Source organism: Vibrio wakamikoensis (genome assembly GCF_050337275.1).
In the GTDB taxonomy this organism is placed as follows: Bacteria; Pseudomonadota; Gammaproteobacteria; order Enterobacterales; family Vibrionaceae; genus Vibrio; species Vibrio chaetopteri.
In genome coordinates this window covers 1-51275 of sequence record NZ_JAKJST010000039.1, presented here as the reverse complement: position 1 = coordinate 51275, position 51275 = coordinate 1, and the positions used below count along the sequence as shown (strand labels likewise).

At 47.0% G+C, this 51275-nt stretch carries 49 protein-coding genes; 30 read left to right on the top strand and 19 right to left on the bottom strand.

Annotated features, from left to right (window positions below; genetic code table 11):
- A partial coding sequence (locus tag L4C42_RS21085) for a transposase domain-containing protein (protein ID WP_429759919.1) occupies positions 1 to 214 on the bottom strand: 214 nt, incomplete at its 3' end.
- Between the two features lie 250 nt (positions 215 to 464).
- Here L4C42_RS21085 and L4C42_RS21080 point away from each other — a divergent pair.
- Entirely contained in the window at positions 465 to 2549 is a 2085-nt protein-coding gene (locus tag L4C42_RS21080; RefSeq protein WP_429761705.1) for an alpha-amylase, read from the top strand.
- A gap of 195 nt (positions 2550 to 2744) precedes the next feature.
- The gene (locus tag L4C42_RS21075; RefSeq protein WP_418641831.1) at positions 2745 to 3995 is read left to right on the top strand and encodes a valine--pyruvate transaminase; all 1251 of its coding nucleotides are present in this window, start codon (positions 2745 to 2747) and stop codon (positions 3993 to 3995) included.
- A 94-nt stretch (positions 3996 to 4089) separates the two neighbouring features.
- Here the strand turns inward: L4C42_RS21075 and L4C42_RS21070 are convergent, their stop codons facing one another.
- The 5 genes from L4C42_RS21070 to dnaA form a co-directional block, all read right to left on the bottom strand.
- Positions 4090 to 4524 carry an Hsp20 family protein gene (locus tag L4C42_RS21070; RefSeq protein ID WP_353497466.1) on the bottom strand — a complete coding sequence of 145 codons (435 nt, stop codon included), beginning with the start codon at positions 4522 to 4524 and terminating at the stop codon, positions 4090 to 4092.
- 494 nt (positions 4525 to 5018) lie between these two features.
- Positions 5019 to 7436, bottom strand: coding sequence for a DNA topoisomerase (ATP-hydrolyzing) subunit B (gyrB, locus tag L4C42_RS21065; RefSeq protein WP_429761704.1), 2418 nt, complete (start codon positions 7434 to 7436; stop codon positions 5019 to 5021).
- Between the two features lie 12 nt (positions 7437 to 7448).
- On the bottom strand, positions 7449 to 8531 hold the full coding sequence (gene recF / locus L4C42_RS21060; RefSeq protein ID WP_429761703.1) for a DNA replication/repair protein RecF: 1083 nt from the start codon (positions 8529 to 8531) through the stop codon (positions 7449 to 7451).
- A 15-nt stretch (positions 8532 to 8546) separates the two neighbouring features.
- Positions 8547 to 9647, bottom strand: a complete 1101-nt coding sequence (gene dnaN, locus L4C42_RS21055; RefSeq protein WP_353497469.1) for a DNA polymerase III subunit beta — start codon at positions 9645 to 9647, stop codon at positions 8547 to 8549.
- 87 nt (positions 9648 to 9734) lie between these two features.
- A complete protein-coding gene (dnaA, locus tag L4C42_RS21050; protein WP_353497470.1) occupies positions 9735 to 11141 on the bottom strand; it encodes a chromosomal replication initiator protein DnaA in 1407 nt (468 codons plus the stop codon).
- Between the two features lie 393 nt (positions 11142 to 11534).
- Between dnaA and L4C42_RS21045 the strand changes: the two genes are divergently transcribed.
- From L4C42_RS21045 to glmU, 23 genes are all read left to right on the top strand, one after another.
- Positions 11535 to 12299, top strand: a complete 765-nt coding sequence (locus tag L4C42_RS21045; protein WP_418641829.1) for an amino acid ABC transporter substrate-binding protein — start codon at positions 11535 to 11537, stop codon at positions 12297 to 12299.
- Between the two features lie 69 nt (positions 12300 to 12368).
- Entirely contained in the window at positions 12369 to 13040 is a 672-nt protein-coding gene (locus L4C42_RS21040; protein ID WP_353497472.1) for an amino acid ABC transporter permease, read from the top strand.
- Complete coding sequence (locus L4C42_RS21035) at positions 13037 to 13771, top strand: amino acid ABC transporter ATP-binding protein (RefSeq protein WP_429761702.1); 735 nt, start codon at positions 13037 to 13039, stop codon at positions 13769 to 13771. Before L4C42_RS21040 ends, L4C42_RS21035 begins: the two co-directional genes overlap by 4 nt.
- Positions 13772 to 13992: 221 nt before the next feature.
- Positions 13993 to 14130, top strand: coding sequence for a 50S ribosomal protein L34 (gene rpmH, locus L4C42_RS21030; protein ID WP_004400210.1), 138 nt, complete (start codon positions 13993 to 13995; stop codon positions 14128 to 14130).
- 9 nt (positions 14131 to 14139) lie between these two features.
- The gene (rnpA, locus tag L4C42_RS21025) at positions 14140 to 14496 is read left to right on the top strand and encodes a ribonuclease P protein component (protein WP_353497474.1); all 357 of its coding nucleotides are present in this window, start codon (positions 14140 to 14142) and stop codon (positions 14494 to 14496) included.
- Complete coding sequence (yidD, locus tag L4C42_RS21020; protein WP_081941688.1) at positions 14463 to 14720, top strand: membrane protein insertion efficiency factor YidD; 258 nt, start codon at positions 14463 to 14465, stop codon at positions 14718 to 14720. The genes rnpA and yidD overlap by 34 nt, the downstream gene beginning before the upstream one ends.
- 2 nt (positions 14721 to 14722) lie before the next feature.
- Positions 14723 to 16345 (top strand): membrane protein insertase YidC, encoded by a 1623-nt coding sequence (gene yidC / locus L4C42_RS21015; RefSeq protein ID WP_429761701.1) that lies wholly within the window; start codon positions 14723 to 14725, stop codon positions 16343 to 16345.
- Between the two features lie 98 nt (positions 16346 to 16443).
- Complete coding sequence (mnmE, locus tag L4C42_RS21010; RefSeq protein ID WP_112481037.1) at positions 16444 to 17805, top strand: tRNA uridine-5-carboxymethylaminomethyl(34) synthesis GTPase MnmE; 1362 nt, start codon at positions 16444 to 16446, stop codon at positions 17803 to 17805.
- A gap of 23 nt (positions 17806 to 17828) precedes the next feature.
- Positions 17829 to 18266 (top strand): FMN-binding protein MioC, encoded by a 438-nt coding sequence (gene mioC, locus L4C42_RS21005; RefSeq protein ID WP_353497477.1) that lies wholly within the window; start codon positions 17829 to 17831, stop codon positions 18264 to 18266.
- Positions 18267 to 18754: 488 nt separating this feature from the next.
- A complete protein-coding gene (gene mnmG / locus L4C42_RS21000) occupies positions 18755 to 20650 on the top strand; it encodes a tRNA uridine-5-carboxymethylaminomethyl(34) synthesis enzyme MnmG (RefSeq protein ID WP_353497478.1) in 1896 nt (631 codons plus the stop codon).
- Positions 20647 to 21279, top strand: a complete 633-nt coding sequence (gene rsmG / locus L4C42_RS20995) for a 16S rRNA (guanine(527)-N(7))-methyltransferase RsmG (RefSeq protein WP_429761700.1) — start codon at positions 20647 to 20649, stop codon at positions 21277 to 21279. The genes mnmG and rsmG overlap by 4 nt, the downstream gene beginning before the upstream one ends.
- 13 nt (positions 21280 to 21292) lie before the next feature.
- Positions 21293 to 22066, top strand: coding sequence for a ParA family protein (locus L4C42_RS20990; RefSeq protein WP_042502439.1), 774 nt, complete (start codon positions 21293 to 21295; stop codon positions 22064 to 22066).
- A 22-nt stretch (positions 22067 to 22088) separates the two neighbouring features.
- Positions 22089 to 22970 (top strand): ParB/RepB/Spo0J family partition protein, encoded by an 882-nt coding sequence (locus L4C42_RS20985; protein ID WP_353497480.1) that lies wholly within the window; start codon positions 22089 to 22091, stop codon positions 22968 to 22970.
- A gap of 190 nt (positions 22971 to 23160) precedes the next feature.
- On the top strand, positions 23161 to 23550 hold the full coding sequence (locus tag L4C42_RS20980; protein ID WP_042502436.1) for a F0F1 ATP synthase subunit I: 390 nt from the start codon (positions 23161 to 23163) through the stop codon (positions 23548 to 23550).
- An 8-nt stretch (positions 23551 to 23558) separates the two neighbouring features.
- Entirely contained in the window at positions 23559 to 24362 is an 804-nt protein-coding gene (gene atpB, locus L4C42_RS20975; RefSeq protein ID WP_353497482.1) for a F0F1 ATP synthase subunit A, read from the top strand.
- Positions 24363 to 24419: 57 nt separating this feature from the next.
- Entirely contained in the window at positions 24420 to 24674 is a 255-nt protein-coding gene (atpE, locus tag L4C42_RS20970) for a F0F1 ATP synthase subunit C (protein WP_006073065.1), read from the top strand.
- Positions 24675 to 24756: 82 nt separating this feature from the next.
- Positions 24757 to 25227, top strand: a complete 471-nt coding sequence (gene atpF / locus L4C42_RS20965; protein ID WP_112460760.1) for a F0F1 ATP synthase subunit B — start codon at positions 24757 to 24759, stop codon at positions 25225 to 25227.
- 14 nt (positions 25228 to 25241) lie between these two features.
- Positions 25242 to 25775 (top strand): F0F1 ATP synthase subunit delta, encoded by a 534-nt coding sequence (atpH, locus tag L4C42_RS20960; protein WP_429761699.1) that lies wholly within the window; start codon positions 25242 to 25244, stop codon positions 25773 to 25775.
- A gap of 13 nt (positions 25776 to 25788) precedes the next feature.
- Positions 25789 to 27330, top strand: a complete 1542-nt coding sequence (gene atpA / locus L4C42_RS20955) for a F0F1 ATP synthase subunit alpha (protein ID WP_353497484.1) — start codon at positions 25789 to 25791, stop codon at positions 27328 to 27330.
- 41 nt (positions 27331 to 27371) lie between these two features.
- Positions 27372 to 28238 carry a F0F1 ATP synthase subunit gamma gene (gene atpG / locus L4C42_RS20950; protein ID WP_042478116.1) on the top strand — a complete coding sequence of 289 codons (867 nt, stop codon included), beginning with the start codon at positions 27372 to 27374 and terminating at the stop codon, positions 28236 to 28238.
- A 35-nt stretch (positions 28239 to 28273) separates the two neighbouring features.
- On the top strand, positions 28274 to 29677 hold the full coding sequence (atpD, locus tag L4C42_RS20945) for a F0F1 ATP synthase subunit beta (RefSeq protein ID WP_063604564.1): 1404 nt from the start codon (positions 28274 to 28276) through the stop codon (positions 29675 to 29677).
- 18 nt (positions 29678 to 29695) lie between these two features.
- On the top strand, positions 29696 to 30118 hold the full coding sequence (locus L4C42_RS20940) for a F0F1 ATP synthase subunit epsilon (protein WP_042478114.1): 423 nt from the start codon (positions 29696 to 29698) through the stop codon (positions 30116 to 30118).
- A gap of 152 nt (positions 30119 to 30270) precedes the next feature.
- Entirely contained in the window at positions 30271 to 31632 is a 1362-nt protein-coding gene (gene glmU, locus L4C42_RS20935) for a bifunctional UDP-N-acetylglucosamine diphosphorylase/glucosamine-1-phosphate N-acetyltransferase GlmU (RefSeq protein WP_418641827.1), read from the top strand.
- Between the two features lie 95 nt (positions 31633 to 31727).
- On the opposite strand, the gene L4C42_RS20930 is transcribed toward glmU, so the two are convergent.
- Positions 31728 to 32471 carry an amino acid ABC transporter permease gene (locus tag L4C42_RS20930; RefSeq protein ID WP_353498629.1) on the bottom strand — a complete coding sequence of 248 codons (744 nt, stop codon included), beginning with the start codon at positions 32469 to 32471 and terminating at the stop codon, positions 31728 to 31730.
- A gap of 91 nt (positions 32472 to 32562) precedes the next feature.
- Here L4C42_RS20930 and L4C42_RS20925 point away from each other — a divergent pair, with 91 nt between their 5' ends.
- Entirely contained in the window at positions 32563 to 33339 is a 777-nt protein-coding gene (locus tag L4C42_RS20925; protein WP_429761698.1) for a transporter substrate-binding domain-containing protein, read from the top strand.
- A gap of 76 nt (positions 33340 to 33415) precedes the next feature.
- On the opposite strand, the gene punC is transcribed toward L4C42_RS20925, so the two are convergent.
- Positions 33416 to 34621 (bottom strand): purine nucleoside transporter PunC, encoded by a 1206-nt coding sequence (gene punC / locus L4C42_RS20920; RefSeq protein WP_353497487.1) that lies wholly within the window; start codon positions 34619 to 34621, stop codon positions 33416 to 33418.
- Between the two features lie 138 nt (positions 34622 to 34759).
- On the opposite strand from punC, the gene punR reads away from it, so the two are divergent.
- Entirely contained in the window at positions 34760 to 35659 is a 900-nt protein-coding gene (punR, locus tag L4C42_RS20915; protein ID WP_353497488.1) for a DNA-binding transcriptional activator PunR, read from the top strand.
- 43 nt (positions 35660 to 35702) lie between these two features.
- Here the strand turns inward: punR and ilvA are convergent, their stop codons facing one another.
- The 5 genes from ilvA to ilvG are packed head-to-tail and all read right to left on the bottom strand — an operon-like array spanning position 35703 to position 41999.
- The gene (gene ilvA, locus L4C42_RS20910; RefSeq protein ID WP_353497489.1) at positions 35703 to 37241 is read right to left on the bottom strand and encodes a threonine ammonia-lyase, biosynthetic; all 1539 of its coding nucleotides are present in this window, start codon (positions 37239 to 37241) and stop codon (positions 35703 to 35705) included.
- Between the two features lie 2 nt (positions 37242 to 37243).
- Positions 37244 to 39085 (bottom strand): dihydroxy-acid dehydratase, encoded by a 1842-nt coding sequence (gene ilvD / locus L4C42_RS20905; protein ID WP_353497490.1) that lies wholly within the window; start codon positions 39083 to 39085, stop codon positions 37244 to 37246.
- 29 nt (positions 39086 to 39114) lie between these two features.
- On the bottom strand, positions 39115 to 40056 hold the full coding sequence (locus L4C42_RS20900) for a branched-chain amino acid transaminase (RefSeq protein ID WP_353497491.1): 942 nt from the start codon (positions 40054 to 40056) through the stop codon (positions 39115 to 39117).
- Positions 40057 to 40071: 15 nt separating this feature from the next.
- The gene (ilvM, locus tag L4C42_RS20895) at positions 40072 to 40353 is read right to left on the bottom strand and encodes an acetolactate synthase 2 small subunit (protein WP_353497492.1); all 282 of its coding nucleotides are present in this window, start codon (positions 40351 to 40353) and stop codon (positions 40072 to 40074) included.
- Entirely contained in the window at positions 40353 to 41999 is a 1647-nt protein-coding gene (ilvG, locus tag L4C42_RS20890) for an acetolactate synthase 2 catalytic subunit (RefSeq protein WP_353497493.1), read from the bottom strand. Before ilvG ends, ilvM begins: the two co-directional genes overlap by 1 nt.
- 480 nt (positions 42000 to 42479) lie before the next feature.
- On the opposite strand from ilvG, the gene L4C42_RS20885 reads away from it, so the two are divergent.
- Positions 42480 to 44003, top strand: a complete 1524-nt coding sequence (locus tag L4C42_RS20885; RefSeq protein WP_353497494.1) for a YifB family Mg chelatase-like AAA ATPase — start codon at positions 42480 to 42482, stop codon at positions 44001 to 44003.
- On the opposite strand, the gene L4C42_RS20880 is transcribed toward L4C42_RS20885, so the two are convergent.
- Together L4C42_RS20880 and L4C42_RS20875 are read right to left on the bottom strand one after the other, a co-directional pair.
- Positions 44004 to 44972 (bottom strand): DUF2860 family protein, encoded by a 969-nt coding sequence (locus tag L4C42_RS20880; protein ID WP_353497495.1) that lies wholly within the window; start codon positions 44970 to 44972, stop codon positions 44004 to 44006. It lies immediately after the preceding gene.
- 142 nt (positions 44973 to 45114) lie between these two features.
- On the bottom strand, positions 45115 to 46104 hold the full coding sequence (locus L4C42_RS20875; protein WP_353497496.1) for a DUF2860 family protein: 990 nt from the start codon (positions 46102 to 46104) through the stop codon (positions 45115 to 45117).
- 199 nt (positions 46105 to 46303) lie between these two features.
- On the opposite strand from L4C42_RS20875, the gene yihG reads away from it, so the two are divergent.
- Positions 46304 to 47188: a 1-acylglycerol-3-phosphate O-acyltransferase, YihG family gene (gene yihG, locus L4C42_RS20870; protein WP_353497497.1), complete on the top strand. Its 885-nt coding sequence runs from the start codon at positions 46304 to 46306 to the stop codon at positions 47186 to 47188.
- A 52-nt stretch (positions 47189 to 47240) separates the two neighbouring features.
- Here yihG and L4C42_RS20865 read toward each other — a convergent pair whose 3' ends face one another.
- From L4C42_RS20865 to L4C42_RS20850, 4 genes are all read right to left on the bottom strand, one after another.
- A complete protein-coding gene (locus L4C42_RS20865; RefSeq protein ID WP_353497498.1) occupies positions 47241 to 47840 on the bottom strand; it encodes a thiol:disulfide interchange protein DsbA/DsbL in 600 nt (199 codons plus the stop codon).
- 54 nt (positions 47841 to 47894) lie between these two features.
- Positions 47895 to 48878, bottom strand: a complete 984-nt coding sequence (locus tag L4C42_RS20860) for a serine/threonine protein kinase (RefSeq protein WP_353497499.1) — start codon at positions 48876 to 48878, stop codon at positions 47895 to 47897.
- Positions 48879 to 48937: 59 nt separating this feature from the next.
- A complete protein-coding gene (gene ccoG / locus L4C42_RS20855) occupies positions 48938 to 50356 on the bottom strand; it encodes a cytochrome c oxidase accessory protein CcoG (protein ID WP_353497500.1) in 1419 nt (472 codons plus the stop codon).
- 247 nt (positions 50357 to 50603) lie between these two features.
- The gene (locus L4C42_RS20850; RefSeq protein ID WP_353497501.1) at positions 50604 to 50870 is read right to left on the bottom strand and encodes a YihD family protein; all 267 of its coding nucleotides are present in this window, start codon (positions 50868 to 50870) and stop codon (positions 50604 to 50606) included.
- 199 nt (positions 50871 to 51069) lie between these two features.
- On the opposite strand from L4C42_RS20850, the gene L4C42_RS20845 reads away from it, so the two are divergent.
- On the top strand, positions 51070 to 51275 hold a 206-nt coding region (locus L4C42_RS20845; protein WP_429760991.1), incomplete at its 3' end, for a transposase domain-containing protein.

Below are 51275 nucleotides of genomic sequence, written 5' to 3'. Positions count from 1 at the left end.
CATCTTGAATGGAACGATTACGCTGAAGCCCTATACCTAATACTAACCACACGGCTTGTTCCGCTGGTAAGCGGCGCTTTCTGAGCGATACTCGTCCAGTTTGTTGAACTGCTTCTTCAACCCACTCTAAAGGAATATGTTTGTTAAAGACATCGATTGGACGTTCGTGGCAAAACTCTGCGGTAACTTGTAACTCTTTTGAAAACTCAGACATAAAAAATCGGCCGTAACTTGCGTTACGACCGATTATGTAGCTTCTATAGGATCGTTCAAGTAGCTAAACGATCGGCATTAAGCTAAGGCTTCCCTTTTTTGTACCCTTCAAGCAGCATCAAGTTATTGTTAATTCTGTGAACTAGCAAGAAAATTGTAGGGAGCTTGCCTGCAAACTAGCGGTTATAGCACTCAGAATGTAGAGGTCGATATTTGATATAAACGTGGGATAACTTCAAGGAAGAGAACCCATGAAAAAGACCCTAATCTCTCTATCTGTGGCGATGCTCGGTGCCTGTAGCCAACTGCCCGACAATGCGTTACTACTTGGCCTAGAGGACCAACAAGTCGCTTTTGCTGCCAATGAACAAGGTTTACTGATTGCAGAAAAGAAACTCGACAAAGGCAGCTACACCTTTTCTATTGGTGATAATGCTCAAACCTGTGGCAGCAACTTCTCACTGGCTGAAGATGCGCGCATTAAGTTTAACCGTCCATTAAAGCTCGATGACTGTGCCGGGGAATCGGCGATTCCAATGCGAGTATTCAAGGCAAACACTTACCAGTTCACACTCAATCCGGCCAACAATGAGCTCACCGTGAAGGTGAAACCAAAACAGAGTAACGACTTTACCTCCACCTGCCCTGTCGCCACTGACAGCCCAAAAGTCATCGATGTCAGCGCCACCTTTGCCGATGGCACGGTACTTAGAGACGCGTTGAGCGGGCAACAAGCTACGGTCAGCAGCGGCAAGATTGCACTACAGCCCGGAGCAAACAGCCAAGGCCTATTGCTGCTAGAGCCGGCAGAGCAAGCTCCGAAGGCTGAGTTCGACTGGGACAACGCGACGGTTTACTTCGTAATGACCGACCGCTTCTACAACGGCAACCTAGATAACGATAACAGCTATGGCCGAAGCAAAGACGGCAAACACGAAATCGGCACCTTTCACGGTGGCGATCTTGCTGGTCTGACTAAAAAGCTCGACTACATTGAATCGCTTGGAGTGAATGCCATCTGGATCACCTCGCCACTGGAGCAAATCCACGGCTGGGTTGGTGGTGGTGATAAGGGCGACTTCAAGCACTATGGTTATCACGGTTATTACCACCAGGATTGGACCAAGCTCGATGCCAATATGGGCACCGAGGAAGAATTGCGTCAGTTTGTCGATACTGCCCACGAGAAAGGTATCCGCATCGTATGGGACGTGGTAATGAACCATACCGGTTACGCTACCCTAGCGGACATGCAAGAATTTGGCTTCGGAAAGCTCTACCTCTCCGATGAAGAGGCAAAAAAAGAGCTCGGTGAAAACTGGACCGATTGGCAACCTAAATCAGGTCAAAGCTGGCACAGCTTTAATGATTATATCAAATACAGTGATGATGAAGCGTGGGAGAAATGGTGGGGTAAGGATTGGATCCGCACCGATATTGGCGACTACGACGCGCCTGGATACAACGACAGAACCATGTCACTTAACTTCTTACCGGATCTAAAAACTGAATCGACACAGAAAACAGGTCTACCGAACTTCTATCGCAGTAAAGAGACCAATGCCAAAGATGTTCAAGCCACGCCAAGTGACCACCTGATCACCTGGCTCACGGATTGGGTTCGCGAGTATGGCATCGACGGCTTCCGTGTCGATACCGCTAAACACGTGGAAATGGAAAGTTGGGCTAAGCTCAAACAAGCCAGTAACGAGGCGCTGGCAGAGTGGAAGCAAAACAATCCAGACAAAGCACTGGATGATAAACCATTCTGGATGACGGGTGAGGTATGGGCGCACAGCGTGGTGAAGAGCCCATATTTCGATAACGGTTTTGATTCCATTATCAACTTCGAGTTCCAAGGTGACGTCGCCCCTAAGGCACTGAAGTGTTTCGCTAACCTAGACAGTGACTTTCAACGCTATGCTGAGCGCATTAACAGCGATAGCGAGTTTAATGTGCTGAGCTACCTCTCTTCGCATGACACCTCACTGTTCTGGGCTTCTCGAAGCCGAAGCATTGATGATCAGATGCGCGCCGCGAACGCTCTTATGTTGAGCCCTGGTGCGGTGCAGATCTACTATGGTGATGAGATAGCGCGAGACTTAGGTGTCAGCGGCTCAGACTCACACCAAGGTACCCGCTCTGATATGCCGTGGGATAGGATAACAGGTCAGCGCGAAGCGTTGCTCAAGCACTGGCAAGCGTTGGGGGATTTCCGCTTACGTCATCCAGCTGTCGCTAAAGGGCAACACATTACCCACCAGCGTGAAGGCTACTATGCGTTTGAACGCCGTTACCAAGATGACAAGATACTCATCGTCTACACTGGCGAGTAATCAACAGATTAAAACCGAGTAAATCACATCAAAGGGAGCGCTACGGCGCTCCTTTTTTATTGCTCATTTTCTTTGCACTCAAATAGTGCTTTGCCTGCCGTAATCATTGCTGTATGTTCAAAGGTTCATCTTGCCACCAGCAGGATAAAACCCCTTATAAACACTACAAGTGAACACAATGAACTAGGTACAACAATGCAATTTTCTAAGTTTGGTGAAAAATTTAATCGTTACTCAGGTATTACCCAATTAATGGATGATCTTAATGATGGCCTTCGCACTCCAGGTGCCATCATGCTCGGAGGTGGTAACCCAGCCGCCATTCCTGCCATGCTCGAGTATTTTCACCAAGCCAGCAATGACCTCCTCGCCAGTGGTGAACTGGTGGCCGCCATGGCCAACTACGATGGCCCGCAAGGAAAAGATGCATTTGTTAAATCGCTCGCCAAGCTGCTGCGCGATACCTATGGCTGGAACATTACTGAAAAAAACATCAGCTTAACCAATGGCAGCCAAAGTGGGTTTTTCTATCTGTTTAACCTACTAGCAGGTAAGCAAAGCGATGGCAGCCATAAGAAAATCTTGTTGCCAATTGCGCCAGAGTACATTGGTTATGGCGATGCAGGCATAGACGAAGATATTTTTGTTTCCTATCACCCAGAAATAGAACTGCTTGATAACGGTCTATTCAAATACCATGTGGATTTCGAACACCTAGAAATCGATGATTCGGTTGCGGCAATTTGTGCTTCACGCCCAACTAACCCAACGGGTAACGTACTAACCGATGAAGAAATCCATAAGCTGGATAAACTGGCTCGTGAAAATAATATCCCACTTATCATCGATAACGCCTACGGCTTGCCCTTCCCAAACATCATCTTTGAAGATGTGGAGCCGTTTTGGAATGAAAACACCATTCTCTGCATGAGCTTATCTAAGTTAGGTCTACCAGGATTGCGCTGCGGTATCGTGATTGCCAGTGAAGAAGTCACGCAAGCGATGACCAATATGAATGGCATAATCAGCCTAGCACCAGGCAGCTTTGGTCCTGCGCTTGCTCATCATATGATTGAGAAAGGCGACATTTTGGATCTAAGTTCAAACGTCATTAAGCCGTTCTACCAGCAAAAATCCCAACGCGCGGTTGAGTTATTACAATCGGCGATTACCGAACCACGTTTTCGAATCCATAAGCCAGAAGGCGCTATTTTCTTGTGGCTATGGTTTGATGAGCTACCAATTACCACTATGGAGCTCTACCAACGCTTGAAGGATCGTGGCGTGTTGATTGTGCCTGGGGAATATTTCTTTATCGGTCAGGAAGATGAATGGGATCATGCCCATCAATGTCTGCGCATGAACTATGTACAAGATGACGACAAAATGCAGCAAGGTATTGCGATCATCGCTGAAGAAGTTGAAAAAGCCTATCAGCAGGGCTGATTTTTCATTTCCTTTCGATATAAAAAGAGCACCTCAATGGTGCTCTTTCACTCTTAATTCCCGATAGGTATGGCTAGTTAAAGCCTATGGGCAATTAACCTTCGATTAGGTTATTACCACCAATAGCAATCTTACGTGGTTGCATCGCTTCTGGGATTTCACGCTCTAGGTCAATATGTAGTAAACCGTTTTCCATGCTTGCGCCTACCACTTTTACGTAGTCAGCTAGTTGGAATTTACGCTCGAAATCACGCTCTGCAATACCTTGGTACACGTACTTCTTCTCTTCTTCGGCTTTACGCTCACCCTTAACAATCAACATGTTCTCTTTTTGAGTCAGATCGAGTTGGTCTTCAGCAAAGCCAGCCACCGCCATAGTAATACGGAAATGGTTCTCATCTTGTTGCTCGATGTTGTATGGAGGGTAACCGCCAGAAGAGTTTTTCGCTGAGTTCGCTTCCATCATGTTGAATAGACGATCGAAGCCAATTGCGTTGCGGTATAAAGGAGTGAAATCTACAGTTCTCATAATGCTATCCTCATAGTAAGCAATAGTCTTAGCCGTGAGTTTTCAAAAGCACCCAGTCTATAAACCGGTGCCGTGACGACTAAGGGATTTATCCACCACTCCGCTGACAGCCTTGGTGTTCGGGGACGTAGCAATAAATCAGTTTTTTAAGTGTGCCGTTAAAGTGATCCTCCACTGAGCGATACTTTGTCGGCGTTTAAAAGGTCTGTTTCTTCTCTCTTGAGCAAGACAGCTCCCCTTCATAACTAGATATAGGGATGGCGAAAATCGCTTTCAAGGTATTTTCTTAAACTATTTTTTATAACGGTTATTTTTCATAGAGTTAAAAACAAAAAAAGACCGTCATTAGTGACAGTCTTTTTTTAAATTGGTTTATCGAAGCTGGGTGAACTGAGTTCAAGGAGAAGGCGCCATTCTTATACCAATAAAGGTTTATAATCATAAATGAGCACCTTCGACGCAGAAATCAGTTCAGCCAGCGAAGAGAAATCAATCTAAACGTCTAGGTTGGCTACTTTAAGTGCGTTTTCTTCAATGAAGTTACGACGAGGCTCTACTTGGTCACCCATTAGTGTCGTGAACAGCTGATCTGCACCAACCGCATCTTCAATCGTTACTTGCATCATGCGACGTGTTTCAGGATCCATTGTGGTTTCCCAAAGCTGATCTGGGTTCATCTCACCTAGACCTTTGTAGCGCTGTAGGCTCAGACCACGACGCGACTCTTTGATTAGCCAATTTAGGGCATCTTCAAAGTGGCTCACTGGTTGAGTACGCTCACCACGTTTCACGTAAGCACCTTCTTCAATCAGACCTTCTAGAGCTTCCGATAGAGACGCTAGCTTGCCGTACTCTTTCGAGTTCAGCAGGTCGATACTCAGCACATGCTCATGAGTCACACCGTGGGTACGCACGATAATTTTCGGTAGGTTCAAACCTAGCTCAGCGTGCTGTTCAACCTCGAAGCTGTATTGGCTTGCGCCCACTTCTTTGGCATTTAGCTGCTCAACAAGCTGCTTAGACCATGCTTCAACCGCAACAGCATCGTGACACTGCTCAGCCGTTAGGCGTGGCGTGTAAATGAACTCACTCACTAGTGCGTGTGGGTAGCGACGAGCCATGCGATCGGCAATCTTCACTGCGCCGTTGAACTGCTGTACCAGTTTCTCTAGTGATTCACCTGCTAGTGCTGGTGCTTCAGGGTTCACGTGCAGAGCAGCGTTATCCAGAGCCAAAGAAACTTGGTACTGGTTCATCGCATCTTCATCTTTGATGTACTGCTCTTGCTTACCTTTCTTCACTTTGTAAAGCGGTGGCTGAGCGATGTACACGTAACCACGCTCGATAAGCTCAGGCATTTGACGGTAGAAGAAGGTCAAAAGTAGCGTTCGGATGTGAGAACCATCGACGTCCGCATCGGTCATGATGATGATGTTGTGGTAACGCAGTTTATCTGGGTTGTACTCATCGCGACCGATACCACAGCCAAGTGCTGTGATAAGCGTTGCCACTTCTTGTGAAGAAAGCATCTTATCGAAACGCGCTTTCTCTACGTTTAGGATCTTACCTTTCAGTGGAAGAATCGCTTGGTTCTTACGGTTACGACCCTGCTTAGCACTACCGCCCGCAGAGTCACCCTCCACTATGTACAGTTCAGAAAGCGCTGGATCTTTCTCTTGGCAGTCAGCCAGTTTGCCTGGCAGACCCGCTAGGTCTAGAGCGCCTTTACGACGTGTCATTTCACGCGCTTTACGCGCTGCATCACGTGCGCGAGCAGCATCAATGATCTTAGTACAAACAATCTTCGCTTCACCTGGGTTCTCTACTAGGAACTCAGACAGCTTCTCACCCATCGCAGACTCAACGGCAGATTTCACTTCAGAAGAAACCAGCTTGTCTTTGGTTTGGCTTGAGAACTTCGGATCTGGCACTTTCACCGATACGATAGCTGTTAGACCTTCACGAGCATCATCACCTGATGTCGCTGTCTTGGCTTTCTTAGAGAAGCCCTCTTTATCCATGAACGAGTTCAGCGTACGCGTTAATGCGGCACGGAAACCCGCTAAGTGAGTACCACCATCACGTTGAGGGATGTTGTTGGTAAAACAGTAAATGTTTTCTTGGTAGCCATCATTCCACTGCATCGCCACTTCTACGGTGATGCCATCTTCACGCTCAAAATCAAAATGGAAGATTTTTTGGATGATTGGTGTCTTATTGGTATTTAGATGCTCAACAAACGCTTGGATACCACCTTCAAACATGAAGTGATCCATTTTGTCTTCTTCACGCTTATCGACAAGCTTGATTGATACACCTGAGTTTAGGAACGACAGTTCACGTAGACGCTTAGCAAGAATGTCGTAGTGGAACTCTACGTTTGAAAAAGTTTCTTCACTTGGCCAGAAACGGATTTCTGTACCTGTTTTGTCGGTATCACCAATCACAGCCAGTGGCGCTTGTGGCTCACCGTGGTGATAAGTTTGAGTATGAGTGTGACCGCCACGATGGATAGTCAGTGTGACTTGCTTAGACAGTGCGTTTACTACAGAAACACCTACGCCGTGCAGACCACCCGATACCTTGTACGAGTTGTCATCGAACTTACCACCCGCGTGAAGTACCGTCATGATAACTTCTGCCGCAGACACTTGCTCTTCTGGGTGCATTTCCGTTGGAATACCACGGCCATCATCGCTAACAGAAACAGAGTTGTCCTCATGGATAGTCACGATAATGTCGCTACAGTGACCTGCCAACGCTTCATCAATTGAGTTATCAACCACCTCAAAAACCATGTGGTGTAGACCGGTTCCATCGTCCGTGTCGCCGATGTACATTCCCGGACGCTTACGTACTGCATCCAGACCCTTTAGTACCTTAATACTCGATGAATCGTAATTTTCTGACATGAGTTTCTCTCACTATTTACCTTGCTCTATTGTGCCATGTTCCACATGAAACATCTTGCCATTTTCGTCAATCATGTCGGCAACTTGGCTTTCGGTAATAGAGCTTACAAAAACTTGAGCCTGAGTCTGTTTTAAGTAATCCGCTAAGCGTTTACGACGCAGGCTATCTAATTCTGAAGCAAAGTCATCTATCAGATAGATACATTGCTTTCCGGTCAACTCTGCGAGGTGCTGCCCTTGCGCAAGGCGCAACGCACACATCATCAGTTTCAGTTGACCACGAGACAACACATCCTCTACAGGGGTGTTGTTCACTTTAATTCTTAAATCGGCTTTATTTGGGCCACTAAAGGTGTACCCCAAACTTTGGTCACGCTCAAAGCTACGTTCTAAGAGCTCGCCATACGGCGTGTCTTTTTCCCAGCCACGGTAATAACCGAGTTTGATTTCAAACTCCGGCAGAAAAGACTGACACATTTCTTCAGCCAAGATTTTCATTTGCTCGACATAGCTGCGGCGCCAACCATCGATTTGCTCAGCAAGCTGGGCTAAATCTCTATCCCAGTAACTTAACTCTCGGTAGCTGGTGGCAGTCTTAAGTAGCGCATTGCGCTGCTTACTGAGACGCTTAAAACGCCCCCAAGCCTCAAAAAAACCTGGCTCAGAGTGAAACACACCCCAGTCGATAAATGCCCGACGAAACTTAGGGCCATCAGTGAGCAATTCAAAGCCCTCTGGATGGATAAGTTGCAGCGGCAGAACCTTGGCAAGCTGAGCTAACTTTTGCCCAGATTGACCGCCTATTTTAACCTCTGTTGAGCCATCACGCTGCTTATTAATGCCAATGGGTATCTCAAATTGATCCGAGTTCAAAAAACGGCCATGTACAAACAGCTCTTGGCAGTCATTTTGTATCACTCGACCGGTGAGAGAACTCTTAAATGAGCGCCCATGACCAAGCAAATAGATCGCCTCCAACAAGCTGGTTTTGCCACTGCCGTTGGGGCCGATAATAAAGTTAAAGCCTGTAGATAGTTCAATATCACAGGCTTTAATATTTCGAAATTGCTGTACGATTAAACGCGTAAGCGGCATAACGTCATGCTCGTCTTAGAGACGAATTGGCATCACCACGTACATGGCACTGTCATCTTCGCTGTTTTCAATCAACGCACTGGCGTTGGCATTGGACATCGATATACGTACTTGGTCGCAGCGAAGCGTGTTAAGTACATCGAGAACGTAAGAAACGTTGAAACCAATCTCGAGCGCTTCACCTTGGAAGTTCACATCGAGCATCTCTTCTGCTTCTTCTTGCTCTGGGTTATTAGCCGTAATGCGCATCTCGTTGTCCGCCAGGTTCACACGAACGCCACGGAATTTCTCATTCGATAGAATCGCGGCACGGGAGAACGCTTGGCGTAACTCATCACAGTTTGTCTCGAGAGTCTTATCGGTATTTTGAGGCATTACGCGGCGATAATCTGGGAAACGACCATCAACAAGCTTAGAAGTAAAGACATAGTTGTTCACTTCGGCACGGATGTTAGAACTGCCAATTTGCAGTGTTACTGGCTGCTCTGGTGCATCTAGAAGCTTAGAAAGCTCCTGTACACCTTTTCGCGGCACAATGATCTGTTTGTTGTCAAAGCTGCCTTCTAGCGCCACCGTTGCCACCGCCATACGGTGACCATCGGTCGCCACTGAGCGCAATGTTGTTTGGTCTAACTCAAACAACATACCGTTTAGGTAATAACGCACATCTTGGTTAGCCATTGAGAACTGAGTCTTGTCGATCAGCGACTTAAGCTCGGCTTGAGTGACTGTCACCGCCACTTCTTGCTGCCAATCTTCAATGTTCGGAAAATCGCTTGCTGGCAATGTGGATAGTGAGAATCGGCTACGACCAGAGCGTACTTGTACGCGATCGCCTTCTAATACGATAGTGATCGTAGAATCATCAGGCAGACCACGACAGATATCGAGGAACTTACGTGAAGGTACAGTCACACTGCCCGCTTCAAACTCACTCTCTAACGTCACCTTACTTACCAGCTCTACCTCAAGGTCAGTCGCGGTAAGAGAAAGCACCCCTTCTTCTACTTTAAGAAGCAAGTTGCCCAAAATAGGTAATGTAGGACGGCCGCCTAGTGCACCAGAAACTTGTTGTAACGGCTTTAGTAGGTGATGACGTTCGATAGTAAATTTCATAGATAACTCTTCGTAAAGATGGCAATCCATGCCACTTATTTGCGAAATACAATAACTTGAATGCTAATTATAGTGATTATGCCACTATTATGAAGAAAGCGTGCGAATTAAGTTGGAATAGTCTTCCTTAATGTCATGACTCTCCTCACGCAGCTGAGCGATTTTACGACACGCATGCAACACGGTAGTGTGGTCACGACCACCAAACGCATCACCAATCTCTGGCAGGCTGTGGTTGGTCAACTCTTTGGCTAGCGCCATCGCCAACTGGCGTGGGCGAGCAACAGAGCGAGAACGACGCTTGGAAAGCAGATCCGCGACTTTAATCTTGTAGTATTCGGCAACCGTCTTTTGAATGTTATCAATCGTCACCAACTTCTCTTGCAGTGCTAGCAAGTCACGCAGCGCTTCACGAACAAAATCGATGGTTATTGGACGACCGGTAAAGTTGGCGTTAGCTATCACGCGGTTTAGAGCGCCTTCCAGCTCACGAACGTTTGAACGCAGACGCTTAGCAATGAAGAATGCAACTTCATCGGCTAGGTGAATTTGGTGGTCTTCGGCTTTTTTCATCAAGATCGCCACGCGAGTTTCTAACTCAGGTGGTTCGATAGCCACAGTCAAACCCCAACCGAAGCGAGACTTAAGGCGATCTTCTACGCCGTTGATCTCTTTCGGATAACGATCCGATGTCAGGATGATCTGTTGATTACCTTCAAGCAGTGCATTGAAGGTATGGAAAAACTCTTCTTGTGATCGCTCTTTATTGGCGAAGAATTGAATATCATCGATAAGAAGCGCATCAACACTGCGGTAGTAGCGCTTAAATTCTTCAATCGCGTTGTTTTGTAGCGCCTTAACCATGTCCTGAACGAAACGCTCCGAGTGCATGTACACCACTTTCGCGTTTGGCTTGTTATCAACAATGGCGTTGCCCACAGCGTGCAATAGGTGCGTTTTACCTAAACCGGTACCGCCATACAAGAACAGCGGGTTATAGGCCGCTCCTGGGTTATCTGCCACCTGACGTGCCGCCGCTAGACCAAGCTGGTTCGACTTACCTTCAACGAAGTTATTAAACTTGTGCTTGATGTTAACGTTTGAGCGGTGATTGATATCAGTGACCTCCGCTTCATTGTCCCAGGTTTTATGCACAGGTTGGCGCGCTTGTAGCTGCGCAGGTGCAGAAGACTCAGCCGCAACGTCAGCAGCAGTCTTAACTGGCTTGGGTGCTGGCGGCGCAGAAACCGGCTTACTGCCGACTTCGAAACGAAGATTCGGCACATCATTACCGCAGTACTCTTTTAGTAGACGGTTAATGCTGTTGAGGTATCTATCGCGCACCCAGTCGAGTACAAAGCGGTTAGGCGCAAATAGAGTTAGGGTGTTGTCATTAAGCTCAGCTTGTAGGGGTCTAACCCACATGCTGAATTCGGTAGCGGGTAGCTCTTCTTGTAGACGTTGCGCACATTGCAACCAAAGCGAAGATGACACAGTGCTCTCACTCTATTTATTGGAATTGGAAAAGATTGGTAATTTTACCTGTTGATAACCAAGATCGCCAGCAAATGATCGGCGATCCAGTGAATAAGATCTAAGTTATTCACAATTTTTTCGGTCGATTTGGCTTGATCCCCACAAATTGCCCTAATTTTACTCACAAACGCATGCACAAAACACAGATCTACCCACAAAATTCGAATCATGATCTAACTTGTGTATAGATCCGTGTTCAAGCTGTCATCGAATTTGATCAAACTCTGAACAGAGATGAGCAAAAAGTCAGCGTTCAACCACGGATTTGTTATGGTTAATAACAACTCGTTATTTAACTTATCGACAGCTTTACCAGTAACATCCCTCTCCATAAATAGAAGGAGTAGTAAAATGAAAAACTGGATTAAAGGTCTATTAACCGCCTTGGCGCTTTCTGCAACCGTATCTCAAGCAGCTTATGCTGCGACAGCACAAGAAGTGAAAGTCGGCATGTCTGGTCGCTACTTCCCATTTACCTTTGTTAAGCAAGACAAGTTACAAGGGTTTGAAGTTGACCTTTGGGACGAAATTGGTCGCCGCAACGACTACAAAGTCGAGTACGTGACTGCGAACTTTTCTGGTTTGTTTGGTTTGCTTGAGACCGGTCGTATCGACACTATCTCTAACCAAATCACTATGACCGATGCACGTAAAGCGAAATACCTATTTGCAAACCCATACGTGATTGATGGTGCACAGATTACTGTTCGCAAAGGTAATGACAGCATTCAAGGTATTGAAGACCTCGCAGGCAAAACTGTGGCGGTAAACCTTGGTTCTAACTTTGAGCATCTACTACGTAGCTACGATAAAGACAACAAAATCAACGTAAAAACCTACGACACAGGTATTGAACACGATGTTGCCCTTGGCCGCGCCGATGCATTCGTAATGGATCGCCTATCTGCACTTGAACTTATCAAGAAGACAGGTCTGCCACTACAGCTAGCAGGCGAACCGTTCGAAACGATTGAGAACGCATGGCCATTCGTGAACAACGAAAAAGGTCAAAAGCTGCAACAAGAAGTGAATGCGGCACTGGCAGACATGCGTGCAGATGGTACGCTAGCGGCTATCTCTGAGAAGTGGTTTGGCGCAGACATCACTAAAAAGTAAGTGATCACTATTATTACGCCCACTACGCTTGTTAGTGGGCGTTTGTTTTTCTAGAAGTTTGGTAACGTTATGGGATTTGATTTTCAATATATGCTGGAGCTGATGCCGATACTGCTCAAGTATCTTGGCACTACGATGGAAATGGCAGTATGGGGACTGTTTTTCTCTCTGATCTTGTCGGTCATCTTAGCGAATATTCGTGTTTTCAAGATCCCTGTCCTTGATCAGCTTAGTCAGCTCTACATCAGTTTTTTCCGCGGCACGCCACTTTTGGTGCAGTTGTTCTTGCTTTACTACGGTCTGCCACAAATTTTCCCATGGATGGTCGGACTGAATGCGTTTAGTGCGGCAGTCATCGGTTTAACACTTCACTTCGCCGCATATATGGCAGAGAGCATTCGTGCCGCCATCATCGGCATTGATCGCAGCCAGATGGAAGCGAGCTTGTCAGTGGGTATGACGACCAGCCAAGCCATGCGCCGCATTATTTTGCCTCAGGCAACCCGTGTCGCTTTGCCATCGCTGATGAACTATTTCATCGACATGATCAAATCGACATCGCTGGCCTTTACGCTCGGCGTGGCTGAAATCATGGCCAAGGCGCAAATGGAGGCGTCATCCAGCTTCCGCTTCTTTGAGGCTTTCTTGGCAGTGGCTCTGATCTACTGGGGCGTGGTGTTAGTGCTTACTCGCGTACAGCTGTGGGCTGAACAAAGATTGAACAAGGCATATCAACGATGATTAAACTGGAAAATATCCACAAGCAGTTTGGCGATGCAGAAGTCCTAAAAGGTATCGATATTGATATCAAACAAGGTGAAATCATCGTCATTATCGGCTCAAGCGGCACCGGAAAATCGACGCTGCTACGCTGCGTAAACTTTCTTGAGCAAGCAGATAAAGGCACAATCACCATTGATGATGTGACGGTCGATTGCCAGAACCACACCAATGCCGAAGTATTGGCACTGCGCCGTAAAACCGGCTTTGTATTTCAAAATTACGCTCTGTTCGCGCACATGACTGCGCGTCAAAACATTGCCGAAGGTCTTATCACCGTAAAAGGCTGGAAAAAAGACCAAGCGCTTGAAAAAGCACAACAAATTCTCGATGACATCGGTCTAGGTGATAAAGGGGATCAATACCCTGCTTCCCTATCCGGTGGACAACAACAGCGTGTCGGTATTGGCCGCGCTATGGCGCTCCAGCCGGAGCTGTTGCTATTCGATGAACCAACTTCAGCACTCGATCCTGAGTGGGTTGGTGAAGTACTTAACCTTATGAAAAAGCTCGCAACTCAGCATCAAACTATGTTGGTTGTGACCCACGAAATGCAGTTTGCTAAAGAGGTCGCAGATAGAGTGATCTTCATGGCTAATGGCCATATCGTAGAACAAGGAACGCCGGAGCAAATATTCAATGATCCACAGGATATCCAACTTAAGAAATTCATAAATCAAGTTGGGATCTAATAATGATCCTTGCGCTCTAGCTCACAAAAAGTATAATTCGCCGGCTGGAATTGAAGTTGAACTGATTATTGACTCTTGACGAGTCAGTGATTACAATTCCGCCTCTTTGTTGAGAGGCGTCGGATTTCCTCTCTATCTCTATATAGAGAAGAAGACGGGAAATAAGTCCCACGCCGGGTTCAACGAGAACCTAAAACTACTGATCAGTAAAGGTAATAACCATGTCTAAACGCACTTTTCAACCTTCAGTTCTAAAGCGCAAGCGTACTCACGGTTTCCGTGCTCGCATGGCGACTAAGAACGGTCGTAAAGTAATTAACGCACGTCGTGCTAAAGGCCGTGCTCGCCTTTCAAAATAATCTTCTATTTTGAAAAAGCATGCCTTTATTCGGGAGTTACGCTTGTTAACTCCCGAGCATTACCAAAATGTATTTAAGCAAGCTCATCGAGCTGGCTCCCCTCATTTCACCATCATTGCCCGCAAAAACTCGCTATCACACCCTCGTCTTGGTCTAGCGGTTCCTAAAAAACAGATTAAAACAGCTGTCGGCAGAAACCACTTCAAGCGCCTGGTACGTGAAAGTTTTCGTAACAAACAACACGAACTTCCTAGCAAAGATTTTGTTGTAATTGCGAAAAAGAGTGCGCAAACTCTGAGCAATGAAGAAATATTCCAACTTCTAGATAAGTTATGGCATCGCCTGTCTCGCCCCTCGCGTGGTTAGCAATCGGTCTCGTCTATTTTTATAGATGGGTCATCAGTCCTCTTATTGGGCCACGCTGTCGGTTCAACCCAACTTGCTCTCTTTATGCAATAGAAGCCCTTAAAGCTCACGGTTTTGTAAAAGGGTGTTGGTTATCAGGCAAACGTCTATTAAAATGCCATCCTTTGAATGAAGGGGGTTTTGACCCCGTACCACCAGCCCAAAAACAAGACAGAGATAAATAACGATGGATTCTCAACGTAATATTCTGTTAATCGGTTTGGCTTTGGTTTCTTTTTTGCTGTTCCAACAGTGGCAATCTTATAAGAACCCAGCTCCAGTTCCGACTCAGCAGACGCAAAGCAGTACTCTACCTGCGCCATCTTTCGCTGATGAGCATGATCCTGCACCAGGCCACACAACAGCGGCCGCAGATAAAATCATCACAGTGAAAACCGACGTACTGACTCTAGGTGTGACAACTGTGGGCGGTGATGTTGTTACCGCAAACCTAAACGAGTACGCAACCGAGTTGGAATCTAGCGACCCGTTTGAGCTACTCAAAGACTCACAAGGTCACCAGTTTATTGCTCAAAGTGGTCTGGTAGGCCCTCAAGGTATCGACCTTAGCAGCACAAGCCGTCCAGCTTACTCAGTATCAGCAGACAGCTTCACGCTGGCTGAGGGTCAAGATGAGCTACGTGTACCGATGACATTCGAAGCGAATGGCATCAACTACACCAAAACCTTCATTCTAAAGCGTGGCAAATATGACGTTGATGTTGAATACACGGTAAACAACAACTCTGGTCAAAATGCGACGTTCGGCATGTACGCTCACCTTCGTCAAAATCTTCAAGACAAAGGTGGCAGCATCACAATGCCTACCTACAATGGCGGTGCTTATTCAACTCAAGACACTCGCTACAAGAAATACAGCTTCGAAGATATGCAAGATCGCAACCTGTCTCTTAACCTGACTGATGGTCAAGGTTGGGCAGCGATGATCCAGCACTACTTCGCAGCCGCGTGGATCCCACGTGAAGCACCGGGTACTAACCTTTACACTCGCGTGATTGGTAACCTAGGTGATATCGGTGTTCGTATGCCAAACACTACGATTGCCGATGGCCAAGCAGCAACATTGAAAGCAACGCTTTGGGCAGGTCCAAAACTGCAAACCGAAATGGCTGAAGTTGCACCAAACCTAGACCTAGTAGTTGACTACGGCTGGTTATGGTTCATTGCGAAACCACTTCACACACTACTGTCGTTCATTCAAGGTATCGTTGTGAACTGGGGTCTAGCTATCATCTGTTTGACCTTCATCGTACGTGGTGCGATGTATCCACTAACCAAAGCACAGTACACCTCTATGGCGAAAATGCGCATGCTTCAGCCTAAGCTGCAAGCAATGCGTGAGCGAATCGGCGACGACCGTCAGCGCATGAGCCAAGAAATGATGGAACTGTACAAGAAAGAGAAAGTAAACCCACTAGGTGGCTGTCTACCAATCTTGCTACAGATGCCTATCTTCATCGCTCTGTACTGGGCGCTAATGGAATCGGTTGAGCTTCGTCACTCACCATTCTTCGGTTGGATTCATGACCTTTCGGCTCAAGACCCATACTTCATTCTGCCTCTACTGATGGGTGCAAGTATGTTCATGATCCAGAAGATGAGCCCAACGACGGTAACAGATCCAATGCAGCAGAAGATCATGACCTTTATGCCGGTTATGTTTACCTTCTTCTTCCTATGGTTCCCATCAGGTCTGGTTCTTTACTGGTTGGTTTCTAACATCGTAACGCTTATCCAGCAAACGTTGATCTACCGATCGCTCGAGAAGAAAGGTCTGCACTCTAAGTAGTCCAAACCAATTCGATTAGATAAAAGGCGACCTTAGTGGTCGCCTTTTTCATTGACCATGATTACAATTTGGCTAAAGCACGGCGAATAGGCAATTCAATGACAACAGACACCATTGTGGCACAAGCCACAGCCCCAGGCCGCGGTGGCGTGGGCATCATTCGCGTTTCTGGCCCTTTGGCTCAAGAAGTCGCACAGCAAGTAACAGGCAAAACTCTCAAGCCTCGCTACGCTGACTATCTGCCTTTCAAAGATGAAAATGGCGGCGAACTCGACCAAGGTATTGCGCTTTACTTCCCTAATCCGCACTCATTTACCGGTGAAGATGTTCTTGAGCTTCAAGGCCACGGTGGCCCTGTGGTGATGGATATGCTAATTAAACGTATTCTGCTCATTCCAGGTGTTCGCCCTGCCAGACCGGGTGAGTTCAGTGAGCGTGCGTTCCTCAACGACAAAATGGACTTAACCCAAGCCGAGGCGATTGCCGACTTGATTGATGCCAGTTCAGAAGAAGCGGCCAAATCAGCCCTGCAATCACTGCAAGGTCAGTTCTCGAAACGCATTCAAGTGCTGGTGGAATCACTCATCCATTTACGCATCTATGTTGAAGCGGCGATTGACTTCCCTGAAGAAGAAATCGACTTCCTCGCCGACGGTAAAGTGGCGGGCGATCTACAGACCATCATCGACAATCTCGATTCTGTTCGCAAAGAAGCCAATCAAGGTGCCATCATGCGTGAAGGCATGAAAGTGGTCATTGCTGGGCGCCCAAATGCGGGTAAATCAAGCCTACTCAACGCCCTCTCTGGTAAAGAGTCGGCGATTGTGACCGATATTGCTGGAACCACACGTGATGTTCTACGTGAGCACATCCATATTGATGGTATGCCACTGCATATCATTGATACCGCAGGTCTACGTGATGCTTCTGACGAGGTGGAACGCATTGGTATTGAGCGTGCTTGGGAAGAGATCGAGCAAGCCGATCGTGTGCTGTTTATGGTTGATGGCACCACAACCGATGCTACGGATCCAAAAGAGATTTGGCCTGACTTTATTGATCGCCTCCCAGAGTCGATCGGTATCACCGTGATCCGCAACAAGGTCGATGAAACCGGTGAAACTCTGGGGATCTGTCACGTTAACGATCCGACGTTGATTCGTCTTTCTGCGCGCACAGGTGAAGGTGTACCAGCCCTTCGCGAGCACCTTAAGTCAATTATGGGTTTCTCTGGTGCCAGTGAAGGTGGCTTTATGGCTCGTCGCCGCCACCTTGATGCCTTGGAGCGCGCCGCCGAACACCTTGATATTGGCCAGCAGCAGCTAGAAGGCTATATGGCGGGCGAAATTTTGGCAGAAGAGCTACGTATTGCTCAGCAACATTTGAATGAGATCACTGGCGAGTTCAGCTCTGATGATCTACTCGGACGTATCTTCTCGTCTTTCTGTATTGGTAAATAAGCGGTATTGAAAAAGGAACATCAATGATTCATATCATCACAGGCAGTACACTTGGCGCTGCAGAGTATGTCGGCGACCATCTTAGTGACTTGCTGGTAGAACAAGGTTTAGAGACCACTATCCATAACCAACCAGAGCTTGCAGACATCCCTGCACAAGGCACTTGGCTGGTTATCACCTCAACGCACGGTGCGGGAGAATATCCAGATAACATTCAGCCGTTTATTGCTGCGCTGCAAGCGACCCCACCTCGCATGTCTGAAGTAAAGTTTGCGGTGGTTGGTATTGGCGACTCTAGCTATGACACCTTCTGCGCAGCAGGCAAACATGCTTACTCGCTACTTGAGGATATTGGTGGCACGCCACTGACGGACTGCTTGGAGATCGACATTCTCAACCATCCCGTACCAGAAGATGCAGCCGAAGAGTGGCTCAATGAGCACCTGAGCAAGTTTCAATAGACACCATGTTTTATCAAACACAATGCGTGTGAAAAAAGCGGCATAAGCCGCTTTTTTTGTGCCTGTGAGTAACTTTTTCTACTAAACCAAATCCAATTGCGCACTATTTGACCTATCCGTCTGTGGATAAAACATGATCTTTCCGGTGAAAAACCTATATTTATCCAAAGAACAAGTTTTGATCCCCCACTCCCTTGTGTATAACATGCCGTTTTGATCCCAGCTAATACAGTCCCAGATCAACGCTAGATCACAGCAATCGATCTCAAAAAGATCCATGGTATTGTTGATCATTTTTGAGTTATCCACAGAGATCGTGGATCCTAATAATAGATCTAATAAAAGATCATATATATAGATCTTATCTTTATATTCTTATTTCTTAGATCCAAAATGTTTTAAAAGCGATTTTCTCAATACCAGAAAAGCGGTAGAATACCGCTCCTTTTGGTTTGTCTATTTTATCGATTGAATACTGAGGTCGGTTCATGCTTTATCACGAAACATTTGACGTCATCGTTGTAGGTGGCGGACATGCAGGAACGGAAGCCGCACTCGCATCTGCTCGCACTGGGCAAAAGACACTTCTGTTAACGCACAACATTGATACGTTGGGCCAGATGTCATGCAACCCAGCAATTGGTGGCATTGGTAAAGGCCACTTGGTTAAGGAAGTCGATGCTATGGGTGGTCTAATGGCAGAAGCCATCGATCATGCTGGTATTCAGTTCCGTACGCTCAATGCGTCTAAGGGCCCTGCTGTTCGTGCAACTCGCGCACAAGCAGATCGTGCGCTTTACAAAGCGTATGTTCGTCATGCTCTTGAAAACACGCCAAATCTAACACTATTCCAACAGTCTGTGGATGACTTGATCGTAGAACAAGATCAAGTACGCGGTGTCGTCACCGAGATGGGACTTAAGTTCCACGCGCAGTCTGTCGTTCTCACCGTTGGTACCTTCTTAGGTGGTAAGATCCACATCGGTATGGAAAGCTCATCTGGTGGACGTATGGGCGATCAGCCTTCGATTGCGCTTGCTCGTCGTCTTCGTGAGCTGCCCTTTAGAGTGGATCGTTTGAAAACAGGTACGCCTCCACGCATCGATGCTCGCAGTGTGAACTTTTCTGAACTTGAAGTACAACATGGTGATAACCCAACCCCTGTATTTTCATTCATGGGTCAACGCACTCAGCATCCAACGCAGATCCCATGCTTCATTACGCATACCAATGAAAGCACTCATGAAGTGATCCGCAACAACCTCGATCGCAGTCCAATGTATGCGGGAGTGATCGAAGGTATTGGTCCGCGCTATTGTCCATCGATTGAAGACAAAGTGATGCGTTTTGCCGATAAGAACAGCCACCAGATCTTTATCGAGCCTGAAGGTTTGACGACTCATGAGCTGTATCCGAACGGTATTTCAACTAGCTTGCCGTTTGATGTTCAGGTGCAAATTGTTCGTTCGATGAAAGGCTTCGAAAATGCGCATATCGTTCGTCCTGGCTACGCCATTGAGTACGATTTCTTCGATCCGCGCGATTTGAAGCAAACCTACGAAACCAAATTTATCTCCGGTTTGTTCTTTGCTGGACAAATCAACGGCACAACAGGTTATGAGGAAGCTGCGGCGCAAGGTCTAATGGCGGGTCTGAATGCAAGCTTGTACTCACAAGGCAAAGAGGGCTGGAGCCCACGCCGTGACCAAGCTTACATGGGCGTTCTGATTGATGACCTATCAACGATGGGCACCAAAGAGCCGTACCGTATGTTTACCTCTCGCGCGGAATACCGTCTGTTGCTGCGTGAGGACAATGCCGATATTCGTCTGACCGAAAAAGCACATGAGCTTGGTTTGATTAATGAACAACGTTGGAGCCGTTTCAACGAGAAAGTGGATAATATGGCCAAAGAGCGCCAGCGCCTGAAAGAGACATGGATTAATCCAAAATCTGAAGGGGTTGATGCATTGAATACTTTGTTAAAAACGCCGATTTCCCGTGAAGCGAGTGGTGAAGATCTTTTACGTCGTCCAGAGCTAACGTATTCACAACTGACGGCGCTTGATATGTTTGCTCCGGCTCTTGAAGACAGCCAAGCGAGCGAGCAAGTTGAGATCCAAGTGAAATACGAAGGTTACATCCAGAGACAGCAAGACGAGATCGAGAAATCGCTGCGTCACGAAAATACTAAGATCCCCGCGGATCTTGATTACCGTGATGTTAAAGGGCTCTCTAATGAGGTGGTGGCGAAGCTTACTGAAGCTAAACCGGAAACGATCGGTATTGCGTCGCGTATTTCAGGTATTACGCCAGCTGCGATCTCAATCCTGTTGGTTTATTTGAAGAAACAAGGCGTGCTTAAAAAAGGTGAAGCTGCGTGAGCAACTTAAGAGTAAAACTTGATCAACTTATTGCAGAGACCTCATTAGAGGTCTCTGAACTTCAACGTGAACAGCTTGTCGGTTACGTTCAGCTTCTTGACAAGTGGAACAAAGCTTACAACTTGACCTCGGTTCGTCACCCTGAAGAGATGTTAGTGAAACATATTCTTGATAGCATCATCGTTGGTGAGCATCTTGAGGGTGAGCGTTTTATCGATGTCGGCACTGGCCCTGGATTACCAGGTGTTCCGCTGGCTATCATGCACCCAACTAAGTCATTCACTCTGCTTGATAGCCTTGGCAAGCGAATTCGTTTCATTAAGCAGGTTGCGCACGAACTGAAGATTAAAAATGTCAGTCCAGTCCAATCTCGAGTGGAAGAATTTGACGCGGGAGAAGGCTTTGATGGAGTATTGAGTCGTGCATTTGCGTCGATGACAGACATGGTGAACTGGTGTGAACATTTACCAAAACCTCAGTCTGGTCGCTTTTATGCTTTAAAGGGTCAACTCCATGATCAGGAGATCACTGAGCTGCCGTCGTGGTGTTCTGTGATCGAAATCAAACCTTTGCAAGTTCCTGAGTTGGAAGGTGACCGTCATCTTGTAATCTTATCCAAGAAGGGATAACGGAGAGCTTGTCGTGGGAAAAATTGTCGCTATCGCGAATCAGAAAGGTGGGGTTGGAAAGACGACCACTTGTATTAACTTAGCTGCCTCGATGGCGGCGACAAAGCGTAAAGTGTTGGTGATTGACCTCGATCCACAAGGCAATGCGACAATGGCCAGTGGGGTCGATAAGTATCAGGTTGAAACAACTGCTTACGATTTACTGGTTGATGAGCTACCTTTTGAGCAAGTGGTGTGCACCGATACCTCTGGCCAATTTGACCTAATTGCAGCGAACGGGGACGTAACTGCTGCAGAAATCAAGCTTATGGAGGTGTTTGCGCGCGAAGTTCGTTTGAAACATGCGTTAACGCCAATCCGTGATAACTATGATTTCATCTTTATCGATTGTCCTCCCTCTTTGAACCTACTTACAATTAACGCGATGGCTGCAGCAGACTCTGTGCTTGTGCCGATGCAATGTGAGTATTTTGCTCTGGAAGGTCTAACCGCACTGATGGATACCATCAGTAAGCTGGCGGCTGTGGTCAACGAAAATCTTAAAATTGAAGGTTTGCTTCGTACCATGTACGACCCAAGAAACCGTCTAGCCAACGAAGTTTCAGAGCAATTGAAAAAACACTTCGGCGACAAAGTCTACCGAACCGTTATCCCTAGGAACGTACGCCTCGCAGAGGCACCAAGCCATGGCAAACCAGCGATGTACTATGACAAGTACTCCGCCGGGGCAAAAGCGTATTTAGCGTTGGCTGGTGAGATGCTACGACGAGAAGAAGTAACGGCTTAACGCTCTTAAGGAAAAAGATTCGATGTCTAAACGTGGTTTAGGGAAAGGACTAGACGCCCTGTTGTCGACTAGTTCGCTTGCACGAGAAAAGCAGCAGGTGGCAACTCAAAGTCAGACGCTATCCAGTGATGGACAGCTTACTGAACTGTCAATTAACAGCCTTCGTCCAGGCATTTATCAGCCAAGAAAAGATATGGCGCCTGAAGCTCTGGAAGAACTGGCTGCATCCATCCAATCTCAAGGAATTATCCAACCGATTGTTGTACGAAATGTCGGACACGATCAGTTTGAGATCATCGCCGGTGAGCGTCGTTGGCGTGCCGCGCGACAAGCGGGATTAAAAATGGTCCCTTGCTTGATAAAAAATGTCCAAGATCGCGCGGCGGTAGCCATGGCGTTGATCGAGAACATTCAACGTGAAGATCTCAATGCGATCGAGGAAGCTCAAGCGCTTGAACGTTTGCAAGATGAGTTTGAACTTACCCATCAGCAGGTCGCGGATGTGATTGGTAAGTCACGAACCGCAGTCAGTAACCTGTTGAGGCTAAACCAGCTTGAAGCACCAGTGAAAAAACTGGTGGAGAGCAAACAGATCGACATGGGTCATGCGCGTGCGCTACTTGCGCTAGAGGGGGATGTGCAGTGCGAAATCGCACAAGCCGTTGCCAAGAAGCAGCTCACCGTGCGACAGACCGAAGACTTAGTGAAAAAGTGCTTAAAACCGAACTCTTCTGAGAAAAAACAGTCAGAAGACCGTGATGCACAAGAAATTTCGCTACGTTTGAGTGAAAAACTTGGTGCGAAAGTGTCTTTGGTAAGAAACGCGAGTGGAAAAGCCAAGGTAACGATAAGTCTTGATGAACCTCACAAATTGGAGCAACTTATTGCCAAGCTTGAGAGCTAAATGAGATAATTGACCTACATCAATTATTTATAAATGCAATTTATGTGCGAAAGTTATGGTTTTGTGAATGAAAGTGTATCTTTTTGATACGCTTTGATTGCAATAACTTTGGTAGAAAGTATAATTTTCGCCAATCTCCCAGCACAGTAGTTATTAGGTGCAAAGTGGATAGAACTAAAGGTAAGAATACATGGTAGCGGCATTAGCTAAACCAGGGCGGGCGCTTGCAAAGCGTTTGTTACTGATACAGGCCAGTGCGGTTACGTTAGTGGCTGTTGGGATGACAGTGGCTGTAAATGCTGAGTGGGGAATTTCAGCGCTCATTGGTGGTGGCAGTTTTGTTATCGCGAATGCTGTTTTTGCGTTGTGCGCATTTCTGTTTAGTGGGGCTCGGGCAGCGAAAAAAGTTGCCGCGTCTTTCTATGCGGGTGTTGCCCTGAAAATCCTTATTATTGCCTCCCTATTCTCAATAGCTTACATGTATATTCAGGTGGAAGTGATTCCCTTGAATCTCACATTTTTACTGGTCGTCTTAATTAACCTTATGGCTCCAGTAATTTTCGTTAACAACAAAAAATAGGATGAGTTATGGCTGCGCCAGGTGAAGCGCTAACATCGGCCGGATACATTTCTCACCACTTGACTAACCTTTCTTTGGGAAGTTTAGGTTTAGTGGAGGAGACAAGTTTCTGGAACGTACATATCGATAGCCTGTTTTTTTCTGTGTTCACTGGTTTAATATTCCTTGGAGTATTTCGTTCAGTAGCTAAGAAAGCAACAGCTGGTGTGCCAGGCAAGCTGCAGTGTTTTGTTGAAATGATTGTGGAATTCGTTGACGAAAACGTCAAAGAAACCTTTCATGGACGCAATGCGCTAATCGCGCCTTTAGCACTAACTATCTTCTGTTGGGTATTTTTAATGAACGTCATGGACCTTGTGCCAATTGACTTTCTACCTTATCCAGCAGAGCAGATGGGTATCCCTTATTTGAAAGTGGTTCCTTCTGCTGATGTCAATATCACCATGGCTATGGCGCTAGGTGTTTTTGCTCTGATGATCTACTACAGCATCAAAGTAAAAGGTCTAGTGGGCTTTACAAAAGAGTTGACTCTACACCCATTTAATAACCCAATCATGATTCCATTTAACATGCTTATTGAGGTTGTGTCTTTGCTTTCAAAGCCACTATCACTCGGTATGCGTCTATTCGGTAACATGTTTGCGGGTGAGGTGGTCTTCATCCTTTGTGCGGCAATGCTGCCATGGTATTTACAATGGATGGGCTCACTACCATGGGCGATATTCCATATTCTAGTTATTTTGATTCAGGCCTTCGTATTTATGATGCTAACGATTGTTTATCTATCGATGGCTCACGAAGACAATCACTAATATTAACGCGTTTTATTTAGGCAAATTTTAGCCAACAACTATAAATTGGAGATAGTAATGGAAACTTTACTGAGCTTTTCTGCAATCGCCGTAGGTATCATCATTGGTATGGCTGCATTCGGTACTGCGATCGGTTTTGGTCTTTTGGGTGGTAAATTCCTAGAGGGTGCTGCTCGTCAACCTGAAATGGCTCCGATGCTTCAAGTTAAGATGTTCATCATCGCTGGTCTACTTGATGCGGTTCCTATGATTGGTGTTGTTATCGCACTTCTATTCACATTCGCGAACCCATTCGTTGGTCAGCTAGGTTAATCAGTATTTTCTCCGACAAGTTTTGGACTTGTCACCTGATTAAACTTTAGCTCGTCAATGAATCTTTAGAGGGGTAGCTGTTGTGAATATGAACGCAACTCTGCTAGGTCAAGCAATCTCATTCGCAATGTTTGTGTGGTTCTGCATGAAATATGTATGGCCGCCAATCATGAATGCGATTGAAGAGCGTCAGAAAAAAATTGCTGACGGTTTGTCAGCGGCTGAACGCGCTGCAAAAGACTTGGATCTAGCACAAGCCAACGCTTCTGATCAATTGAAAGAAGCGAAGCGCACTGCAACCGAGGTTATTGAGCAAGCAAACAAGCGTAAAGCACAGATTATCGATGAAGCTCGTGAGGAAGCTTTGGCAGAACGTCAAAACATCCTAAAGCAAGCTGAAGCGGAAATCGAAGCGGAACGTAACCGTGCTCGTGATGACCTGCGCAAACAGGTTGCAACTCTGGCTGTAGCTGGTGCTGAGAAGATTCTTGAGCGTAGTATCGATAAAGATGCGCAAAAAGATATTCTCGACAATATTACTGCGAAACTTTAAAGCGAGGGGCGCATATGTCTGAATTGACTACAATCGCACGCCCCTATGCTAAAGCAGCATTTGACTTTGCGGTGGAAAAACAAGCGATAGACCAGTGGGTCGAAATGCTAACGTTTGCCGCTGCAATCGCTAAGAACGATGAAATTGCAGACCTGATTTCAGGCTCTGTAACAGCGACGCGAGTGGCTGAAATTTTCAACGCAATTGGTGGTGAACAGTTTGATGAATTTGGTCAGAACCTGGTTAAGGTAATGGCTGAAAATGGTCGACTAGTGGCGTTGCCTTATGTGTTAGTTGAGTTTCTAGAACTTAAAAAAGAGCTAGAAAAGCAAGTAGATGTAGATGTTATTTCTGCATCTGAACTAACTGAAGAGCAACGTACTGAGATCAGCAACAAACTTGAAAAGCGTCTTGAACGCAAAGTTAAGCTGAATTGCAGTGTAGATGAGACCCTACTTGGTGGGGTTATTATTCGAGCCGGAGATCTTGTAATTGATAACTCAGCACGTGGTCGTTTGAACCGCCTGAGTGAAGCAATGCAGTCTTGATGGGGATTGGAGCATGCAACTTAATTCCACAGAAATTAGCGACCTAATCAAGCAGCGTATCGAATCTTTCGATGTTGTGAGTGAAGCTCGTAATGAAGGTACTATCGTATCGGTAAGCGATGGTATCATTCGCATTCACGGCCTAGCGGACGTGATGCAAGGTGAAATGATTGAATTACCGGGTGGCCGTTATGCACTAGCACTTAACCTTGAGCGTGACTCGGTTGGTGCGGTAGTAATGGGCCCTTATGCCAACCTTAAGGAAGGCATGAAAGTAACAGGTACTGGTCGTATTCTTGAAGTGCCAGTTGGTCCAGAAATGCTTGGTCGTGTTGTAAACACGCTAGGTGAGCCAATCGATGGCAAAGGTCCAATTGAAGCTAAGCTTACGTCACCAGTCGAAATGATTGCACCTGGTGTAATCGACCGTAAATCGGTTGATCAGCCAGTACAAACTGGTTATAAGTCAGTTGACTCAATGATCCCAATCGGTCGTGGTCAGCGTGAGCTTATCATCGGTGACCGTCAGATCGGTAAAACCGCGATGGCGATCGATGCAATCATCAACCAGAAAGACTCTGGTATCTTCTCAATCTACGTAGCGATTGGCCAAAAGGCTTCTACTATCGCAAACGTAGTACGTAAACTGGAAGAACACGGTGCACTTGCAAACACTATCGTAGTGGTTGCTTCTGCTTCTGAATCTGCTGCACTGCAATATCTTGCGCCATACTCTGGTTGTGCAATGGGTGAATACTTCCGTGACCGTGGTGAAGATGCTCTGATTGTTTATGATGACCTATCTAAGCAAGCGGTAGCTTACCGTCAGATCTCTCTACTACTTAAACGTCCACCAGGCCGTGAGGCATTCCCAGGTGACGTATTCTACCTTCACTCACGTCTACTAGAGCGTGCAGCTCGTGTAAACGAAGAGTACGTAGAACGTTTCACTAATGGTGAAGTGAAAGGTAAGACGGGTTCTTTGACTGCTCTTCCTATCATCGAAACTCAAGCGGGTGACGTATCTGCATTCGTACCTACGAACGTAATCTCGATTACCGATGGTCAGATCTTCCTACAAACTGAAGCCTTCAACGCGGGTGTACGCCCAGCTGTTGACCCAGGTATCTCAGTATCTCGTGTAGGTGGTTCAGCACAGACTAAGATCATTAAGAAGCTATCTGGCGGTATCCGTACTGCACTAGCGGCTTATCGTGAACTAGCGGCATTCGCACAGTTCTCATCTGACCTAGATGAAGCAACTAAGCGTCAGCTAAGCCACGGTCAAAAAGTTACAGAGCTAATGAAGCAGAAGCAATACGCTCCTATGTCTGTATTTGACCAAGCGCTAGTTATCTTTGCTGTTGAGCGCGGCTACCTAGATGATGTTGAAATCAACAAGATTCTAGACTTCGAAGCAGCGCTTCTATCGTATGCTCACAGTCAATATGCTGATCTTGCTAAAGAGATCAACACTACGGGTGCTTACAACGACGATATCGAAGCTCAGCTTAAGAAACTGACTGACGATTTCAAAGCAACTCAGACTTGGTAATTGGTGGGTGACCTTCTGGTCACCACTTATGGAGAGTAACGATGGCCGGCGCAAAAGAGATACGTAATAAAATCGGTAGTGTGAAAAGCACTCAGAAAATTACGAAAGCGATGGAAATGGTAGCAGCTTCGAAAATGCGTCGTTCGCAAGACGCGCGTGAAGCTTCTCGTCCATACGCTGAAACTATGCGTAAAGTGATCGGTCATTTGGCTAACGCAAACCTAGAGTACCAACATCCGTACCTAGAAGAGCGTGAAGCCAAGCGTGTTGGTTATGTCATTATTTCTACCGACCGTGGTCTTTGTGGCGGCTTGAACATTAACTTGTTCAAAAAAGCTGTCCTAGAGATGCAGGATTGGAAACAAAAAGGTGCTGAAGTTGAGCTGGCTGTGATTGGCTCAAAAGCAACGGCATTCTTTAACAACAGCGGTGCTAAAGTAGCGGCACAGGTGTCTGGTCTGGGTGATGAGCCTAGTCTTGAAGACCTAATCGGTACTGTAGGCGTCATGCTGAAGAAATATGACGAAGGCGAATTGGATCGCCTGTACGTAGTGTATAACCACTTTGTGAACACTATGATTCAGGAACCAACGATCGATCAATTGCTACCTCTGCCTAAATCTGACAGTGACGAGATGCAGCGCGAACATTCATGGGGCTACATTTATGAGCCTGAGCCAAAACCACTACTAGACGCACTATTGCTTCGTTATATCGAATCTCAAGTGTATCAAGGTGTGGTAGAGAACCTTGCTTGTGAGCAAGCGGCTCGAATGATTGCAATGAAAGCTGCAACGGACAATGCGACCAACCTGATTGATGATCTAGAGCTTGTGTACAACAAGGCGCGTCAAGCGGCTATCACACAAGAACTATCAGAAATCGTTGGCGGCGCAGCTGCGGTTTAAGCTTAGGTAAAACGAAATAGATTAGAGGATTAACGATGGCTACAGGTAAGATCGTACAGATCATCGGTGCGGTAGTCGACGTAGAGTTCCCACAGAGCGACGTACCAAGTGTATACGATGCTCTAAACGTAACGGACTCTAAAGAGCGTCTTGTTCTTGAAGTTCAACAACAGCTAGGCGGTGGCGTAGTTCGTTGTATCGTAATGGGTAGCTCTGATGGTTTACGTCGTGGCGTAACAGTAGAGAACACAGGCGCGCCAATCTCAGTACCAGTAGGTACTAAGACTCTTGGTCGTATCATGAATGTACTTGGTGATGCGATTGACGAGTGTGGTGAGATCGGTGCAGAAGAAAGCTATGCGATTCACCGTGAAGCGCCAAGCTACGAAGAGCAATCTAACGAAGTCGCTCTTCTAGAAACGGGTGTTAAAGTAATCGACTTGGTTTGTCCATTCGCTAAGGGTGGTAAAATCGGTCTATTCGGTGGTGCAGGTGTAGGTAAGACCGTTAACATGATGGAGCTTATCAACAACATCGCACTGCAACACTCAGGCCTATCCGTATTTGCGGGTGTAGGTGAGCGTACTCGTGAAGGTAACGATTTCTACTTTGAGATGCAGGAAGCAGGCGTTGTAAACGTTGAAAACCCTGAAGAATCAAAAGTAGCAATGGTTTACGGTCAGATGAACGAGCCACCAGGTAACCGTCTACGTGTTGCTCTGACTGGTCTAACAATGGCAGAACGTTTCCGTGACGAAGGTCGTGACGTACTACTGTTTGTTGATAACATCTACCGTTACACACTTGCAGGTACAGAGGTATCGGCACTTCTAGGTCGTATGCCATCTGCAGTAGGTTACCAGCCAACTCTTGCAGAAGAGATGGGTGTACTACAGGAGCGTATCACGTCAACTAAGACTGGTTCTATCACGTCTGTACAGGCGGTATACGTACCAGCGGATGACTTGACTGACCCGTCTCCAGCAACAACGTTCGCGCACTTGGATGCAACGGTTGTACTTAACCGTAACATCGCTGCTATGGGTCTATACCCAGCGATTGACCCACTAGATTCAACATCTCGTATGCTTGATCCTCTAGTTGTTGGTCAAGAGCACTACGAGGTTGCTCGTGGTGTGCAGCAAACACTGCAGCGTTATAAAGAGCTGAAAGACATCATCGCGATCCTAGGTATGGACGAGCTATCTGAAGAAGATAAGCAAGTTGTATCTCGTGCTCGTAAGATTGAGCGCTTCCTAACTCAGCCTTACCACGTAGCGGAAGTATTTACTGGCGACCCTGGCATCTACGTACCTCTTAAAGAGACTCTACGTGGCTTCAAAGGTCTACTAGCTGGTGACTACGATGACATTCCAGAGCAAGCGTTCATGTACTGCGGTACTATCGACGATGCTATCGAGAATGCTAAGAAGCTATAAGGCTAAATAGGAGGCGATATGGCAGCAATAACCTTTCACCTAGACGTAGTAAGCGCGGAGAAAAAGCTTTTCTCTGGTCGCGTAGAAACGTTCCAGGTGTCCGGTAGCGAAGGTGAACTTGGTATTTTCCATGGTCACACACCGCTGCTGACCGCTATTCAGCCTGGTATGGTGCGTATCGTTAAACAGCACGGCCACGAAGAGTTCATTTATGTCTCTGGTGGTATTGTAGAAGTTCAGCCTGGTACAGCGACTGTACTGGCTGATACGGCTATCCGTGGTGAAGAACTAGACGCAGCGAAGGCAGAAGAAGCCAAGCGCAAAGCTGAAGAATCTATTTCTAATCAGCATGGCGACATGGACTTCGCGCAAGCGGCCAGTGAACTGGCTAAAGCCATTGCTCAGCTTCGAGTAATCGAACTGACAAAAAAACGTCGTTAATCTAGCTCGATTAGATTGACCGCGATGAGAAAGGCGACCGTTAGGTCGCCTTTTTGCTTATTTTTTATCGCAAATTTGCTTATCAACATTAACTCTTGTGCTATTCACAGCTAAAATAAGGACAGTTTTTTAACGTCAATGGTTTGATAATAATGAAGTTCAGCGCAGTTGTACTCGCCGCGGGAAAGGGAACCCGCATGTATTCCAATAAACCGAAAGTCTTGCATACCCTAGCGGGTAAGCCGATGGTGAAACATGTCATCGATACTTGTGAAGGTTTGGGATCTCAAAACATCCACCTGGTGTATGGTCATGGTGGCGACTTAATGAAATCGGCTCTCGAGCAAGAAACCGTCAACTGGGTTCTGCAGGCAGACCAACTGGGTACGGGTCACGCAGTTGACCAAGCATCATCTTATCTAGCCGATGACGAGAAAGTTCTGGTGCTTTATGGTGACGTCCCTCTGATTTCAGAACAAACCATTGAAAACCTATTAGATGCGCAGCCAACAGGCGGTATTGCACTGCTTACTGTCGTGCTGGATAACCCAATGGGTTATGGCCGCATTGTGCGTAAGAATGGCCCGGTAGTGGCTATCGTCGAGCAAAAAGATGCCACCGAAGAGCAGAAGCTGATTAAAGAGATCAACACAGGTGTAATGGTTGCAACTGGTGGCGATCTTAAGCGCTGGCTATCAGGCCTTAGCAACGATAATGCGCAGGGCGAATACTACTTAACAGACGTGATTGCAGCAGCGCACGACGAAGGCCGTGCAGTTGAAGCGGTGCACCCAGCGAATCCAATTGAGGTTGAAGGCGTCAACGACCGCGCTCAGTTAGCGCGTCTAGAGCGTGCATTCCAATCGATGCAAGCGCAGAAGCTGCTAGAGCAGGGCGTTATGCTGCGTGACCCAGCTCGCTTTGACCTGCGTGGTCAGTTGCAGTGTGGTATGGACGTAGAAATTGACACTAACGTCATCATCGAAGGTAGCGTAACGCTAGGTGATAACGTGGTGATTGGCACTGGCTGTGTGCTGAAAGACTGTGAAATCGATGACAACACCATTGTGCGGCCCTACAGTGTGATTGAAGGTGCGACCGTTGGTGAGAAATGTACCGTAGGTCCATTCACTCGCCTGCGCCCTGGTGCAGATATGCGCAATGACTCTCACGTGGGTAACTTCGTTGAGGTGAAAAATGCACGCCTAGGTGAAGGTTCTAAAGCGAACCACCTTACTTATCTTGGCGATGCTGAGATCGGTCAACGTACTAACGTTGGGGCGGGTGTGATCACCTGTAACTACGATGGCGCGAATAAGTTTAAGACCATTATCGGAAACGATGTGTTTGTTGGCTCAGACAGCCAGTTAGTCGCACCCGTGACGATTGCTGATGGTGCAACGATTGGTGCGGGTACAACCTTAACCAAAGACGTAGCTGAAGGTGAGTTAGTGATCACTCGCGCCAAAGAGCGCAAGATCACAGGCTGGCAGCGTCCAGTAAAGAAAAAGTAATGACGATTACACTCTGATAGTGAAAAAGGGTCTCATTGAGACCCTTTTTGGTTTCTGTGTACTTTATTAAAACCTTTTGCATGCCGTGCTGGTGGTTAATGACTCGGGATCGCTATCCTTTTTTCTAACCAGCGTACGGCTTGAGAAACCAATAGAATCAGCACTAAGTACTCCAATACCAGGAAGGTATAGATTTCTAATGGTAAGTACTCGTTAACCACCAGCTCATTGGCACGCCTGGTTAAGTCGCTTAAGCCAATCACACTGACCAGCGAAGACATCTTTAAGATGTAGACAAATTGATTCCCCAGCGGCGGCAGTATCTGCCTAAACGCCTGAGGTAAAATCACCAAGCGCATTTTCTGCCAATAGTTGAGCCCTAATGACTCTGCCGCTTCATGTTGACCGCGAGTCACGGCTTGAATGCCACCACGAAAGACCTCGGCCATAAAAGCACTTTCAGCGATAGTCAGTGCTATCACGCCAGCCCAGAAATGGTTGAGTGAAACGTCTAGTAGCGTCGGCATACCGTAATAGACCCACAGAAGCAGAACCAGAACCGGAATAGAGCGTATTACCTCAACATAGATGCGGTTGATAGCCCGTAACCAAGGTTTATTGGAAAGAGCAGGGAAGGCAACAAGTAGGCCTATCAGCATGGCAAACACCATACTCAGCAGTGACACATAGATGGTGTCCTTAAAACCTGCTAACAAGAATCCGAGGTTGGTTTTCCCTTGTTCGGTAGAAGGATCGAGTACATACCAGCCCCACTCATAGTCAGAACAACCACTTAGTAGCGGCAGGCACAACACAACAGCAAGTAATCGATAGCTCACAATCGTCCCTAAAATCTCTGAAATTTCCATCTGTTACTGCTATGTTATCAAGGATGTACCACGAATGTTTAATAATTTAAGGGACTATTCAATGAAGAAGTGGATTCTGGGTTTTATTATTACTTTTCTCTCTATTGGGCAGGTAGCGGCAGAAACCAGTCGCCTACAAAAGATCTTAGACTCAGGTATACTTAGGGTAGGTACCACAGGGGATTGGAACCCGATGACCATGAAAGATCCGGCGACTAACTCTTATCGTGGATTTGATATTGATGTCACTACTGAGCTTGCCAAAGATCTTGGGGTCAAGGTTGAGTATGTCGCGACCGATTGGAAAACGTTGGTTAATGGTATCACTGCCAACAAGTACGATATCACGGGAAGCGCATCGCTTAACATGTCTCGCGCTAAGGTCGCGGGATACAGCCAGCCGTATTTTTACTTAGCTTTTGTGCCTGTGGTACAGAAGAAAGATCTTGAAAAGTACGCGGATTGGGCAGATTTCAACAAGCCTGGTGTTAAGGTTGCAGCGACGCTAGGGACGGTGCAAGAGAAGATGGTTAAAGATTTCTTCCCAGAAGCCGAACATATTGTCATTGAAGCACCAGCCCGTGATTTCCAAGAGCTTTTAGCGCGCCGTGCTGACGTCTCGGTGACCTCAAATGTGGAAGCTGCGACCTTGGTGACCAAGTTTAAGCAACTAGCGATAGTGCCAGTAGAAGAGCCTCGTAAGCCAACGCCAATCTCTATGCTGTTGCCGCAAAAAGACCAAGTATGGATTAACTACGTGAACCACTGGGTAGAGCTTAAGAAGACTCAGGGCTTCTTTGATGCCACTGCAGAGAAATGGGGACTGAAAAGTCTGTAAGTCCAGTCGATAATAAGTACGGTCGATAATTAGAAAGGGCAACCCGCATACTGTGCAAGGTTGCCCTTTTTTGTCTCTATTCGTCGCTAACGACGCGAGAGTTATCTGGAATCGTTAATTCCTCAGTGACCGCTGGGTTGGCAATAAGATAGCCAATCCACATTACTGCTAAGCAGCCAAGAATCACATAGCCAACCGCAGACTGCGCCAAAACCGCAAACGCAGCCACAATGGCACTGGCTAGACTGCTTACCCCTATCTGCAGGCTATTTTGCAGACCTGCAGCCGTTGCTGAGCAGTGTGCAGCACTTGATAGTGCACGGTTCACCACGATTGGGTAGAGGGCACCGTTAGCAACCGCCAGTAGACAGAATGGCAATAGGATTGGCCATACGCTGCTGAGCTCCCACTGACAGGCTACAAACACCATCAAAATAGCCACCGTTTCTAAACCAAGAAGCTGCTTGAGTACGGCATCATCACCGAGTTTTGCCACCAGTTTTTTACCCGCGTAGCCACCCACCATAAACGCCACGGTTTGTGGGATAAAGCTAAGGCCAATGTCTTTTGCCGAGTAACCAAGTTGGCTCATGATTTCTGGCATACCGGTTAGGTACGCAAAAAATGCCGCTGATGCTACACCGTACATGATCACATTGCCCATGTACTCTCTCGATCCAAACAGACTCTTAAGATCGGCGCTAATTGACGATCGTTTCTCGATAGATTTTGGCTGATCTTTAAGTGATAAAGTGATCATTGCAAGCAGTGCACCTGTGATCGCAAGAACCACAAAAATACTGTGCCATCCCCACATTTCAGTTAGCAATACACCAAGTTGTGGTGCAAGCGCTGGAGATAACGCAACTAGCGGCATGATGGTGGCAAAAATCTGTTGGCTGGTTTTCTTATCAAATTTATCAATAACCATAGACTGCCAGATTACCGCCGGTGCACAGACACCAATTGCTTGCAGCAGACGCAGTGATAGCAGTTGCCATACTTGCTCACTCCAAGCCAGACCAAATGACGCGATAGTAAAGATGGTCAGTCCAGCAAACAGTGTTTTGCGATGACCAAAGCGATCGCTGGCCAGTCCCCATACAAATTGACCCAGACCCATACCGACGAGAAATACCGTCAGCGATAGCGCGATCTGCTCTGGTCCAGTAGCAAAGTCCTGCTCAATAAGTTTAAACGCAGGCAAGTACATATCCGTGGCAATAAAGCCCAACATCGACAGTGCGGATAAGTAGATAAGTTGAAGTTTAGAGATTTTCATTGTTATTCCTTGAAATATTTTCACAGGAATGGTTTGGCGCCAGCCCATACTGCTGATGACGGGTATTCTATTTTTGGAAAAAAGAAAAATAAAACGCTATATTTTGTGGTTATTAATCAAAATTTTTGAAAGCTAGTTATGTACTCACGTTCTTCACTAGAAATGCTCGATGTGGTTGCGCATCTGGGGAGCTTCAGCGCGGCAGCGCAAGTGCTGCATAAAGTCCCTTCTGCGATTAGCTATAGTGTGCGCCAGATAGAGCAAGAGCTTGGTGTACAGCTCTTTACTCGTTTGCCACGCAAAGTCGAACTGACGCCAGCCGGGGAAGTGTTCATATTGGAAGCTCGACAGATGTTGCGTCGTATGGATGAGCTTACTCATCAAACTCGCCGTACAGCACAAGGCTGGCAAAGTAGCTTAAAGCTGACCTTAGATAATATCGTAAAGGTAGATAAACTCTCAGAGCTCATTGAAGACTTCTATCGCGAGTTTGAGTTTGCTGAGCTGCAGATCAATATGGAGGTCTACAATGGCGCTTGGGAGGCCATATCCCAAGAGCGCGCGGATATCGTCATCGGCGCCACATCCGCCGTGCCAGTGAGTGGCGAGTACGGAGTGAAAAAGATAGGTAGCCTAGATTGGGCTCTGGTGATGTCGCCAACTCATCCTTGCGCGCTTGTGGATGTATTGGATGAGTCGATCGCAAGCCAATATCCTGCCATCTGTATTGATGACACTTCACGCGAGCTGCCTAAGCGCCATACCGAACACTATCCGCAGCAGCGCCGATTGTTGCTACCGAATTGGTTTACTGCGATTGAGTGTCTGAAAAGTGATGTAGGAATAGGCTACATGCCAAGTCATATGGCGAGACCTCTCATCGAGCAAGGTTTGTTGGTTGAGCGTGTACTTCCGGATGCCAAACTTTCTAGTGAATGCTGCATGGTTTGGAGAAAGCATGAAAACCACAAGTTACTAGAGTGGTTACTCGACTACCTTGGTGAGGAAGGTAAGCTTTATCGAGATTGGTTAGCATAAAAAACGGGAAGCGATGGCTTCCCGTTGATTTTTACTAGTCAGACTAGGACAAGAAGAACTTATAAGACGGGTTATCCGTTTCATCTTTGCATTGATAGCCAAGCTCGCGAAGGTGGGTCGAGAACTCGCTAAGATCGCTGTCTTCAAGCTCAAAACCACACAGTACGCGACCGTAATCGGCACCGTGATTGCGGTAGTTGAACAGACTGATGTTCCAATGCGTACCAAGCGTGCTCAAGAATTTAAGCAGGGCGCCAGGGTATTCTGGGAACTCAAAACTGTATAAGCGCTCTTTGAGCTGTTTAGATGGCTTACCGCCAATCATGTAGCGAATATGCAGTTTCGCCATCTCATCATCAGAGAGATCGGCAACTGGATATCCACCAGTGCGTAGATCGTTGATTATGCCATCAAGTTCATCTTGGCCGCCAACCAGTCTTACACCGACAAAGATGTTTGCAAGTTCATCGTCGTTGTAACGGTAGTTAAACTCAGTAACTGCACGCCCGCCAATGATATTGCAGAACTCAAAGAAAGCACCTTGGCGCTCTGGGATAGTTACCGCGAGTAAGCCCTCACGTTTCTCACCCAGTTCACAGCGCTCAGAGACATAGCGTAGACCATGGAAGTTGGTGTTCGCACCAGAGAGTACGGTACCCAGTTGCTTGTCTTTGAGCTGATGCTTTTCGGCAAACTTCTTGAGGCCTGCCAATGCGAGCGCACCAGATGGCTCGGCAATAGCACGAGTATCTTCAAAGATATCTTTTACCGCGGAGCAGATCTCATCGCTAGATACGGTAATGTGACCATCGATGTACTGTTGACATAGCCTAAAGGTCTCGTTGCCGATGATCTTCACCGCAACACCATCAGCAAACATGCTTACTTGGTCGAGAATGACTGGCTCACCAGCATCTAATGCAGCCTTGAGGCAAGCCGAGTCTTCAGGCTCTACCGCAATCACTTTGATTTCAGGCATCAGCTGCTTAACCAGAACGGCAACACCAGCAGCAAGACCACCACCGCCCACTGGGACAAAGATGTAATCTAGATGACCATTTTGCTGCAGCATTTCCATACCGATAGTGCCTTGTCCTGCAATCACCAGAGGGTGATCGAAAGGGGGAACAAAGGTATAGCCATGCTCTTTTGAGAGGCGCTCGGCTTCTGCTTTCGCCTCATCAAAGTTGCTGCCGTGAAGTACCACGTTGCCACCAAAACCGCGAACGGCTTCAACTTTGATATCTGGTGTGGTTTTTGGCATCACGATAGTCGTATTGATGCCGAGCTTAGTGCCTGACAGCGCCATGCCTTGAGCGTGGTTACCCGCTGAAGCGGCAATCACACCCGCACGCTTTTGCTCATCGCTGAGGTTTGCCACCATGTTGTAGGCACCGCGCAGCTTGAATGAGTGTACAGGCTGTCTGTCTTCACGCTTGATTTGGACTTGGTTGCCGATGCGAGCGCCGAGTCTTGGCATATCTTGAAGCGGCGACACCGTCGCCACTTCGTAGACAGGTGCTCTGAGAACCTGACGCAGATAATCTGCGCCAGATACGGGATGATTATCTACGTCATTCATGATTAGCCCTCGAGTTTGGACTTATCACGTACCGCACCTTTATCGGCGCTGGTGGCTAGATTGGCGTAAGCTTTCAATGCTAGAGAAACAGTACGTTCACGATCCGCAGGTTTCCAGCCTAGCTTGTCTTGCTCTGCGCGGCGAGCCGCTAGCTCGTCTTCAGAAACCACAAGCGTGATCTCACGATTTGGAATATCGATGTTGATCATATCGCCATCTTTCACCAAACCAATCGTACCGCCATTGGCCGCTTCTGGAGAGGCGTGACCGATAGACAGACCCGATGTACCGCCAGAGAAGCGACCGTCAGTCAGTAGCGCACACTCTTTACCTAGCCCCATGGATTTTAGGTAAGTGGTTGGGTACAGCATTTCTTGCATGCCCGGACCGCCTTTTGGACCTTCGTAGCGGATAACCACAACATCACCGGCTTTCACTTTGCCGCCTAGGATGCCATCTACCGCATCTTCTTGGCTTTCGAATACAACTGCAGAACCTTGGAACTTAAGGATGCTCTCATCCACGCCAGCTGTCTTAACGATACAGCCATCCAGTGCGATGTTACCTTTTAGCACCGCAAGACCGCCGTCTTGGCTGTAAGCATTTTCTTTAGTACGGATACAACCATTTTCACGGTCGTCATCGAGGGTGTCCCAGCGACAATCTTGTGAGAAGGCTTGTGTAGTACGAATACCTGCAGGACCTGCGCGGTAGAAGGATTTTACTTCTTCCGAATCCGTCAGCATGATGTCGTATTGAGACAACTGCTCCTCCATTGTCAGACCAAGTACCGTTTTTGTTTGGTTGTTCAACAGACCAGCGCGATTAAGCTCACCTAGGATGCCGATAACACCACCAGCGCGGTGTACGTCTTCCATGTGATACTTAGGTGTCGATGGTGCCACTTTACAAAGGTTAGGTACGCGGCGAGACATCTGGTCGATATCTTCCATATCAAAATTGATTTCGCCTTCTTGAGCAGCAGCCAATAAGTGAAGTACTGTGTTGGTTGAGCCACCCATGGCAATATCAAGCGCCATTGCGTTCTCAAATGCATCTTTGTTGGCAATGTTTCGAGGTAGTGCTGACGAATCATCTTGCTCGTAGCAACGCTTAGTGAGTTCAACGATGCGTTTACCTGCGTTCTTAAATAGCACTTCACGATCCGCGTGCGTCGCAAGCAGAGAACCGTTGCCTGGCTGAGACAGACCCAGCGCTTCAGTCAGACAGTTCATTGAGTTGGCGGTAAACATACCAGAGCAAGAGCCACAAGTAGGGCATGCAGAGCGCTCGATTTGCTCACTTTGCTCATCGGAAACTGTTGGATCGGCACCTTGGATCATGGCATCAACCAGATCAAGTTTGATGATCTGATCAGAAAGCTTGGTTTTACCTGCTTCCATTGGACCGCCAGACACAAAGATCACTGGGATATTAAGGCGCATTGAGGCCATAAGCATTCCTGGAGTGATCTTGTCGCAGTTTGAGATACACACCATAGCATCGGCACAGTGCGCATTGACCATGTACTCTACCGAGTCGGCGATGAGTTCACGTGATGGCAGTGAGTACAGCATGCCGCCGTGACCCATTGCGATACCATCATCCACGGCGATGGTGTTGAATTCTTTAGCGATGCCGCCCGCTTCTTCGATCTCACGTGCGACGAGCTGACCAAGATCTTTCAGGTGTACGTGACCTGGAACAAACTGAGTGAACGAGTTCACAACGGCAATGATAGGCTTACCGAAGTCTTCATCTTTAACGCCAGTAGCGCGCCATAGAGCACGCGCACCAGCCATATTGCGACCATGAGTTGTGGTGGCAGAACGATATTTTGGCATTGTAATACTTCCTTAAATTTACCTGGTGCTTACTGGTTATCTTGAGGGTAGACGTAGTCCAACCAGCCCCACTTATCTTCCGTGGTGCCGTTAAATAGGCCGAAGTATGCGTCTTGCATCACTTTGGTGATTGGACCGCGTTTGCCTTCGCCTACCTCAATCTTATCGATAGTGCGTACAGGAACGATTTCTGCTGCGGTACCTGTCATGAACACTTCATCAGCAAGGTAAAGTGCTTCACGAGCAATGTTTGTTTCACGCACTTCATAGCCCATGTCTTTTGCTAGCGTCATGATAGAGTCACGGGTAATACCAGGAAGGATAGCGCTGGTGGCAGGTGGAGTACTGATAACACCGTCTTTAATTACGAAGATGTTCTCGCCCGCGCCTTCTGATAGGTAACCGTCAACGCTTAGCGCGATGCCTTCATCATAACCATGACGACGAGCTTCACCACCAACCAATAGTGACGATAGGTAGTTACCACCGGCTTTAGCAGCCGTTGGAATGGTGTTTGGTGCCGCACGGTTCCAGCTAGAAATCATCGCATCAACGCCGTTTGCGAGCGCTTCTTCACCTAGGTAAGAGCCCCATGGGAAAGCCGCGATGATAAGATTCATGATGGTGCCCTCTGGTGGACAAACACCTAGGCCGACATTACCAACAAAACCAAGAGGACGAATATACGCTGACTCTAGCTTGTTTTGACGCAGTGTTTCACGCGTCGCTTCCATGATTTCTTCTTCAGTGAAAGGAATAGGGAAGCGATAAATTTTTGCTGAATCTTTTAGACGCTTAGCATGCTCAGGATGGCGAAATACCACAGGCCCTTTTGGCGTGTTGTAACAGCGAACCCCTTCAAAAACAGATGTGCCATAGTGCATTGCGTGAGTCAGGACGTGAACGTTCGCCTCTGCCCATGGAACCATCTCACCGTTAAACCAAATAAAATCTGCTGTTTTAGTAGCCATTTAGCAATTCCTTCCTTATGCGTTCTGTTCTTGTAGGTTGTGATTGGTCAGTTCGTTGTTGTTAAGTTCTGTGACCTCAACGGTTCTGATGTCCCAAAGTTTCTCAATTTGGTTGATCAAAGTAGTGATTGGTCGATCGCTATCTACAATGATCTCAACGCTGGCAACCTTACTCTCATGGTTTTGGGTCGCAGCCACTTGTTTGATAATAAAGCCACGGTGGCGAATCACGCGCAGTACGCGCTCAAGCAAGACAGGTTTGTCATCGGCTTTGATGTCTAGTAGATATCTGTCCATTAGGTATTCTCCAACATGTCACTATTTGAGGCACCTGGTGGAACCAAAGGCCATACGTTTTCTTCTTCATCGATCAGCACGTGCAACATGTAAGACGTTTTAGACTCCAGCATCTCTTTCAGCGCTGGCTCGACTTCTTCTTTGCGAGTGATGGTCTTGCCTGGAATATCAAAAGCTTTAGCAAGCATGACAAAATCTGGGTTGTCATCCAAAATCGTCTCACTATGTCTGCCGTCGAAGAACAGTGACTGCCACTGCCTTACCATACCAAGACGTTGGTTATTTAACAGCACAATTTTCACTGGGATTTGGCGACGCTTTAGGGTGCCGAGTTCTTGAACGTTCATCATGAATGAACCATCACCCGTGATCAGGACGGATTGGTCATCAGGACGTCCTACTGCTGCGCCCATCGCGGCAGGCAGACCAAAGCCCATGGTGCCGAGACCTGCTGAAGTAATAAAGTTCTCAGGCAGTCTTGGCTGAATGTGCTGAGCAGCCCACATTTGGTGTTGGCCAACATCGGTCGAAACGATGGAGTTTTCCGGCATCATGTCTGAAAGCTGTTTTAACAGCAGTGGAGCAAAAATCAGATCGCCCGGGTGGTCGTAGCGCCACTTGAAGCCACTGCGCAGGCTTTCACTGTGATGTGCCCAAGCGTTAATGTCTTTTGATAGTTCAAGCTGAGGCAAGATGACATTGATGTCACCACGCAGCGCTGCATGCGCTTCACGCAGTTTGTTGAATTCTGCTGCATCGATATCGATGTGAATCACCTTTGCGTGTGGCGCGAAGGTATCCAGTTTACCAGTCACACGGTCGTCAAAGCGTGCACCGACCACGATGAGTAGGTCACACTCTTGCACTACCAAGTTCGCGGCTTTGGTGCCGTGCATACCCAGCATGCCGAGATAGTGAGGGTCGTGTCGGTCAATCGTGCCAAGACCTTTTAGTGTGCTGACACTTGGCATAGGGTTGATGCGCAGGAACTCGCGAACGGATTCAGTCGCATCTGCTAGCTGTACACCACCACCGACATACAGTACAGGGCGAGAGCTTTCATCAAGCAACTGCTGCGCGCGTTTAACTTGTTGCTCATCGGCAACAGGAATTGCAGGCGGTGTAAATGTAGGCAGCTCATCCACCGGAGCATTAGCAAGTTGGACATCTTTAGCGATATCAACGATGACAGGGCCAGGTCTGCCTGCTTTAGCAACTTCAAATGCTTCGGCTAGAGTGGGAGCGAGTTCGTTGATGTCGGTCACGAGGTAGCTGTGTTTGGTACACGAGAGTGACATACCGATCACATCCATTTCTTGGAAGGCATCAGTACCGATATGTGAACTAGCAACTTGGCCAGTGATAGCAACGAGAGGGATAGAATCGAGGAAAGCGTCAGCAAGACCGGTAACAAGGTTGGTGGCTCCAGGGCCTGAGGTTGCCATACAAACAGCAACATCTTTGGTGGCTCTTGCCATTCCGATGGCTGCCATTGCAGCGCCTTGTTCGTGTCGGCAAAGGATATGTTCCACACCACCGTCATACAAAGCATCGTAGATGGGCATGATGGCTCCACCAGGATAACCAAACACGGTCTCGATACCTTGCTGCTTCAATGCGGCTACAACTAATTCAGCACCTGTCATTATAGCCTCCTTGAGTGCCACGCTTATCGTGACGATTTGTCGTTCGCTTGCACATGTTGTGCTCCATTTCTTCCTGTCATCTCAGCCTGTGGGCTTTCAATGAGTGATCACTATCAAATTACTATTATGAGTTTGTAAAAAAACCCCCGGACTTTTCAGTGCGGGGGTTTTTAAAATCTTGTGGCTATTTAACGCCCACATGCCCCCGTGCGGTACCAATCAGGACCACAATAATCAGGCTAATCAGAGTGTGAGAGTGTGCGTTAAAAGTCATTATCTTGTTTATAAATCGTTGCGTTGTGTCTAACGAAAATGTTTGCGTCCCTAGTGGTATCACAAATTTCTGTTAGCTGACAAGCAAAAAATCATACTTTTGTCACATTTACTCAGCATTAAATGTTGAGATATAACATAAGGTATGTATAAAAATCTGACTTTTAACCGTTGAGCAAAGAGAAGTCGGAATAAAAAAGGGATTTTATGGGATTATCTATTATTTACAGCCGTGCCAGTGTTGGTGTGGAGGCACCTCTAGTGACAGTGGAAGTGCACATCAGCAATGGCATGCCAGGCTTTACGCTCGTCGGACTTCCCGAGACGACAGTCAAAGAATCTAAGGATAGAGTTCGTAGTGCGATCATCAATTCTCGGTTCGAATTTCCCGCCAAACGAATCACAGTCAATCTCGCCCCCGCCGATCTCCCCAAAGAAGGCGGCCGCTTTGATTTGCCGATAGCGTTGGGAATACTGGCGGCCTCCGATCAACTGCCTCACGATAAACTTCTGGTGCATGAATTTGTTGGAGAGTTGGCATTGTCAGGGGAACTTAGATCAGTGAAAGGCGTATTGCCTGCCGCACTTGCAGCCAATAAAGCGCAGCGCTGCTTGTTAGTACCTGAAGATAATGGCGATCAAGCTGCCTTGGTTGGTAAAGATAACCACAAGTCAGCGTCCTCATTGTTGGATGTGTGCAGTTACTTAATGGGGCAGCAGACTCTTTCATTGGTGACCAGCAAGCCCGTTGTTCAAGTCGCGAAAAAGGGCCGAGACCTGCAAGATATTATTGGACAGCAGCAAGGAAAGAGGGCACTGGAAATCGCGGCGGCCGGTAATCACAATTTACTTTTTCTCGGTCCGCCTGGCACAGGGAAAACTATGTTGGCCTCTCGACTTTGTGATTTGTTACCTGAGATGAGCGAAGATGAAGCCATGGAAACGGCCTCGGTGGCCTCACTCACTCAACAAGAAATTAATGAGAGCAATTGGAAAACCAGACCCTTTCGCGCGCCCCATCATTCAAGCTCAATGGCTGCACTCGTGGGTGGCGGTTCTATTCCTAGACCGGGAGAAATCTCTCTGGCGCACAACGGATTGCTGTTCTTAGATGAGATGCCGGAATTCGAGCGCAAAGCACTAGACTCACTGCGCGAGCCATTGGAGTCTGGTGAGATCATTATTTCTCGCGCGCAAGGAAAAACCCGCTTTCCAGCTCGTTTTCAATTGGTTGGTGCGTTAAATCCAAGCCCAACAGGTTATTACGAGGGCAATCACTCCAGAACCAACCCGCAGCTTATCCTGCGCTATTTGAGTCGTTTATCTGGGCCGCTACTCGACCGATTTGATATGTCTATAGAGATCCCCTCACTGCCCAAAGGCACCTTAGCTGAAGGCGGAGATCGAGGAGAAACGACGCAAACCGTGAAGCAGCGTGTGTTGGTTGCAAGAGAGACGATGTTATTGCGCAGCGGCAAAGTGAATGCCTTGTTGCAAAGCCGCGAAATAGAGAATTACTGCCGCTTAGAAAAAGCCGATGCTGAGTTTTTAGAAAATGCCTTACATCGACTTGGCTTGTCGATTCGTGCTTATCACCGCATCATTAAAGTCGCACGAACGATTGCCGACCTTGCCAATGAGCCCTCTATACAGCGAGCTCATATTGCAGAAGCGCTTGGTTATCGCGCCATGGATCGGCTACTCAAGCAGCTCACCGCGCAAGCGGTGTAGTTAGAAGGTGAAGTTCACGCCGATAGAAGTTATCCAGTCAGCGGAGTCGTAGAATGCGATAGAGGAGTCTGTCGCGTTGTAGCCTGAAAGTGAGACAAGCGACAAAGATTCCAGTGCAAGGTACTCATAGGCGAGGAACGCACTGTACTTGTCATCAATACGGCCTGACTGTTCGAAGATGGCGTTTTGGCCACGATACTCATGATTCATGTAGCTCATGGTTGCCGCAATACTATGTTTTTTATGAGCATACAGAGCGGTTAGCTCACCGCCGGCACCTTGGTTATTCATCGCTTCACCTTTGGCGTCATCAAGCAAGTAAATGAGTGAAGGAAACAATGTCCAAGCATCACTCATCGCAAGGGTGTAGGAACCTTTGGCGTAATACATATCGCTGTTTCTGTCGTACTGGTTAGACAGGTTACTGTTGAGGTTGGTCGCAGAGCTTTCACCAGTCACCTCGCGGTTGCCGTACGCCATATCGAGCGTGAACAATGAGCCAGCAATATTCTCGATCTGTAGACGGTAAGCTTCGCCTTTGGCCTCAGTCTCTTCAAGCTGGTCAGCACCGACGTAGGGGTTTTTCCAGATAGGCTCTCCAATGACGGTTGGAAGGTAGGAGACACTCCAAATGGAACCATCTTCTAGCTGCTGACGATATCCACCTTCGAGTACAAAGGTGCCGACCGCTATGTCATTGCGCGATGTGCCGATAAACCATTCTTTATCTCGCTTCGCACCATAGGTGTATTTGACCATGCCTAGCGGCATCCAGAATTCATCATAGGCCTCTTCGGCACTGCTGATTTTCGGATCAGAACTGGCGACGAAGTTGGATTTGTCACCGATCTGCGCATTACTGATAGAGATCTCGCCACTAAAGCCGGATTCTGGCGCCAATGCTGCGATGGCGGATTGGCTAATAACAGTCAACAGGGCTGTGGAAACGAGGGGCTTAAACGTGGTCATACAATATCCGTCAGTAGGCTCATTAGAGTGCTTAATCCAAACACCTATATTTTATGCGGATACTTTAATGACAAAAAATGGCTTAACAACATGTTTTGTTAAGCCATGTATTGATAGTTTCAATGCTTAGCGTCGGGTTCTATTAGAACTCCCAATTTAGACCTACAGAGGTGATCCAATCCTTCTCATCATAGAAGGCGATGTTAGAGCTGCTGTTGTTCACACCACCAAATGCGACCAAAGAGAGGTTGTCTGCATAGAAGATGCCCGGATACTCATAAGCTAAAAACGCTTTCCACTCATCATCTTTACGAGTGATGTTGTCAAACACTGGATTGGCGCCATCGTATTTACGGTTGAGATAAGTCACGGTGAAAGCGAATTGGTGATTGCCAGCGGAGACAAATGATGAAATTTCTGCACCATAGGTGTTGCTCTTCATCGCGCTGCCATTAGCATCTTGTTGGGTGTAAATGAGCGCAGGGAACAGTAAAACCCCTTTGTTGACTGGCAGCATCATTTTGAATTTGCCGTAGAAAACATCGGCGTTTCTGTCGAGTGTCGCCATTTGCGCTGCGGTTAAGTTCGCGCCAGAGCCAGATAGTTCAGTGTCCAACTCACGCTTTCCATAAGCAAGGTCGAGGCTAAACAGTGAGCCAGCGATATTATCGATCTGCATACGATAGGCTGTGCCTTTCTCGTTGGTAGTGCTTCTAGCTTGATTTTCAAGGTAAGGATCACGCCATACCTCACCTTCAAGAATGGTTGGCAAAATCGCTAGGCTCCACTTAGTTCCATCTTGAAACTGATAGCGGTAGCCGGTTTCAAGCGCCAGTGTACCCACAGCAACGTCGGCTCGAGAGGTACCTAAGAAAACTTGGTGGTTGGAACGTGAACCCCAGGTGTATTGAACGTTACCCAGTGGCAGAACTAAGGCGCTGCTGTTCTCTTGCGCCTCACCGGTATAGGTTCGAAATTCATCGTCGGTGTTGCTAAGGTTTGACGTTTTGCTCGCGTAAGCGGCGTTTAGTGCGATTTCACCACTAAAGCCATTACTTTCTCCTAATTTAGCTACAGCACTATAAGAGACAACACTCAGTGACACTGCTAAGACACTCCATGCCCTTTTCATAACGATTCCTTATTACATTCTGATTATTGAGGTAACGGTTGTAATTATATGTTTATGTTATGTTATTGGTTCACAATAAGTTTGTTTTTTGCAAGTTACAACACAAATCAGACCAATTAATTAATCTTTGCGCAAGGCGTCTCTCCTTGTACAATTAACCGCCATAAAACTGTTACAAATACTTCATAGAACATTAGATATGCTTGGATACCTAATTTTTGTAATGAGTTCGTCGCTCGTCATCCTCAATACCGCATTTTGTTCGATCCCCATTCTAGGTTTTGGGCTGATCAAGCTGGTGCTGCCGTTTAAGCCTATTCAGGCATTGTGTACCGCGCTTGCGAATAAATTTATGTGGCTATGGGCAACGATTAATCATGGGATACTTCGATTGATAAACCCTAAGCTTGAATGGGAAATAGAAGGCATTGAAGCGCTGCGAAAAGATGGCTGGTATTTAATGATCTGCAATCACCTGAGTTGGACGGATATCGTCGTGCTGTGTAGCGTCTTTAAAGATCGCATTCCTATGCCTAAGTTCTTTCTTAAGCAGCAACTTTTGTATGTTCCTTTTGTCGGTATGGCGTGCTGGGCGCTCAACATGCCATTTATGAAGCGCTACTCCCGTGAATATTTAATAAAGCATCCAGAAAAACGTGGCCAAGACTTAGAAACCACACGTCGCTCTTGTGCCAAATTTAAAGATATGCCAACAACGGTGGTGAACTACGTAGAAGGCACGCGCTTTACCACAGAGAAGCAAAAGCGAAGCAAGGCGGGTTATCAGCACTTGCTACAACCTAAGTCAGGCGGTATCGCGTATACGTTGGCCGCGATGGGTGAGCAGTTTGATAGCATTGTCGATGTCACCTTGGCCTACCCAGAAAATAGAGTAGAGCCTTTTAAAGCGGCGTTAATGGGTAACATGACCAAGATAGTGGTAAAAGTGCGTACGTTGCCCATTGATGAAAACGTATCGGGAGATTATTTCAACGACAAGCCTTATAAGCGTTGTTTCCAGCAATGGCTTGGGGATGTCTGGCAGCAAAAAGATGATGTGTTAAAAGAGATTCACCGCAAATAAAAAAACCGAGCCTGATATTACTCATGGCTCGGTTTTTCGCTTTTGGGTTGGATTACTTTTTCAGTAGGAAGTTAACCAACTCAAAGTACTCATCGAGAGAGGTAATGCCACCCGCTTCAACTAGGTACTTGTTGTTAACGATAACCGCAGGAACACCCGTTAGGCCGCTATCTTTAAATTGCTTATCAAACCGACGAACCATGGAATCAACAGCAAAGCCGTTGAAAGCAGAATCGAACTTCTTAGCATCCACGCCCTCATCAAGGAAGATTTGGCGCAGTTCTTCATCATTCTTAGGTGGCTTCTGTAGGTTGTGAATGCGGTTAAACATCACAGGCGTCATCTTGTCTTCAACCTTCAATGCAATCATCGTCGCGTAGGCTTTACTCATCGAAAGACCCATTGAGCCACCCATAAACGAAACATGGTTCTTCTGGAACTTAGCATCAGCAGGGATCTTCTTTTTCAGCTGGGCAATGATAGGTTCAAAGCTGTTACAGTGAGGGCAGTAGAATGAGAAGAACTCAGTCACGATTGGCTTCGAGGACTTTTCCAATTCCAACACTTTGTAGTGTTTACCTTCTTCAAACTGAGCGGCACTGACGCTGAGGCTGACGAGTAGCGTCGCAAAAAGTGCGATGATTTTTTTCATTATTTTCTCCATGTGTAAAACTCAAAATCCTATTGATGGATTTCGACTAGTTTGTCACCACTGCGGTTGCAATGAAAGTGGCTTTTCGTTAAGAGCGGCAATTTGCTCTTTAAAACCAAGTACCTGACCTTCCCAGTATTTCGCATCATTAAACCAAGGAAACGCTAGCGGGAAAGCCGGATCGTGCCATCGTTTGGCGAGCCATGCCATGTAGTGCACCATACGTAGACCGCGCAATGGTTCAATAAGTTTCAATTGACTGCTTGGCAGTTCACTGAATTCTTGATAGCCCTCCAATAACACGTCGAGCTGCATCAGTTTGTCTTGACGATCGCCGTTGAGCAGCATCCATAGATCTTGAATTGCCGGGCCGTTGCGCGAATCGTCAAGATCGACAAACAGCGGACCATCGCGCCATAAGATATTACCTGGATGGCAATCGCCATGCAGTCTAATGGTCTCAGCTGGTTGCCAGTGAGTTTCAATTTGACCGATCAGCATATCCAAGTCACTAAAGAAGGCATTTTCTAGATGAGAGGGAATAAAGCTAGAGTTTTGCAGTAACTTACGAGGCTGATACAGGTATTCTTCCAGTCCTATCGTTGGGCGATGCTCAAAAGGCTTGCTGGCGCCGACTTTATGGATGCGACCTAGGAAGCGTCCTACCCACTCAATTTGCTCAAGGTTATCCACCTCAAACTGCCTGCCGCCTTCGCTAGCAAACAGGGTAAACAGATAGCCTTGATATTCATGAATGCTCTGGCCGTTGATTATTAATGGCGCAGAGACAGGGACTTCGTGCTCCAGCAGCTCATGAGCATAATCATGTTCTTCTTGGATTTGAGCTTGGCTCCAACGCTGAGGGCGATAGAACTTAACCACGTAGCGTTTACGCTCTTCATCGGTGAACTGATACACACGGTTTTCATAGCTGTTGAGAGGAAGTAAGCCGGATTCGGCTCTGACACCAATGCTTTCAAGGGCGTACCACATGAAATCGGGAGTGAGGGCGTCAAAGTTAAACGCAGTATCTGTCATAGTGATGATAAAAGGGCTCGTTGCCGAGCCCTTTCCTATTATTGGTTGCTGCTAGAGAGCTAGAGCTTTTTGATAAATCGACTTTCCACTTGTACGGAGAAGTCGTTGCTGTCACTCAGTATAAACTGAATTGTCGAGACAGGTGAACTTAGCGCATCCGGATCGGCGCCAAGGCTCATTGGCAGGTTATACACTTCACCCGGTTCAACGGTAATGGTTTGTCTGCCATACCAAGTTGCATCTTTTATACCAGAAACACTTAACGTGTACTGTTGCTCTTGCTGGGTTTTATTGATGACTTTTAGGGTGTAGGTATTCTCAACTAAGCCATCACTGTTTACTCGGAATAACTGATTGCGATCGCGCAGTACACTGAGACCTGCAGGGTCGACCGCCGATACTTGAACAAAGAACAAGGCAATCATGACCAGCAGTACCGCGCCGTAACCGAGTAGCTTTGGTCGCATTACCTTAGTGTGTTTGCCCGATAAGCGGTGCTCGGTGGTGTAGCTGATCAGTCCCTTGTCGTAACCCATGCGATCCATGGTTTTGTCACAGGCATCGATACAAGCGCCGCAGTTAATACATTCGTATTGCAGACCGTCGCGAATATCGATGCCTGTTGGGCAGACCTGCACGCAGAGATCGCAGTCGATACAGTCACCCAATCCAAGCTGTTTCGGATCCGCCTTGCGAGAGCGAGGCCCCCGCTTTTCACCGCGCTTAGTGTTGTAACCGACGATGAAGGTGTCTTTGTCGAACATTGCCGACTGGAAGCGAGCATACGGGCACATGTGGATACACATGATCGAGCGCATCCAGCCTGCATTGGCGTAAGTACATGCGGCAAAGAATACGACCCAGAACACAGGCCAAAAGCTGGCGTTGAAGGTGAAGAAGTCGCTGACCAGTGGACCAATGGGTACAAAGTAGCCGGTAAAGGTAAAGCCTGTGGCAAGGGCAATCGCTATCCAAGCTGCGTGCTTGAGGCCTTTGCGTGCGATGAGGTTACCCGTGAGCTTGCCGCTATCTTGCTTGCGGCGCTTGTTGGCACTGCCTTCGAGCTTTTCTTCAAACCAGATGTACATAAAGGTCCAAACGGTTTGTGGGCATAAGTAGCCACACCATACGCGACCTAAAAAGGTGGTGATAAAGAATAGACCAAACGCGGCGACCATAAATAGCAGCGCAAGTAGGGTGAGATCTTGCGGATAAAGGGTGGTACCAAAAAAGTTAAACTGCTGATTACCGATATCGAGCAGTACCGCTTGTCTCTCGCCATAAGGTATCCATGGCACCAGGGCAAATAACACCAGTAGGAACCAGCCGCCATAGCGTCTTAATTTCTGAAAGGTACCTTTACTCTCTCGAACATAGATTCGGTTGCTTGGGTTGAATCTGTCGCCGTTGCCTTTGTGGGTTTTGGGGTTGAACGTTTTAGGCGTCACATCCTTTACGTCGATTTTGTCCTGACTCATTGTTGAGTGTCCTTCTTGGGCTGACGGTGCGTTTCGTACACACTCTATCTTTTCCGACATTGCAGTAACTGTGTACTGTGCCATGCCACATTATTTGGCAGTGCTATTCAGTACGCAGTATGAAAACCCAAGGATTATAACCTTGATAACAATTTCATTTCTTTAAGGCTATCAACCTTTAACAACAAAATGAGCGAGCGGTCATAGAAAAAACGACCCTATAAAGGGTCGTTTTTATAACTCATGGTTATTTGATGATACCGCGAGCCTTGAGCAACGCAGTCTTGAAATCATCTTCTTGGTCTTTGGCAAGACCCGGGATCATCTCGTCTTTTTTGCTGTTACGCATCTTTAGATGATAGATAAGTACATCATCAGTTAGCTCTTCGAGTTTGCCTTCATAGCCAGCTTCTTTAGCGAGCTTAACTAGGAATTCAAGCAGATTGAGGTCGGAATCTTTTTGCCATTCAGGGTGAATGAGCTCGATCAGTTCGTTGACGCGGTGACACTTCATAACTTTCTCCACAAAATTTATAGGTATTTTTGAGTAAAAGTATCAAAGATCATTGAGAATACCAATATGTGGTGAAATAGAAGACAAAAAAAAGCGCAGACAGACTGTAATGCCGATCAGTTAACAACTAAATGATCGGTTGAACGATCCATTCAAAGTGTCAAAATCCGAGTGTATTCAATGCACTCGGATTTTTTTTATGTTTTTAAGACAGGCTCTTAACCAAGTTCATCAATTCTCTGCAGAGCAACTTTCGGGTTTATCTGATCTGCTTTCTCCAGAACTCATTTCCCAGTGTTTGGAAGATACAGGAATTACGACTATTCGCAGACGAAGGTTACCAATGGAAATGATGGTTTGGAGTGTTGTTGGGATGTCTCTGTATCGCCATTTGTCCATGGAGAG

Coding starts and splice junctions, on each gene's coding strand:
- L4C42_RS21080 (WP_429761705.1), top strand. CDS start 465: ATGAAAAAGACCCTAATCTCTCTATCTGTGGCGATGCTCGGTGCCTGT.
- L4C42_RS21075 (WP_418641831.1), top strand. CDS start 2,745: ATGCAATTTTCTAAGTTTGGTGAAAAATTTAATCGTTACTCAGGTATT.
- L4C42_RS21070 (WP_353497466.1), bottom strand. CDS start 4,524: ATGAGAACTGTAGATTTCACTCCTTTATACCGCAACGCAATTGGCTTC.
- gyrB (WP_429761704.1), bottom strand. CDS start 7,436: ATGTCAGAAAATTACGATTCATCGAGTATTAAGGTACTAAAGGGTCTG.
- recF (WP_429761703.1), bottom strand. CDS start 8,531: ATGCCGCTTACGCGTTTAATCGTACAGCAATTTCGAAATATTAAAGCC.
- dnaN (WP_353497469.1), bottom strand. CDS start 9,647: ATGAAATTTACTATCGAACGTCATCACCTACTAAAGCCGTTACAACAA.
- L4C42_RS21045 (WP_418641829.1), top strand. CDS start 11,535: ATGAAAAACTGGATTAAAGGTCTATTAACCGCCTTGGCGCTTTCTGCA.
- L4C42_RS21040 (WP_353497472.1), top strand. CDS start 12,369: ATGGGATTTGATTTTCAATATATGCTGGAGCTGATGCCGATACTGCTC.
- L4C42_RS21035 (WP_429761702.1), top strand. CDS start 13,037: ATGATTAAACTGGAAAATATCCACAAGCAGTTTGGCGATGCAGAAGTC.
- rpmH (WP_004400210.1), top strand. CDS start 13,993: ATGTCTAAACGCACTTTTCAACCTTCAGTTCTAAAGCGCAAGCGTACT.
- yidD (WP_081941688.1), top strand. CDS start 14,463: ATGGCATCGCCTGTCTCGCCCCTCGCGTGGTTAGCAATCGGTCTCGTC.
- yidC (WP_429761701.1), top strand. CDS start 14,723: ATGGATTCTCAACGTAATATTCTGTTAATCGGTTTGGCTTTGGTTTCT.
- mnmE (WP_112481037.1), top strand. CDS start 16,444: ATGACAACAGACACCATTGTGGCACAAGCCACAGCCCCAGGCCGCGGT.
- mioC (WP_353497477.1), top strand. CDS start 17,829: ATGATTCATATCATCACAGGCAGTACACTTGGCGCTGCAGAGTATGTC.
- mnmG (WP_353497478.1), top strand. CDS start 18,755: ATGCTTTATCACGAAACATTTGACGTCATCGTTGTAGGTGGCGGACAT.
- L4C42_RS20985 (WP_353497480.1), top strand. CDS start 22,089: ATGTCTAAACGTGGTTTAGGGAAAGGACTAGACGCCCTGTTGTCGACT.
- L4C42_RS20980 (WP_042502436.1), top strand. CDS start 23,161: ATGGTAGCGGCATTAGCTAAACCAGGGCGGGCGCTTGCAAAGCGTTTG.
- atpB (WP_353497482.1), top strand. CDS start 23,559: ATGGCTGCGCCAGGTGAAGCGCTAACATCGGCCGGATACATTTCTCAC.
- atpE (WP_006073065.1), top strand. CDS start 24,420: ATGGAAACTTTACTGAGCTTTTCTGCAATCGCCGTAGGTATCATCATT.
- atpH (WP_429761699.1), top strand. CDS start 25,242: ATGTCTGAATTGACTACAATCGCACGCCCCTATGCTAAAGCAGCATTT.
- atpA (WP_353497484.1), top strand. CDS start 25,789: ATGCAACTTAATTCCACAGAAATTAGCGACCTAATCAAGCAGCGTATC.
- atpG (WP_042478116.1), top strand. CDS start 27,372: ATGGCCGGCGCAAAAGAGATACGTAATAAAATCGGTAGTGTGAAAAGC.
- atpD (WP_063604564.1), top strand. CDS start 28,274: ATGGCTACAGGTAAGATCGTACAGATCATCGGTGCGGTAGTCGACGTA.
- L4C42_RS20940 (WP_042478114.1), top strand. CDS start 29,696: ATGGCAGCAATAACCTTTCACCTAGACGTAGTAAGCGCGGAGAAAAAG.
- glmU (WP_418641827.1), top strand. CDS start 30,271: ATGAAGTTCAGCGCAGTTGTACTCGCCGCGGGAAAGGGAACCCGCATG.
- L4C42_RS20925 (WP_429761698.1), top strand. CDS start 32,563: ATGAAGAAGTGGATTCTGGGTTTTATTATTACTTTTCTCTCTATTGGG.
- punC (WP_353497487.1), bottom strand. CDS start 34,621: ATGAAAATCTCTAAACTTCAACTTATCTACTTATCCGCACTGTCGATG.
- punR (WP_353497488.1), top strand. CDS start 34,760: ATGTACTCACGTTCTTCACTAGAAATGCTCGATGTGGTTGCGCATCTG.
- ilvA (WP_353497489.1), bottom strand. CDS start 37,241: ATGAATGACGTAGATAATCATCCCGTATCTGGCGCAGATTATCTGCGT.
- ilvD (WP_353497490.1), bottom strand. CDS start 39,085: ATGCCAAAATATCGTTCTGCCACCACAACTCATGGTCGCAATATGGCT.
- L4C42_RS20900 (WP_353497491.1), bottom strand. CDS start 40,056: ATGGCTACTAAAACAGCAGATTTTATTTGGTTTAACGGTGAGATGGTT.
- ilvM (WP_353497492.1), bottom strand. CDS start 40,353: ATGGACAGATATCTACTAGACATCAAAGCCGATGACAAACCTGTCTTG.
- ilvG (WP_353497493.1), bottom strand. CDS start 41,999: ATGACAGGTGCTGAATTAGTTGTAGCCGCATTGAAGCAGCAAGGTATC.
- L4C42_RS20885 (WP_353497494.1), top strand. CDS start 42,480: ATGGGATTATCTATTATTTACAGCCGTGCCAGTGTTGGTGTGGAGGCA.
- L4C42_RS20880 (WP_353497495.1), bottom strand. CDS start 44,972: ATGACCACGTTTAAGCCCCTCGTTTCCACAGCCCTGTTGACTGTTATT.
- L4C42_RS20875 (WP_353497496.1), bottom strand. CDS start 46,104: ATGAAAAGGGCATGGAGTGTCTTAGCAGTGTCACTGAGTGTTGTCTCT.
- yihG (WP_353497497.1), top strand. CDS start 46,304: ATGCTTGGATACCTAATTTTTGTAATGAGTTCGTCGCTCGTCATCCTC.
- L4C42_RS20865 (WP_353497498.1), bottom strand. CDS start 47,840: ATGAAAAAAATCATCGCACTTTTTGCGACGCTACTCGTCAGCCTCAGC.
- L4C42_RS20860 (WP_353497499.1), bottom strand. CDS start 48,878: ATGACAGATACTGCGTTTAACTTTGACGCCCTCACTCCCGATTTCATG.
- ccoG (WP_353497500.1), bottom strand. CDS start 50,356: ATGAGTCAGGACAAAATCGACGTAAAGGATGTGACGCCTAAAACGTTC.
- L4C42_RS20850 (WP_353497501.1), bottom strand. CDS start 50,870: ATGAAGTGTCACCGCGTCAACGAACTGATCGAGCTCATTCACCCTGAA.